The following is a 57413-nucleotide window of genomic DNA, read 5'->3' on the forward strand; positions in this document are numbered from 1 at the left end:
TCATCTATCATATGCAAAAGAGCGGCCAAGCCTCGCTCCTCAGCGCGCTCTTCGAGAGCGTCGAAAACCGGTATACGACTAATTTCCTTCAGGCTGTGAACGATGCTTGGCAAGACCAGATTGCTGAGCTCAACCACTGGAAGATCTCGGACTTCGCGCACCAGACCAGCTTCTACATGGACCAGGCCGCAGAATTCCGCCGCCGAGATCAGAAGGTGGTGGTGATTATCTCGGACGCCTTGCGCTATGAGATTGCAGAAGAAGCCCTGCGCGAAATCCGCAAACTGAACAGGTTCGACGCCGAGCTCGAACCGATGATTTCTGCTCTGCCCAGCTACACGCAGCTTGGCATGGCGGCGCTCTTACCAAACAAGGATCTAACGCTGGAAGCGGACGCAAGTGTGTCTTCTTTCGGCCTACCCACTCAGGGAACCGTCAATCGCGAAAAGGTTCTGGGAATGGGACGCTCGGGCGATCGAGCCAAAGCCATGAAAGCTGATGATTTTATGAGCTTGAAAGCGGATCAGGGCAAAGAGATCTTCCGCGATCATGACATTCTTTATCTTTATCACAACCGGGTCGACAACATTGGCGATAAGCTAGCCACTGAGGAGCACACGGCCGAAGCTGCCCAGGACGCCATCGAGGATCTGACCAAGCTTGTCCGCAAACTCACGACAGCCAACTTCTCGAACATCTTGGTGACGGCAGATCACGGCTTTATCTATCAACACCGCGCCTTGGATGAGACAGAATTTTCGATCGCGGTCCCAGCGGGCGCTGAAATTCTCGTCAAAAACCGCCGGTTCATTATCGGCCGCGATCTTGATGAGACTTCAGGTATGAAGAAGTTCTCTTCAGCCGACCTAGGACTGGCAGGGGACTTGGATGTGCTTTTGCCAAACTCCATCAATCGTATGCGCGTCAAAGGATCGGGCAGTCGGTTTGTGCATGGCGGAGCGACACTTCAGGAAATCGTCATTCCTGTGATCCGTGTCGGGAAGAAACGCGACGCAGATGTCGAGAAGGTTGAAGTTCAGATCATTGTTGCCGGAAAGAGTTTAATTTCGTCCGGACAAACTTCGGTCACTCTCTATCAGGCTCAGCCCGTCTCAGAAAAGCAGCAGCAACGGGACCTTCTTGCTGGCATTTACGCCTCGGACGGCACACTCATCTCTGATGAGCATGCTCTCACCTTCGACTACACTTCGCAAAATGCACGCGAACGCGAGCTGCCACTCAAGTTCCTTCTTTCCCGGGACGCGGACCGCTTCAACAATCAAGACGTTCTGCTCAAGCTTCGCGAGCGCGTCGGCAAGACAAGCCATTATGAAGATTACACAAGTCACCGCTTCCAATTGCGCCGTGGCATATCGACAGATTTCGACTTTTAGGGACACTCATGAGCGCACTTGACGATAAGATTAACGAGCATTTCGCAGGCTATGTGGTCCGCAAAGACCTCGTGAAAGCGGTCAAGGGCAACGCAATCGTCCCAACGTATGTCCTTGAGTATCTGCTCGGCCAATACTGTGCGACTGACGATGAAGCCTCGATCGATAGTGGGATCGATACGGTCAAAGATATACTCAAGAAGCACTACGTTCACAGAAGTGAAGCGGGCCTGATCCAGTCGACGATCAAGGAGAAAGGACGCTACAAGGTCATCGACCAGATAAGCGTCTCTTTGAACGAAAAGACAGACAGCTACGAAGCGACCTTCGACAACCTGGGCATCAAGAAGGTCGCTGTAGACAGCAATACAGTCAAAGCGCATCCTAAGCTTCTGGTGACCGGCGTATGGTGCATTGCTGATGTCCAATACGAGTTTTCAGAGGACTCGCGGATTTCGCCGTGGGTGATCGAGACCATCAAACCCATCCAGATCGCAAAGGTCGATTACGAGGGCTACAAGCAAGCACGAGCGCAATTTTCCAAAGACGAGTGGATCGACCTCCTTATGCAGTCGATAGGCTTCAATCCTGAAGCCTTCGGTCGTCGAAGCAAGCTCCTGCAACTCATGCGGCTGATCCCCTTTGTCGAGCGCAACTATAACATCATTGAACTCGGTCCAAAGGGAACAGGCAAGTCCCACATCTATTCAGAATTCTCTCCGCACGGGCAGCTGATATCCGGCGGGGAAGTTACCATCCCAAAATTGTTCGTGAATAACGCGAACGGACGGATCGGCTTGGTAGGCTACTGGGATGTCGTGGCCTTCGATGAATTCGCTGGGCGCGAAAAGACCGCGAACAAAGCCTTGGTCGACATCATGAAGAACTACATGGCGAACAAGACTTTCTCTCGCGGGATCAATCCCATGGGAGCCGAAGCAAGTTTCGCTTTCGTGGGGAACACAGACCACAATGTGCCATTCATGCTTAAGAACAGCGACCTGTTCGAAGCTCTTCCCCCTCAGTTCCATGACTCGGCCTTTATCGACCGCCTTCACGCCTATCTTCCCGGATGGGAGATCGACGTAATTCGCAGTGAAATGTTCACCGCTGGATACGGCTTCATCGTCGACTACCTCGCCGAGATTCTTCGCCATTTGCGCCAGGAAGACTTCTCCAACCGGCCTGACTTGCACTTCAAGATCAGTGAGAAGATCTCTACCCGTGACCGTGATGCCGTCTACAAAACCATGTCTGGCTTTTTGAAAGTCATTTTCCCTGCCGGAGGTGAAGCAGCCGAAGATGTTGAAGAACTGTTGCAGCTCGCGCTCGAGAGTCGAAAGCGCGTAAAAGACCAACTGTTCCGGATCGATGCAACCTATCCAGAGGTCGATTTCTCTTACACTGGCCCCGACGGTGAAACACGTCGTGTGCAGACCGTTGAAGAACAAGAGTTCTCACAATTCTACTATCTGAAACCGGCCTTGGATCCCAAGCAGCAGGATGAAGCCAGCGATGCTGTCGTAAATGATGGGGCCGATAGCCGATCTGAACCGGCCCAGACGCCAGTTCCCAAAGGGCCTGCGAAGCCGGTCGCCGAAGAAGGTCATCACGTGTTTGCCGAAAACCGGAAGGGGATGAGCTATAATAAGCTCTTCGGGCCCTATCTGGAGGGAGCGTCGCGGATCGTCGTGACGGACCCTTACATTCGCTATTTCTACCAGATCAAAAACATGATGGAATTTGTCGAGATGGTCATTCAGCGCAAAGCGCTCGAGGACCAAGTGGCCATCCATCTCGTCACAGGGCCTGACGATGGCAACGTGCAAAAGCAGCGGGAGCTGCTCGATAGCATTGCAGAAGCATGCATCGGAACGGGCGTTGACTTCACTTGGGCATTTGACAGTTCAGGGACTGGCCACTCGAGAGATATCGTCACGGACACTGGCTGGAAAATTGTTCTCGATCGAGGCCTCGATATCTTCCAGGCGCCGATGCGGCGGGACGGGTTTAGCCTTGGCGACCGTTTGCAAGAGCACCGCATGTTGAAGAACTTCTACGTGACCTATGTGCAGCAAGACTAGCTACAAAACTGCACTAGCACTTGGAGGGAAAAACCTTGTTCCGCGTTGATTTGAACCAAAACCGATTGTCTCGACTTTCGCAAAAGCGGTTTTCTGATCTCAACCTCCGCGAACGAGACCATTTGCAGGAGTGGCTGGCTAATCAACCAGATGCCCTCGGCGAGGAATTGCTGATAATTCAAAAAGAGTTCGATGGCTTCGACGAGACCCGCGAACGTTTAGATCTCTTGGCACTGGACAAGGACGGCAACCTCGTAGTCATTGAGAACAAACTCGATGACAGCGGACGAGACGTCACCTGGCAGGCGCTGAAGTACACAGCCTATGTCTCTGGCCTGACCAAGACGCAAATCGTCGATATCTACCAGCAATACCTCGACCGTTATGCAGGCGGGGGCAATGCTGCTGTGCGGATATGCGAATTCATGGAAGTTGAGGAGCTGGAGGAAACTGTCCTCAATCCAGGCAATGACCAGCGAATGATCTTTATCGCGGCCAATTTCCGGCGCGAGGTCACGGCTACTGTTCTATGGCTTCTCGGCCGTGGCATCCGGGCGCAATGCTTCAAGGTGACCCCATTTTCGTTTGACGACGAGCTCATGGTCGACATCCAGCAGATTATACCGACGCCCGAGGCCGCCGATTTCATGATCGGGATGTCGAGCAAAGAAAATGAAGAAAAGGCCATCCAGAACACACAGAAAAAGCGGCACAAGTTGCGCTTGGATTTCTGGGAAGCTGCGCTCGACCAATTGCGTGCCGACGGCGTTACTCTCTACCAGAACATCAGCCCGACCAAGGACCATTGGCTTAGTGCGGGATCCGGTACCCGTTCGTGTCCTTATCAGATGATCTTCTCGAGGGATGAAGCACGGGTCGAGATAAGCTTGCAGCGTTCTGAGGCCGCAGAGAACAAATGGCTGTTTGATCAGCTATATGGACAGAGAGAAGCGATCGAGGCTGCATTTGGAGCCCAACTCGATTGGCGGCGAATGGACGACAAGAAAGCCAGCCGCATCGTTTACGCTCATCCATTCGAGGGTTTCAACAAGGAAGCTTGGCCAGATATGATTGGCTGGCTTGCCGCTCATATCCAAAAACTGGAAGCGGCTTTCAGGGGACCGCTTTCCCGCCTAAACCCTCACGTCCGATCACAAGATGAGGTTGTGTAGGATCAAGCCTGGTGATGAATTAATCAATTAAGCGTCGGTCTCGGGGCGTGATCCACAGCCCAAATCAACTGAGGTTTGTTCAAGCCAATTATCGTCACAGATAGCTAGATGGATCTAAACCCGTTTAAAGCCTGGTCTGCCATCGATTGGGGGACGCCTGCTTCACGGGTCACTTCAGTCCATTCAGCAATGGCAGACTGGATATCCGAAATGATCGCTTTGGTTTCAGCGGCTTTGAGATCTGCAAACCGCCCAAACGCGATAAGGTCGTCCAACTCGAAATTGTCTGTCTTGCCTGACAGCGACATTTGGTGCTCGCTAGTCCACTCTCCGTTCGGATTGTAGGCATAAACAACATCGTAGGCAGGCGAGAGACTCCAGCGGCCAGTTCGGTCCATAAGGAAAGCGATGTTCTTGGTGTGATCGTCCTGGTTGCGGATGAAGATGTTGAAGAACGCTCGTCGAACCTGCTCCTTGATCGCTTCGCGTCCGAGACCGAGCATGCGGATGGTCTCGATCGCCTGCTCGTAGCTATAGGCCCGAGCAAGGTTGAAATCGAAATGCCGCATCGCACAGAGCGACTGCATGTGGAGCTTCTTGCCGTCAGGCGTGCGGTCGAAACGCTGGGTCATGAAATGTGCCCGCCCGCCTTCTTCGTGCAGACGAGAGCGAGCCATGTCGATGCCAGCTTCTCGGGCTAGCAGATAGCAGGCGTATTCAAGCCGTCCGAAGCCCATCGGGTCGGCGAGTTCCTTGTCGGCATTGCCCGACACTCCATCGAATTTGACCAGCCATTGCGTATAGCCGGGCCCCGCAGTAAGCTGCCCTGAGTGGAATTCTCCGGTCTCCTCATTCCAGGCGAGGACGGCCTTGGCCCGGGCGCCACCAGCAGAGGTGCCGACGCGCAAGATCTCTTGAAGTGCGCGATGATCATCTTCACCCTTAAGGACACCGGCCAGTTCTTCACGCGCAGCAATGACCCTGTTGGCGAGCTCGACAAGCGGCGCGATATAGACCGGCCGGCCCTGTTCACGGCGCTCACCGGTAGCAGGCTCGAATTCGAGCGCGCCCATGCCTCGGCGACCGGTATAGCAAAGGCGCTCGACCGGATCGAAGCTGTCGGCTGTGCGGCCCTGCTCGGCAAGCCAACGATTGATGAGGGCGTTGCCAAACTTGTCGGGTAGGCTGTCGGCCAGCATGCCCGGCAGCCCTTTGAAGGTCTCGTGATTCAGCGCGGGAAAATCGTAGACGCCGCTTCGTAAGGGCATTGTGAGCGGGGCGACTTCGATACCGCTGCGGCTGAATTCCGGAGTGTATTCGAAGACCCCGACATCGCGATCCTCATCCCACAGAACGGCGCCGATCTGACGACCCCAGAGATTTACGACTGCGCGGCTCATGGGGCTTCGTCATCCCAGCTCCATTCCTCGCCAGCCTCACCTTCAGAAGACTTGCGCACCCTTTGCCGCGCTTTGCCGGTGTCGGACCGGGGATCGAGCGGGCTCAGCTTGGCATCCGGCATGACATCCAGCAGGCGGTCTTCAATTTCGAGCGCACGCATTATCCTGGCGAGGCTATCGATGGTCCCGCCACTACCGGCTTCCAGTCGGGCGAGCGTTGAACGCGAGATACCTGCCATTTCCGCAAGCTCGGCCTGCTTGAGATTGCGTGATATGCGATATGCTTCGATCTGCTTCCCGAGGTCGGATAGCAGCACCGATAGAGGGCGCTGGTCTGATGGATCATAATGTGGCATTATCGAGACATTATCTCCGATATGGAGCTTTGTGTAGCGATTTTGCGTCTTTACATGAAGGCACTTAATGCGTCAATATCGAGACGTAAATTGGCTTATAACCGATAATGCATCAAATTTGCGACTTTATGTAGGCCGGAGTGATGGAAATGGATGACGAGAAGGAGCAAAACGACCAGACGGACTGGAAGGGTCTACGAGAGATCGACCGTGCCATCTCCGAAAATCGGCGTATGGAATACAGCTGGAAGAAGGCTCTAGCAGATCCTTGGGAACGACGCGGACTCTGGCTACTTGGGCTGGTCGTCGTCGCATTTGCGGCGTTCGTCATCCTGCAGGATTTCGTGCTGTAGCTATCTATTGCTCCATTCTTTGACGTCGTCTGCAGCTTCCTCACTCGCGCCCGTGGCACCTTCCGTCTGGCGATCAAGATAAGTTCGCACGGTTCCAATTCTGCCACGACCCTGTCGGCGCACTCGTTCGACCTCATCTGTGATGCCAGACCGATCAGGAGCGTCGGGCATTGAGGGACCACCCGAAGAGCTCACGGCGCCTCTTGCGCGTACCTGCCCAGCACTTCCGATTCCAGGGCGGCTGACCGGAGCGAAGTCCGGCAGCGAAAGGTCGGCTTCGATGTCGTCCTGAAGCCGATCAGCATAGCTCTCGACAAACCGTGATTGCAGCTGCTGACCCCGCGCGCTCATCTGGAACTCGATGTCATCGAAGCGCACCGGCCCGTAATAGTCGCGGTTGGCTTCCATCTCAGCCATGCCCCATTCGCGATAGGCCTGGCTCAGGTTCAGCGTGCCTGCGGCGCTGTTGGCCTCGTACCAGCTGGCCTGGTTCTCGAGGCGGCTGGCCATCTCTTCGGCCCGACGCGCCTCTCGCGTATAGCTCTCCGCTTCGGTCAGCGATCGGCTGAGACCCGACGAACTGGTCGATACTTGCGATACTGAGCTCGAGCTCGTCTCGCGCAAGAAACCTTCACGCGTGTTCGACCAGTTGCGACTGTCGGAAAGCTGCCGCAGCGTGCCCATGATCCTGACACGGTCTTCCGAGGCGATCCCGATATCGCTGTCGGTCCACGACTGATTTCGGCCACCGCGGACGCCCGCCTGCGCGTTTAGTACTCCGCCTTCGGCCTTTGCTCCGGCTCCTGCTTCGCCGTTAAGGAACCAAGAAATAGTAATGTCGTCGGAGGCGCGCCGGGACAGGCCGAACTGCTGCTGGAGCGTCCTTGAGGCATTGTCGACTTCGCTGAATGCCGTGCCGATGCTGTCGTTCGTGCCGACGCCGCTGACCGTGTCGGAGCTCTGACCCTGACTGTAGGCGTTGCGGATCTCGCTGAACCGGGTGAGTGCAGAGCTCGTCGATTGCTGGGCGAGGTTGGCATAGGTCTCGCTCTGCGTCCGGCTCTGGCTCGCCATCGTTCCGAGGCGGCCGGTGAAGTCCTGCCCCAGTGTCGGCGTGAACGGATAGCTTGAATTCGGGACAGCAGCGAACTCTCCATCGGGGAAGCTGGTGGTCTGCGTGCCGCTGTCGCGGAAACCACGCGTCTGCGTGGCGCCATAGGCGATGTTGGGTGCAAGATTGCCCTGCGCAAACTGGCGGGAAAACACCGTCGAATTGTCGATGTTCGAGTTGCCGAGCGAGACATTGCCGGTGCTCGCTTCGCGCGAGGCTTCCTCGGCCGCATTCTGGCTCGGGTTGAGATAGCTCGTTGCCTGGCCCGAGATCGCCAGCGCACCGCGCGCCACCCCGCCGGCAAGGAAGGGGATCGAGGCAACGAGATAGCCCGCCAAGATACCGATATCGCTGTTGACGTCGCTCATGCCGGCAAAGGTCGCCAAGCTGAGGCCTGTGCTGCCGCCAGCGGCGGCGACATCGCCCGCGCCCTTGAACATCAGGATCATGTGCAGGATGACGAAGAGCGGTCCCCACGCGGCAAGGTAGAAGAAGCCGGTGACGTAACCTCTCAATGCAATGGGTCCGGTCCGCGGCATCAGGAACAGCGGAAACAGGACAGGGAATAGCGCGTAGAACACCACAGTCAGCACGACATTGAGGATCGGGACCCATTTCATCGCGTTGTGCGCGATCGAGGAATAGGTCCGCTCGGTCTGAATATCGGCCCGGGTCTGCGCGAATACGTCGATACTGCCGGTGCCGCTCGCCCCTGCAAAGCCGTACATGGCCTGGTTCATGGCATTGATCGTCAGCACCTGGCGGAAGATGTCGCTCGCGCTGCGCGAGATGCCGGTGAGATACTGGTAAGCAATCGGGAGGTCGGCCATGAGCTTGGCCTTGGCGAGCGCTTCGGCTTGTCGCGGATAGAGCTGGCGCCCCGCCACAAGCGTCATCTCGTCGATTAGGCTCGCCCACTGCCCTGACAGCGCGGTGTAGGCTTCGCGGCAGGTGATGATTGAGGCCGTCACGCTGTCGTCGGCCTGCCGGGTCAGGAATTTCTGCGCGCGAGCCGCGCTGCCCGGCGCGATCGTCGCCCAGATATCGTCGCTCTCGGACAGCTCCTTCATCGAGTAGCGGCCGAGCAGCAGATCGTAGAACACGCAATGCCGGACATGCTCATCGAAGTTCGCAGCGAACTCCGGATCGGAAATGCGCAAGCTCCGCGTCGATTCGAGCAGCCGCGCGCCATAGATCATGCCGTTCTTCGAGTAGTTGAGGTCGTCCGGCAGGCCGAAGACGAGCTCGGCAGAGCGGGTCAGATAGTCCCCCGCCTGGCTGGTGAAGCTTGCCATCAGGGCGAGCCCGAGCGGGACATTGGCCACCGTTGCCGGTGCAAGGCTGGGATTGACCCGGTCGGTCACATGGACGTCCATGCGCGGCACCATCAGGCACATGTAAATGAGCGTCGCACCGAGGAACCAGTTGAGCCAGGCACGCCAGTCCTGGTTGAACGCGACCACTATGACCGCGAGCATCATGCCCATCACCAGCGCGACCTGAATGAGGCTCTTGTAGCCGCCCGCACCGGTCCAGGCGGCAACGGCGTTGAGGACATTGACGATGTACTCGCCGCCGCCGACCGTGAAAATCTCGACCATGCTGCCTGACCCTTATGGAACGATGGAGCGGGATTGCATCCCGCGCGACCAGTCGAGCGCGGCGGCCATCGACGGCGACATCGAGGCGGCGAGCATGTTCTCGATCATCGCGGTCTTCTCGATGATCTGCATGATCGTCGAGACCCGCGCTTGCCCGGTCGCTTGCCGCTGGGCGAGGCTCGATCGCACCTCGGCGACCTGCGCGCGCCAGATCGCGAGCTTCGCTTCATCGGCCGCAATGAAGCTCGCCATCGAGCGCCCGGCCTCTGCGGTGATGCGTTCGAGGATGGCATAGAGGAGATCGATGCTGGCGATCTCGGCCAGCGTGTCGCGGTCGTCGGTTGCCATCCCGCGACCATAGGCCGCCTGAACGGTAAGGATCTTGTAGAGCGGCACCGATGCCACCTGAAGCAGCTCCTTCTCCTCGTCGCCGATCGCGGTATCGCTGCGGATCGCCTCGACCATGCTGCCGATGAGCCGGGCAATGCGGGGCCGGATGGCCTTTGCGCTCGTGAGACTCATCTGCTGGAAAGTGGGGTTGAGGCACTGGTCCGGCTCGTCGCACTGGAACACCCGCACCGACTGGCCCTGCGTCCCGTCGAGCAGTGCGGTCACCAGCGTCGAGGAGGCGTCGCCGGCGAAAGGCACGAACTTGCCCGGCTCGTCGTCGCGGGGCGGCACGTAGATCACCGTGCCGATGAGCGTCATTGCATATTCGGCAAGATCGCGGTCGAATGTGCCACCGGGGTTGAAGAAGGCGCTCTGCTTAAGGACATGCCAGGTGTAATTGCGCGGCACACCGGGATTGACGTCGGCATAGTCGTCGCCGGCGCCCTCGTTGGTCGAGGCTCGCTGGCCCCTTGTGCCGCAACCATGCTTGGCCGCGGCATAGTCGGTGAAGATACCTTCGGAGTTGCCGATCGCTTCGCAGATCGCCTTGTCGGCGAGATCGCCCTTGGGCCAGACGCCGCCGACCAACCCCTGCGCCATCTCGCAGGAGTTGATCGAGAGATTGTTCATGAGCTGCGCCTTTTGGCTGAACTCCTGCATGATCTTCGAGCACTCGGGGCAGACGGTGTCGATCGCGAGGCTGAAGGCGAACCCCACCGCATTGTTCGCGACAGCCTTCAAGAGCGCGACCATCTCGCTCGCGTTGATGAAGGAGAAGGACCCGGCGAAGATATCGATACCGCCGCAACCAGCGCGGGCACGCGGCAGCTGGAGATTGGCGATGTTGGTCGTCTTCTGCGGGAAGCGCGTCCAGACATTGCCGAGACTGTAATAGCCCGCCGACTGTCCTTCAAACGCGCTCGGCCCGGTGACATTGGCCGCAGCGCCCATATCGTCCATGAAGCGGTCCATGCTGTCGCCGACGTTTGCGGCGACGGGGGACGCGACCATGCTGGCGGCAGCTATGGTGAGCGCCGCATTGCGGATGCTAGTAATCATGTCCGGCTTCCTTCGAGGTGAGGAGGTAGATGCGGTCCTGCAGCTCGTCGGCCGAGAGCACGCCGTATCCGATCGGGATCGGGCGCCTGGCCACGCTGTCCCACAACACAAGCGCCGGGGTGATGCCGGGCTCGAGCCCCATGCGCGGCCGCTGGCCGCTTTCGACCTTGTAGTCGGGGAAGTGCCGGGACGGTCCGCCATCGGTCGAGATTGCCCGGACCGTGATATGCCAGCGGTCCGCCACCGAGCGCACGATCGGGCTCATCACTTCGCACGCGCCGCAGGTCTGGGCGAAGAAGTAGAACAGTCCATAGCGCTCGGAGAGCCTGGCCATCACCGCATCGCGATCGGCAGCGCGCGCGTCCTGCCATTGCTTCTTGGCGAGCGCGCCGACCGGTCTCTCGAGTGTGTAGTCGAGCTCGGGATCCTGCCAGATCGCGCGCTGCCAGACATCGGAGAACAGCGATGCCCGGTCGAGCTGGGCACGTTGGAAGCGGATATAGGCGGTGACGTTTTCCGGTGTCGGATAGAGGATCGCGCGCGCCTTGAGTTCGCGCAGTTCTCCCGTGACCGCGTCCAGCTCCTGCGTGGCGGTTACCTGAGCCGGTGGCTGCGCCATCTGCGGCTCGTCTGCCGGTACCGGCTTTACGCAATAGAACCAGTAGCCGAGCCTGCGCTGCTCGCAGTAGAGGCTGTCTGCCGAGGCAGCTGGCTCTGCCTGGTGCGCTTCCTGGGCAACTGCCCGAACGGGAAGCAGTGCAGCGAGACACATGGCCAGTACTGGGAGGTCCAGCATCGGCAGTGATTGGCGGCGCGTCATTGGCCACTCCTTGCGTAATAGTCTTCGATTTTCTGCTGGATGAGAATGCTGGTCTCGAGCTCGTCGGGGAGCCGTGCAGCCTCGGTGAACTCGGCATAGACCTCGCTGAAATCCATCTGGCTGAGGTCGAGCCGGGCGAACTCGTCGAGAGTGAACCCCTCGCACTGTTCTTCCTTGGGCTTGTCCCAGGGCTTGGGCAGCTGGCGCCGCCCCTGTTCCTGCAGGATCCGCGAGAGCTTGCTCTCGAAGCAGCAGTAGACCTTCTTCTTGGTCAGGCAGACGCCGAGGAACTTGTCCGAGCAATAAGTCCCGACATAGGCGCACAGCCCTTGCGCATCGCGTTCGTGGAGCAGCACTTCTTCGCGGTTGCAGCCGAGCGCGACCAGCAGGCTGATGCCGGGGATGAGCGGGAAGCCCTTGCCCTTGCAGCAGTTGAGCACTCCGAAGACCTTGGAGGAGCAGGTGTTACGCGTGCCGCGGAACAGCGTCAGCGTCTCAGGATCGAACTGGCCGCGGGCCTCGTCCATCGCGTGGAGCGCGACCGCGGCGTCCTTGAACTCGTCGTTCGCGGTGCGCTCGATCGTTTCGCAGCTGCCATCGATGCAATAAACATCGCCGTCACAGACATACTGGGTGGAGCTGTCGGTACCGGGAAGCGGGCACTCGTAGATGCGCTCCCAGGTCTCGCAGGGGTCTTCGTCGGTAAGGCATTCCTCGCGGACAAAGCGGCAGGTGCCCTGGCTTTCGATGTCGGAGCAGTCGGTCGCCACTTCGCGGGCGATGCAGGTGTAATTGCGTTGCCATTCCCAGCAGGGGCGTGTGACAGCGACGCCATCGACCACGCGGGTCTGCGGATCGGCATCGGTGCAGACCTCGGCATCGAGCGTACAATCGCTATTGTCCGCAAGACCTGTGCATTGGCTTTCGTCCGGGGTCGTCGTGACGGCGGTCGCGGTGCTTATCCGGTAGGGCGTCTGACCTGCGACCTGTTCGTCGCAGGTCAGCTCGGTAAGCGGATCGCCCGGCTCGGTGCACCACTTGCGCCCGCCGGACCATCCCCACTGCAAGCAAGGACCGTCACGGTGTCCGGTCACCCGGCAAAGAGCGCCCGAAAACTCTTCGCAATCCGGCGCACCTGACAGGTTGAAGCTGCCCAATGGGCTGCAAAGGTAATGATACTGCGGTTGCTGGCTGACCCTTGCGACGAGTGGCACCGCGCACTGGCCAACCGACTGATCGATCCGTGTGCCCGTATTGCAGGTCGCGGTATAGGTGCCCGCCGACCCCGAACCGGGCGGCAGCGGGACGCACGATCCCTGGCTGCCCGAAATTGCCATGCCGCTGGTGTATTCGAGCGGCGTCTCGTTGATCGCGAGGCTGCGGGCAATCACGTCCTCGATCTCGTTCGGCTCGAACCTTGCGCGATTGGCCATGCTGTCGCGGATCGTCCGCATCGGCGTGCTGGTTGTGGCAGCGCTGCGGGCGCGGGCCTCGATCTGGTCGGGATCGCGCGCAAGATCCTGCAGGTCGCGCGTCGCCTGCGGATCGAAGTTGGGAACGCGCGCCGCGTCGGGATTGGTCGTTGCGGCATCGCGCGCCTCGCCCAGCAGCTCGGTGGCAAAGTCCTTGCCGTCGGCTCTTGCCGCATCGCGGGTCTGAGCGTGAATGGAAGCCGCGCTTGTGAGGGCGAGAAGTGCGGCAAGGAGATGGGCGAGGGTTCTGCCGGTCATGGCCGTTCCTTCCTGGTGAGCTGGCGCAGATGGAGGCGGGCAAGCTCGGCGCCCGGACCCCTGCCCGAGGCAAAGGTCTCGAGGACCTCGCCCACGCTGATGTTCCCGGCGATGCGGTCATGCGGCGGCACCTCGCTGGTGCAATCGAACCCGTCGCATGGGCTGAACTCGGTGCTCAGCATGACGAAGCTCGGCGCGGCCTCGATGTTGAAGGCGCGGAACAGCCGCGGATCGATGCCAAGCGAACCGGCTGCGTCGCGGCTGCTCCAGATGGCAGCCAGGCGCTTCTTGAACGCCTCGCTGTTTCCTTGCGGGAAGCCGCGCAGCACGGTGACGCCACCAGCCCTGGTCATGTCGTGGACCAGTGCCTTCAGCGCCTCGGGCGGCATCGACAGGCTGGCAAAGGCAATGAAGCGCGGGCCTCCCCCGAGCGATGCCCTCTCGGCCGCAACTTGTCCCGCGATCATCGCGTCGAAGTCGAGGACGGCGTCGGTCTCGACTGCCTTGATGCTGTCGGCATAGGCTGCGCGATTGGCCTGCGCCTGCGCCTGGATAGCCTGTGCGTCCTCGGTCAGCGCCTCGGCGCGTTGGCGGATATTGGTGCTGAGCGCCTGCGCGTCGTCGGCATGTTCGGCCGCGCGCTCGCGGATCGCTTCGAGATCGATGCCTTCGGGCGCGCTCTGTGCGAGAGCGAGGCCACCCAGAGTGACGGCAAAGCCGACGGGCAAAAGGAGGAGGTGCTTGTTCATAGCGCGCAGCAGTTCCGCTTGCGCCAGACGAGGTATCCCATGTCTTCGCCGATGGCGGGGATGACCTGTCCGGCTGATTGAAAGGTGGTGGAGGCTCCGATGGGCGGGCAGGCGTAACGGCCCGAGGTCGCCGGGTTGGGATTGGTGGCCTGAAAGCGGTATTGCTGCTTGCGCATCACCGGCATCAGGTATTTGCCGCACAGGCCCTTGGACCCCATCGTCCCCCACGAGACGAGTTCGCGGTGGAGCTTGTAGGCAAAGCGCGAGAGCACCAGCCGCGAGGCCTGGACGTGGCCAATGCTGGCCGAGACATTGCCGTTCATCGGGTACATCGATCCCTGGCAGCCCGCGCACCAGAACATCTCGTCGATCGGCAGCTTCGCGGTCGAGGCGACGCAGTCGGCCGCACAAGCGGCGAGCGCCAGCGGGTTGGCAAACAGCACGGCTTCAGGGTTGATGATCGCGGTGAGCTCGGAATCCTGCCACAGCGGATCGATCTCGGAGATGTAGAGAATGTCGATCGAGCCCGATTCCAGGCACAGGAAATCGGCGACGATCTCCATCCAGTAGATCAGCGGATAGGCATACCAGTGGACATGCCAACTCGAATAATACTGGCTCGCGCCGCCTACCGCCGATGGCCCCGAAATCGAGCGAAAGCCGATATCGAAACCCGGATCGAGTTTCATGCCGCCGAGGTTCACGAAGCACCACGGCTTCATGCTGACATCGGCAAGCCGCACCGGTTCCCAGAAGCCCATGGCGATCCCGGGCCTCAGACCGCACAGGCACACCGGCAGATCGGGGTTGTCGGGATCGGGCCGGCTCGAGGGCCAGATGTCCAGCCCGCCGATCGAGATCGGGAACAGGCAAGACCAGCAGATGTCAGTGATCGGGTTGACGAAGCTGCCGGTGCAGCGACCGGGACCGGCATCAGCCATGGCAGGTGTTGCGGTGGCGAAACCCAGAATGGCGGCCAGCACGAGCGCCAGCTTTCTTAAGTGTGTCATTGGGCTGTCCTCCTTTTCGGTGGCAGCGCGATTTCGCTGATTTCGAGCAGGCGGCCCTGCTGGCGCACGCGTGCGGGCACCGACCTGATCCCGAACCTTTCCGTGAGTTTGCCGCCCTGGTCGAAGTAGAAGCGGCGCTGGCGAGCCTTCATCAGCTCGAGCGGCGCGCCCTTCACCAGGATCAGCTTGGCATTGGCGTCCTGCTTGAGCGCCCAGGCGAGCTGGTCGGGATCGTCGCCGTCGAGGAACAGGAGATCTGCGCGCAAGCCGACGCTGTCGAGCGGATTGACCCTCGTGCCAGCGGCATGGATCAGCTCGCCTTTTGCGCCGCGGATATCGGCAGCGAGCGTGATCGTCGGATCGAAGTGCCAGCGCCGGGCTTCGCTGGCCCGGACGATCCCGGCGACGGGGTCGGGCCGATTGACCCGTCCGATTGTGCGGCGCTTCAGGTCTTCATTGAGCCGCGCGGTCTCGCCCGAACGTTCCATCTGCGTCAGGCGCGAATGGATCTGTTCGAGGAGGTCGCGCTCGATCACGGGAAAGACCGTGCCGCGCTGCCCATAGTCGCGCGCCAGCACCTGTGAGGGACAGAGCAGCACTGCAAGCAGGGCCGCAGGGAGGATGAGCTTGCTCACAGGATCGCCCTCCCGCTGCCGAGGATCTCGCCGCGGCAGACGAAGCCGATCTCGGCGTAGCGGCTGTCGAGGCCGCGGGGATGACTGGTCCCGGTGTAGAAGCAGCCGTCGGGGATCGGGCCTTCGGGGCCTTTGTGAAGCGCAATGCCGAGACGGGTCTCATCGAGCCGCGCGGCGATCTTGCGACCGTTGATGAAGACCTCGTGGCCACGGTGGCTCACGACATCGCCCGGCACGCCCAGCACCCGCTTGCCGAAGAGCTGCGCGCCTTTCCCGAAATGCACTTCGACGAGCCTGCTTGCCGGCGGCTCGAAGAAGATCAGGCTGCCGCGCTCGATCCGCGCATGCTTGTCGAGCCAGAAGGCCCAATTGGGCAGGCTCGGGCTGGCGTTGATGAGGAAGGCATGGTCTTTCGCGAAGGCATCGACCGCGCCCCATCCGAGCGGCAGCAGCACCAGGCCGGTCAGGACAAGCGGTCGTTTGATCGTGCGGCCAAGACGAGAGGCAAAGTGCGTCACTGAGCGCCTCCCTGCCCAAGCTGGCGGGCGATCCGTGCGCGCAGTTCATCGGTAGCATCGGGGGCATCGCCTGCGAGCACCGCTTCGCCGACCAGCACCACGCGGCCATCGGTGCCCATTTCCGCAACAGCGCGCTCGGACGCCTGGAGGAAGGCGAGCACGCGCGCCTGGCTGGCTTCGGGATCCTGCTGGCCGCGCGCTTCGGCATCGACAAAAGCCGCGATGGTCTCGGCAAGCCGGACGGTGACGATCTGCTGGCGCGGCTCGGACAGTTCGCGGCTGACCCAGGCCGCCCAGAGCAGTGCGACCACGAGCGCGAGCACGCCAAGAATTCTGAGCAACAGCGGGCGATTGAAGGATGGTAGTCTGCGCGTCTCAGTCACGGTTTGCCTCCCGGGGCGGATGGTTGTCGAGATCGGCCGCGAGCCGCTTGAGGAAGCGCGGCATGCGAAACAGCGTCACCGCGCCAGCGAGCACGAGGAAGCAGCCCTTGAGGTCCTGGCTGAACAGGCTGCGGCGCAACCCGTCGGCTTCGAGGTAGCGGTCCGACAGATTGGCGAGCTGGGTGAAGAGGCCGCCAAGGTCCCAGCCCGCAACGAACAGGAACAGCGCGAGCGGCAATCCCAGCACGATCAACAGCGAAGTCGCGGCAAAGCGCGCGGTCTCGATGAGGACGAAGCAGGTCCCTTGCAGGAACGGCAGCAGGCTGCGGAAGTTGGCCGGAGGGGTCCGGTCGGCGAGATGCGAGACCATCATTGTCCGCCTCCCGCTACGATGCGGATGGCATCGGCGAGGCTGTGCCCACGCCGCTCGCAGTCCTGGATCGCCGCATAGGTGTCGGGATCGGAGGAGTAGATCGTCGCCGAGAAGGGATCGAGCACGAGCCGACCGACCGCCTCGGTCTCGGGGCCCTTGATGAAGACCTCGCTGTACTCGGTGCCCGAACGCTTGAGGCTGCGGATCAGCGTCTCGGTGCGGTCGTCCATGTCGAGCCGCGCGTTCGCCCTGAAATCGGCGATCGTCTCGGCCTTCTGCTGGAGCACCAGCATCCAGTCGCTGTTCTCGAGCGCGGCGCGCGCGCCATCGGACTTGTAATAGTCATTGAGGGACTGGGTCGCGGTGGCGAGCGCGCCGCCATATTTGCGCGCAGTGCGGGCATAGGTCTCGACGAACTCACCCATCGACCCGCCCTTGAGCATGGCCCAGGCCTCGTCGATCAGCAGCAGCTTCTTGTTCGCTCGCGAAGAGCGCGTCATCGCCTGGCTGGTCATGAACATGATCGCCGAAAGGACGACGCTGCGCAGTTCCTCGCGGGACGCGAGATCGCTCATCTCGAAGACGGTAAAATCATCGTCGAGCGCGAAGCTCGCCTTGCCTGCAAAGAACCCGCCGTAGCTGCCGCCGCGGCAGAAGGGTGCGATCGCGGTGGCGAGATCGCGGCCCGCCTCGCTTTCCGAACCGTGAAGCGCATGCGCGACATCGTCGACCGAGGCGCCGCTTCCCAGGGCCTCCCAGGTTGCAGTCACGGCCCGGTCGATCAGTCCGCGCTCGGTATCGCTCGGCGCAGTGCCGGGACGCGCCATCTGGCCGACGATCGCCTTGATCATGGCAAAGCAGTCGAGGCGGTAGTCCTCGTCTTCGTGCGCGCGGGCATCGTCGATCAGCGAGAAGGGGTTCAGGGAAAAGCCCGAGGCGAGCGTGAACTCGACGAAGCGTCCGCCCTGCAGTTTGACCGAATGCTCGAAACTGCGCCCGTCGTCGATCACCACGACCTTGGCGCCGGCACCGCGCAAGGCGGCGCAGAGCTCCTGCAGCAGCACCGACTTGCCCGAGCCCGACTTGCCGCAAATCGCGATATTGTGATTGCCGGCAGTGTTTTCGAATGGCGACCACCAGAAGGGCTGACCGCGGCGGCCGACAAGCAGGAGGTGCGGGATCACGCCGCCGAGGTACTCGCCCTGCATCGGCGCGATATGCGCCGCCGTCGTCGAGAGCATGGTCTTGAGGCGCTTCAGCCGCGCCATGTCGTCGGCGAGGCCATCGGCAAGGCTCAGGGGAAAGGCAGCGACGAGGCCCTGCAGCTGGAGGAAGCGCTCGTCTGCCAAGTCCCAGCCCGCTGCCTTGTAGATCGCCTTGATGATGCGTTCGTGCGCGTCGCCCTGGCCGAGCGGCGAGACGCTGGTAAGCCCGTAGAAAAGCTTGACGAGCTTCTTGCCGGCCTGGAGTTCGGCCTGGACGTGGCGCCATTCGGCCGACTGTTCGGCGAGCTTGGGCAAGAAACGCGCGCTTTTGGTCTGGCTGAGGCTGGTCGTGCGCATGAACTTGAAGCCCGCGCGCGCTGATGCGGCTTCCTGGTCGGGGTAGACCAGGCACAGCATGGTCGCCGTTGGACAGGGGAAGCGCAGCTTGTCGGTGAACATGTCGCCGATGAGGCGCGCGCATTCCCACGGCGCCCAGCGTTCAGGGGTAGAACGCACGGCATAATGCCGCACGTCGAAATGGTCAGGATAGCATTCGCCGACTTCGGGATTGCCCTCCTCGTCGCGGCCCGTCTCGCGGAAGCGCTCGGTCCTGAGGATCAGGCGATCGTCGCCGACCTCGAGTTCGATGTCGCGGCGGATCGCCTGGACATCGAGCGTATCGTGCGGGTTCCACGCATGGATGTCGGTCTCGTGCGCGGTGGTCGGCGAGGTAAGCTCGTCGATCAGCGCCAGCAGCCCGCCCGGACGCAGATCTTGCGCATGTAGTCCGAGCGAATGGAGCATGCCCATCAGCCCTTCGCGGCATTCCGAGAGTTCGGCATCGGTCACGCTGCCGGGCACGGGCACGCCAAGCGAGACGATCAGCCGGACGTTGCGTGCATGGAAGGGCGCATGCGCCGAGCCCGAATTCCAGACGAGATCGTAAAGGCGCCATGTGCGCGCCCTGGCGATGGCCTCGTAGATGCCGCCCTGCTCATAGCGCGGAGCGAACCAGGGGCCGACCACACTACCGATCCGCGGAGATGCGAAGTTCAGGACCTGGAGGCAGGCGCCCTGCGGCAGGCCTTCGGAGAAGAACTGACCGAGGATCTCGCCGGTCCGTTCGTCGGCCCCGATCAGCGGGGTGACTTCGAGCACGAAGCCTTTGGAGCGGGCGTTGCGGTAGAGCTTAGCCCCCTCGTCATAAACCCGGTAGGGCAGCCAGTCCGAAAGCATGTCGAGCCCGAAATGCGCCTGCGGCTTCTCGGGGCGTGCCGTGTCGGCGAACAGGCCCCGCGAGAGTGCGTCGCGCGCGGCAGCAAGGGATAGCGTCACCGGCTCTCTCCTTCGGTCATGTCAGGGTGGGGGACCGGCTCGCGGGGAGGGGAAAACGAGCCAGGTCCCCCGGGTTCCGGCGCGTCAGCGCCGGGCATCGCCGGAACGGGCTGCGAGGGGATGAACAGCTGTTCCGGCAATGTGTCTGTGGGTTGGAAATCGGGTGCGGGGCTGCCCTCGCGCGTCGCGGCAATGGTCGATGCCAGCGAGCGCAGGACTTCGCGGCGGCCCTGCGGGGCGCGCCAGCCTGTCCCTGCCTGTTCGGGCAGCGTCAGGTGAACGACGCGCGCCTCATGGTCGCGGCCCGCCGCGTCGCGGTAGGGCGTCAACACGACCTGCAGGCGGCGAACCGCTTCGCCGGTCGGGGTCACCGTCCGATGCGCGTCAACCGTGTCGGCCTTTTCGATCCCGGTCGCCCCGGCATCGATCGCGGAGGTCGGCGCGCAGGTCCCTTCGGGAGCGCGGCAGGCAAAACTGCCTTTGACGTTGCCGCCAAGGCTGGCGCAGCCGCTGGCCAAAAGGAGCGGCGCAGCGAGTACCGCGGCTCGAAGGATCGGAAGCCGGCTCATTTCGCCTCTCCCTTGCTCTCGGCGACGAAGCGGCGGATCGCTGCGGCATCGCGGTAGCCATGAAGCACCGCCCCATCGCGGGCGCGCACGATGACCGGAGTTCCGGCAAACCCGTTGGCCCTCGCGAAAGCTTCGTTGGCATCGAGCGCCTTGGCGTCCTTGCAGGTCTTGCCGGTCGCCGGAGCCTGGCCGGCATAGGCCGCATGCAGCGCCTTTGCCGGATCCTTGGCGCACAGCACCGCTTCGGAAATCTTGCGGCTCGCCGCGCCAAAGATCGAGATCGGTCGCTCTTCGACGTGGACCTTGGCCTTGGCGAGCTGCGCGGTCAGGCGTTGGCAGTAGCCGCACTGGAAATCCGAGAATACGACCAGGCGTTCGCCCTTGGGGTTGCCCCAATGGATCGCGCCGGCAACCGGAAGCGACGAGAGGTCGACATGGCTGGCGGCCGCCTGCATAGGCGCTTCGTCGCGTCCCGTTGGCGCATCGCTCGCTACGCGTGCCGCACCGGCCGCAAGCAGGTCGGGATTGAGTTCGAGCAGGCGGGCGGCGGTCACGTCGCGCCGCTCTTCCATGTCGTAGAGACGGCCCACGAAAAGGTAGCGGGCGGTCTCGTCGATGTAGAACAGCGTGTCGCCCGAGACAACTTCGCACCAGGGGCCCAGCGTGTCGCAGCTGATCGCATCGATCGGGGTCTTGGGCAGCCGCAGTTTCAGTGCCTGCGCGACATCGCTGGCCATGCCGGCAGCGTTCGCAGGCATCGCGGTGACGGCAGAGACTCCGAGCGTCAGCACGGCGGCGGCGCTCGAAAGGGCAAGGGCAAGGTGGGCGGCGCGGGCCTTCAGGCCCGGCCGGTGGTCATTGTAGTTCATTTGGAAGGGCTCCTGACGTGGACGCCGTCGAGAAAGACGATCTCGACCTCGATGCCGGTCGGCATCTCGACGACGGGTTGGTATTGTTCGGCGCGTTCGATGAGGTATCGGCTGACGGTGTCGGCGGCTTCGCCGGCACCCTGGCCGAAGCCACCGGCGAGGATGTCGGTCGGCGACAGCGCCTCGCGCTGACCGTTGGCGCCGACCTGGCCGGTAAAGATGCCGTTGGCGTTGGCTGAGAATCCCCGGCCGAAGCCGCCCACAATCCCGGCGAGCAGCGCCTGGCTGACAAGGCTGCCTTCGCGGCTGACCACGCGGCCGCGCACGCCCGACTTTCCGGCAAAGGAGATAAACCCCTTGACCTCGCTCACCGCGAAGCGCCCACCGGGCTGCGCGCAGGTCATGCGCACCAGCTTGACGTAGACCTTCTCGGCCGAGAGATCGCCGCGCGCCGCGCCATTGACGAGACAGCCGGTAATGTCGGTGGTGAGGAGCTTGTTGCCGCGCATCACCGAGCGGGCCGGTCCGGTGATCCGGAGCATCACGGGAAGTGGATCGCTCTGGCTCGCAACGCCGGTCGAGGCATCGACACCCACGATGACCGTTGCCGGTGCGTAGCTGTTGGGCGGCAGGTAATCGCGGCTCGCTTCGAACAGCAAGGCCGGCGCAGTCTCTGCCGCGCGCGGCTTGCCGTCCTTGCCCGGCTCAGCGCTGAAACTCATCAGGCTGAGCTGTCCGCCCTGCGCTTCCGGCGCTCCTTGCGGTGGCTGGACAGCCCCGCTCGTTCCCACGCCGGGACCATAGGCCGGTGGTGGTGGCAGCGGCGGCGCGGTTGCAGGCGCCTTCGCGGCTTCGCTGAGCTTTGAACGCAGATTGGCATTCTCGGTCGAGATCGCGTCGATCGCCGCCTGGCCGTCGGAGCGCATCTGCGCGTTCTCGCTGCGCAGCGCTTCGAGCTCTTGCTCGATTTCGGGGCGCGGCAGCTGGGCTTGCTGCAGATCCTTGATCGCGCGGCCCTGTGCATCGAGCCGGTTGCCGTAGCTCGCGACGAACTCGCGCTGTGAGAGGTTGCGATTGACGAGGCCGCCGGTGTCGATCGTCGCCGCACCATTGGCATCACTGCCGCCCTCGTCGCCATCGCCGCCGAAGATAAACATCCCGCCGCCGATGAGCGCGATGGCCCCGATCCCGGCGAGCAGCATCTTCTGGCGCTGCGCGATTTGCGAATTGAGGTTGCGTCGACCGCTTTCACGTGCTTCCGGCGAGCCCGGCAGAGGCCTCTTTACGGCGCCCTTCTGTGTTGCCTCCGCCATCAGTCGAGCCCTCCCTTGGCAAAAACAAGGAAGGCACTGGTCGCTTCACCAGGAGCGAGTGCATCGCGGCCATAGGCAAAGGCGAGCGCGCCTGCGGGACCCTCCCGCTCGGAGCCAAGCGCAAGGCTCTCCTTGCCGAGATTGCGTACGAGAAAGCGCTGTCCGGTCAGTTCATCGCCCTGGTATTCGGCGACCAGCTGGACCTCGATGCCGCCGGTGCGGCGCGGAGCCGAAAGTTCGGCGCGGGCAGTGAAGCCGGGCAAGACGGCATCGCTCGCCATCGCCTCGATCAGGCGGATCGCAGCGTCCTCGGGTCCGGTCTCGGTCTCCCATTCGGTAGCCGCGGCTTTGGCGAGCGCGGGATTGGTGATGAAGAGCTGGGTCGCTTCCTCGCCGCCGAGACGGCAGGCGAACTTGTAGACGTAGCCCGCCTTGCTGGTTGCAAAGAAGCTGACCCGGGCAGCGGCAAATTGCGGGGGCACGGAGATATAGATGTCTCCGCGCACCGGCTCATGCGTCACCTGGAAGTCGTTGTAGGGAAAGCCGCTGGCGATCTTCGAGACATTGGCAAAGCCGTCATCGATGAGCGCGATCCGGGTGAGTTCGCCGCGGGCGAGCTCGCAGTCGATCGTCGCATTGTCGGCCGCTTCGACGAACTGGTCGGCATGCGCCGGGACCGGCGCTAGCGCGAAGGCAAGCACGGCCAGACCGGTCAGCTTGAGCCCGGGATCGGGGCGCCTTGTTGCGCCGATTGCGAAACAGGCAAGGCCGGTTCCGGCAAGCGCAGCAGCGAGGGGAGATGGGAGAAGGCTCATTGGCCGGGTTCCTCCTTGTCGGTGGGAAGTTGTTCGAAGCCGGCGAGCGCGAGGCTGAGACCACGCTTCGACCAGCGGAAACGGAAGGAGCGGCGCTGGCTCGCGATCACCTGCGCGCCGACAAAGGTCTTGAGCGTCCCGGTAACGGTCGAGGTCAGAGCCTTGGGATCGACATGGATTTCCGCGATCACGAAGGCCTGGCTGATGTCCGAGCCGCGCTGTTCCTCGACGATTCTGACGAGCTCGGCCTTGAGGCGGCCGTGCGCTGAGGGATCGGCGAGCTTCAGGATGTTCGCCATCCAGTAGTCGAGGCTTTCGGGTGCCCGGTTAAGGAGCATCAGCGCCGTGTCGCGGGTGACGAGCTCGAGATAGGGCGCATCGATCGCGCCGCTCGAGACGGTGATCCGCTCGGCGGTGATCGGGACCAGCACCACTTGCTCGTCGCGGGTGACCGCGGCGCCGAGGCTGACCAGCGTGGTCAGGCCAAGGACACCTGCCAGCACGGCAAAGCGGTTGCGTTGCCGGAGGTAGGTCTGTGCCTGTTCGTGCGCGAATTCTGCTCGCATGGGTCGCCTCCCTCAGCCCGCCAACAGGCGGCAGTGGGAGGGCGGCGTGGCTTTCAGCCCGAGAAAGCTCCCGGGCAGGTACCAGTACGCAGCATGCACCAGTGCCGAACCGGCGCCGCGTGCCTTTGCCTTCCGCAAGGCAAGCCAGGCCCCGGCGGCCAGGCCGATACCGATGAAGATATGCTGCGAGAGAATGCCCCAGGCGAAGGGAATGAGAATCCCTGCAAACTCGTCGATGGTCCAGAAGCCGATGAGCTCCGGGTCGTCGAGCCGCCGTGGAACGAGGTACCTGTCGGCCATGCCGCCCTCCTGTCGTGACCGGATCCGCTGATCAGATGACCGCGGTCACGACCGAGGTGACGATCGGCACGCCGGTGCCGACACCGATCCCGACGCCGACCGGCACCGCGACCTGGCCGAGCGAGAAGCGCCCGGAGGCGAGACCGATCAGACCGCCCGCAAGGCTGAGCACGGTGATGATCTTGCCGCCCGAGCCTTCGAGGAAGTCGGTGAACTTGGTCAGCGCGGGGTCGAAGGTGGTGTCGGCGCCGGCAAAGGCTGCACCGGCGCAGGCCAGCGCCACGCAGGCGGGAAGAATGTAGTCGCGGCCACGGGCACGGTTGAGCGTGCGCTGCTGGGCCGGAAGGGCAGTCTTGGTGGTCATGGATGGAACCTTTCGAGGAATTGAACATCAGCCAGCGATGCGTTCGCTGTATGTTCTTTCCTCTCTCCGGAGCCGGGCTGTAGGAAATCGGGAACTGGATTTTGGGGCTGACGACCAAGCAAAAAGCGACATTGGAAGGTGCGGTGGACGGGATTCGCGCAGGCTGATCGCGGATCAGCGCCGACTGTGCCGGATTCTGAGTAAAACGAGCCGCGCTATGCGCGAACGCGACCGGAATTCGCGCGAATCGTCGAAGGAAGGTGATCCGTTCCTTCCTCTAAGTTCTCTAATTGTTCTTTTCGTTTTCCTACAGGCTTCCTTCGCGGTTAGCCGGTGAGTCGACCACCTCTGGAGAAAAGGATTCGTCGATGCCCAACATGACGCTCTTTGCCGAACAACAGGTTCGCGCCGACCTCGCGCGGCTGCTTTTGGCCGCTGTCGAAGGCAGCGGTCGTGCACGCTGCGATATCGCGCGCGATGCGCAGATACATAAGGATGCCCTGCGCCGCGTCCTTGTCGGCGAACGCTCGGCCAGCCTCGGTGAAGCCTTGCGTATTCTCGCCGCGAGCGGTGTCGCGCCGCATGCGCACCTGCTTCTGTTTCTCGTCAGTAGCGGCGATCACGCGATCGCTTGGCTGCAATCGGACCTCGCGCAATTCTTCGAGGACTTTTCCGGCGAACTGCCCTCGGCGCTCGAGCGTGTCCTTGGCAACCAGGTTCATGACGTGAAGCCGCGCTGGGCAAAGGGCACGGCGCATCGCGTCGCCCGCCTGCTTTCCGATCACATCGATGAGCTCGAACGCAAGGACGCGCTGCTTGGCGATGTCTTCGCCGGTGCCGAAGGAGGCCATCGTGGGTGAAGAGATCGACAAAGGAGCGACCGAAACCCGCCGGGTTACACGGCTCATTCGCTTGCCCGAAGTACAGCATCGTGTCGGGCTCGGCCGTTCGACGATCTATCGCTGGATGGCCGAGGGCAAGTTTCCGAAGCCGGTGCAACTCGGTGGTTATGCGGTCGCATGGGCGGAAGACGAGGTACAGGCCTGGATAGCGACGCGGCTGAAATGAAGGCGAACAGTCCATTCATGGACGATCTGGATCTGAATCTCGGAATTGCAGAAGCGGACAGGGCTTGGGGTCCTGCGCAGGAATCTTCGCAGACGGATCGAGACCCGGATAATCCTTATCGAAGCCGACCCCATGTCTTCGCGTGGATTAGGGCAAGGGATCCTGTCCGGACCACCATGGTTGCAGGCAGTTATCGCAACAGGCGCCGTCACATCACAATCGTCTTAAGCTCGATGCTTGCTTGCTACTGGCTTGCGGGGAAGCTGGCCTGTCCGGAGCGCACGTTCAACTATGGATCGTAGCGAAGAAGTCGCAACGCATTGAACACGACGAGAAGCGTCGATCCTTCATGCATTACGACAGCGGGCCCGATCCCAAGGCCGAATATGGTCGCGGGAACCAGCAGAGCGACCACGCCGAGGCTGACATAGACGTTCTGGCGGATGATGCTGCGCGATTTGCGAGACAGGCCGACAGCAAAGGGCAGATGGCGCAGATCATCCGCCATCAAAGCGACGTCCGCCGTTTCAAGCGCGACGTCGGATCCGGCGGCGCCCATGGCGATGCCGACTGTGGCGCGCGCCATGGCGGGCGCATCATTCACTCCGTCGCCGACCATGGCGACCTTTGCTTCCCGGCTGAGCGCCTCGATAGTCGCGACCTTGTCTTCGGGCATGAGGTCGCCGCGCGCCTCGTCCAGCCCCACCTCGGCGGCGATAGCCTCGGCAACCTTGGCGTGATCGCCCGAGATCATGAGCATCCGTTCAATGCCAAGCTTGCGCAGTTCCTTCAGCGTCTCCTGCGCGCCGTCGCGCGGCGTATCCATCATCCCGATTACGCCGAGATCGCGTCCGCCGTAGCGCACGGCCATCGTCGTGCGCCCCTCATCGCGCAGCTTCTCGATGGCGTCGGCTGACGGTGTGCCGAGTGGTTCGAGCCCATCCGCGCCGAACATCTCCGCCTTTCCGATCCATGCCGTCTTACCTTCGAGCATGGCTTTCACGCCGCGTCCGGTCAGGCTTTCCAGGCCCTCGGCTTTCCGATCCGCTGGTACGTCCAGACGCGCCTTGCCATCCCTAACGACCGCTTGCGCCAGCGGATGGTCGCTCAGCGCCTCGACCGCCACGGCGACTTGCAGCAACTCACGTTCATCAATGCCCGGGGCCGGGATCACATCGATTATCCGCGGCTCACCTTCGGTGAGCGTGCCGGTCTTGTCGAAGGCGATGGCCTTCAGCGTGCCGAGATCTTCCAGCGCTGCACCGCCTTTCACCAGCACGCCGCCACGTGCCGCGCGGGCAACGCCGGACAGCACGGCACTGGGCGTGGCGATTGCCAGGGCACAGGGACTGGCCGCGACCAGCACGGCCATGGCACGATAGAAACTCTCGCTGAAAGGCTCGTCAATCACCAGCGGCGCACAGAGCAACAGCGCGGCCAGCAGTAGCACGAGAGGGACAAATATGCGTTCGAATTTGTCGGTCATCCGCTGGGTGGGCGAGCGTTCGGTTTCCGCTGCAGCCACCAGCGCGGCAACCTTGCTGAGCGTGCTTTCGTTCGATTTACGCGTTACCTCGATTTCCAGCGCGCCGCTGCCATTGATGGTCCCGGCAAAGGCGCGCGAGACGGCATCGACGGCGCCGGCAGCCGTGCGCGCTGCGGCACGATCCTCAACCGGACGTTTGTCGACCGGAATGCTCTCGCCGGTCACGGGTGCCTGATTGATGGCAGACTGACCCTTGATGATGAAACCATCGGCAGGCAGGCGCTCGTTGGGACGGACCAGCACGACGTCGCCGACGACAAGTTCCTCGACTGCGACATCGACCGGCGATCCGTCGCGCAGCACGGTCGCGCGTTCGGGTGCAAGTTCGGCCAGCGCGTCGATCGCGCGCTTCGCGCGGCCCATGGCGAAACTTTCCAGCGCATGACCCAGGCTGAACAGGAACAGCAGCAGTGCGCCTTCCGCGAACTCGCCCAGGATCGCCGCCCCCGCCGCCGCGACGAGCATGAGCGAATCAATCTTGAACTGGCGTGCCAGCGCATTCTCGACTGCTTCGCGAAGCGTGAATAGTCCGCCGAAAAAGTAGGCGGCGACATACCCTGCCAGAGGCACCCAGTGCGGCGCGGTGGGCACCAGCTTCTCTACCGCAAACCCCACCGCCAGCGTGATGCCGGAAAGGAGTGCGAAGGCCAGTTCTACGGGGAGGCCGAAAAGCTTGGCAACCCCATGCGCGTGATCGTGATTGTCAGCCATATATTCAGATCTCCCTAGAGGGATATTCGCGGCGTTCGGCGCGAGTCAGGTTGAGCCGGAGCATCGCTCGCCAATTCTCACGCCATCCGACATCTTGGCCGTTCGCGCGCAGCACCAGCCGGGCAATGGCAGGAAGGACGAAGAGTGTCAGCGCGGTTGCGGTGATCAATCCGCCGATCACGACAGTGGCGAGCGGACGCTGGACTTCCGCGCCCGTGCCGGTCGCAAGGGCCATCGGCACGAAGCCGAGCGAGGCCACCAAGGCTGTCATCAGCACCGGTCGCAACCTCGCCAATGCGCCATCGGTGATCGCCTCATCGAGAGGCAGTCCCTTGTCGAGCCGCTGGCGTATCGCGGTCATCATCACGAGCCCGTTCAATACCGCGACACCCGATAGGGCGATGAAACCCACGGCGGCGGACACCGAGAACGGCATCCCCCGTAAGGCAAGCGCGAAAACCCCGCCTGCCAGTGCCATCGGGATCGCGCTGAACACCGCCAGCGCTGGCACCCATCCGCCGAGCGCCATGAACAGGAGCAGCAACACCAGCGCGAAGCAGACCGGAACGACGAGGGCGAGCCTTGCCTGCGCGGCCTGGAGGTTCTGGTATTGCCCGCCCCATTCGATGTAGGAGGCAGCCGGCAGTTCGACGCTTTCGGAGACGCCTGCCCGGGCCTCCTCGACAAACGACCCGAGATCGCGTTCGCGCACGTTCGCCGACACGATCACCAATCGGCGACCCTGCTCCCGGCGAACCTCGGCGAGACCATCTACCACTTGGAAATCCGCCAGCGTGCGAAGCGGGACCGTGACCCCGCTTTCGAGGACTATGGGCAGAGCGCCGAGCTGATCGAAATCGTCCCGGGTCGCATCGGCAAGCCGCACGACGACATCGAACCGGCGGTCACCCTCGAACACCAGCCCGGCGGGGCGGCCGCCCAGCGCGATGGCCACGGACTGCGCGACCTCCTCCACGGTCAGACCATAGCGGGCAATCGTCGGTCGATCGAAGGCGATGTCGAGCGTGGGGAAGCCGGTGACCTGCTGGACCTTGACGTCGGCAGCACCCTCGACGCCGCGAAGCACCCCGGCCACTTCTCCGGCTGACCGGGTCAGCGCCGTGAGGTCGTCTCCGTAGAGCTTGACCGCTACGTCGCCGCGAACACCCGCGATCAGCTCGTTGAAGCGCAGTTCGATGGGTTGGCTGAACTCGTAGAGGTTGCCGACCAGACCGCTGAGCGATTCCTCCATCTCGGCGACGAGTTCGTCCTTCGACAGGTCGGGATCGGGCCACTCTTCGCGCGGCTTCAGGATGACGTAGGCATCGGACGCGTTCGGCGGCATCGGATCGCTCGCGACCTCGGCCGTGCCGGTGCGCGAGAAAACCAGTTCTACTTGTGGGAAGGTCTCGAGCCTGTCCTCCACCTGTCTCTGCATGGCGAGCGAGCGTTCGAGCGAGGTCGACGGTATCCGCAGCGACTGAACCGCGATGTCGCGTTCATCCAGCTGCGGTGTGAACTCGCTGCCGAGGAAGGTGAACACGAAAGCCGCTACGGCGAAGAGCCCGGCGCCCGCCCCGATCACCGGCCAGGGACGTGCGATGGCGCGGCGCACCGCCGGGCCATAGCGTTCCTTCGCCATCCGAACGGGCTTGACCTCCTTCTCGGTCAGCTTGCGATTGAGAAGCACCGCGATCATCGCCGGCACGAAGGTCAGGGACAGCACGAAGGCGGAGGCGAGTGCCAGCATGACCGTGATGGCCATGGGCGAGAACGTCTTGCCCTCGACCCCCGTGAAGGTGAGCAGCGGCGCATAGACCAAGAGGATGATCGCCTGGCCGTAGACGGTCGGCTTGATCATCTCCTGGGCAGCCAGCCGTGTCTCCGTCAGCCGTTCGCCGAGGCTGAGCAATCGACCTTCGCGGTGCTGCCTCGCAGCGAGCCGCGCGACGCTGTTCTCGACGATGATAACTGCGCCATCGACGATTAGGCCGAAGTCCAGTGCCCCGAGGCTCATCAGGTTGCCCGAGACACCAAGCCTGTTCATTCCCACCGCTGCCATCAGCATGGATATCGGAATGACCAATGCGGCGATGATCGCTGCCCGGATATTGCCGAGCATCAGGAACAGGACTGCGATCACCAGAAGCGCGCCCTCGACGAGGTTCTTCTCGACCGTGGCGATGGTCGCATCGACCAGCGACGAGCGGTTGTAGACGATCTCGGCGACCACTCCGGCAGGGAGCGAGGCGCGGACTTCTTCCAGTCGCTCGGCCGAGGCGGCAGCCACGGTGCGGCTGTTCTCGCCGCTGCGCATCAGGACCGTGCCAACGACCGCTTCCTCGCCGTTGAGCGAGGCAGCGCCGGTTCTGAGGTCGCCGCCGATGCGAACCGAGGCGACATCTCCGATCCGGATAGGAACGCCCTCGCGGGTCGCGACCACTGCCTGTTCGATGTCCTGTGTGCCCCCAAGCCGCGCATCGACGCGGACGAGCAGAGCCTCTCCTGCACGATCGACGAAGTTTGCGCCTTCGGCGAGGTTCGCCGCTTCCAGAGCATCGATCAGGGAGTCGAACGACAGACCGTAGCCGGTCAGACGAGCAGGATCGGGCTGGACCAGGAACTGCTTCTCGTAGCCACCGATCGAGTCCACGCCCGCCACCCCGTCGATGGAGCGCATGAGCGGAGCCACCACCCAGTCCTGCACCGTGCGAAGATAGGCTGCCTTGGCGACTTCGGTGTCGAGGCGCTCGCCGCGTTCGGTGATGAAGCTCCCGTCCGCCTGCCAGCCGGTTCGACCACCCTTGGGCGCATCGCGACCTCCCGGATACTCGTATTCGATCGTATACATGAGCACTTCGCCCAGGCCCGTCGAGATCGGCCCCATCGTAGGCTCGGCGCCTTCCGGCAGGGAGGCGCCGATCGGGGCGAGCCGTTCGTTCACCTGGCTGCGTGCGAAGTAGATATCGGTGCCTTCTTCGAAGATCGCCGTGACCTGGCTGAAGCCGTTGCGCGAGATCGAGCGGGTCATCTCGAGCCCCTCGATCCCGGCAAGCCCGGTCTCGATGGGAAATGTCACCTGCGCCTCCACCTGCGACGGGGAGAGCGCGGGCGCGCTGGTGTTGATCTGCACCTGCGTGTTGGTGATGTCCGGCACCGCATCGATCGGCAGGCGCAAAAGGTTCATGGCGCCGTAGATCGCGGCGAAGACGGTGAGGACGATGACCGCCCAGCGGAACCGCACGGCGATGTCGAGGATGGCCCCGATCAAACCGTGGCGATGGCTGGCCGAACCGGTGTGGTTTCCCACGTCGGGCGTGGGCCGTGTCTCAGTGACCATGTTCGGCGCCCTCCTTCCCGAGTTCGGCCTTGAGCAGGAAGGCGTTGGCGACAGCGATCCGCCATCCCTCCTGGAGACCGGAGAGAATTGTCACCATGCCCGCAGACCGAGTTCCGACTTGGACCTCGCGGGCCTGGAACCCGGTCTTCGTCCGGACAAAAACGACATCGCGCCCCCCCACCACCTGGATAGCGTCCTCCGGCACCGCGATGCGGTCGCGGTCGATCTCACCCGAAGGTCTGATCCGCGCCTGGAGAAACGCGCCCGGCTGAAGGCCAGGAATACCGCGCGACAACGACAGGACCGCAGTGGCACTGCGGCTTTCCGGATCGAGAGAAGGCGTGACCGAACGCACCCGGGCGCCAATTTCGCGGCCATCGCCGACGACCAGCACGGCCTCGTCACCAGGCTGGATGCGGGAGGCTTCAGCGGAAGGGAGCGCCACCTCGATCTGAAGCCCGTTCGGATCGACCACGCTGTAAAGCTCCTCGCCGGCGTTCACGAAGGCTCCGAGCACAATGGGTGCCGCGGTGATTCTGCCGGCCAGAGGAGAGGTGACTGCCAGCGATCGCCCATCACCGCTGACACCGGCTGCTGCTACTGCCGCCTGCGCCCGTTGCAATTCCGAACGCGCTACGCTGAGATTGGCCTGCGCGGCTTCCAGGTCCTGGCGGGCGGTGACGTTTGCTTCGAACAACCGCCGTTCGCGTTCGTAGGCGGCCGACAGCTCGCCCACCCGCGCACGCGCGGCACTGAGCTGCGAGGCGAGAGCCGCAGCGTCCGCGCTTTCGATGCGGGCGACGGTCTCGCCGCGTGCAACATAGTCGCCCAGCGTCTTTCCCACCGAGCGAACGACGCCAGAAGCACGGGCGTCGATCCGCGCGGAAGCGGTGGGGCTTGCAGCGACAGTCGCCGGGAAGACGAGCTCGACAGCGGCGCCAGACCGCACGGCGGTCAGCTGTATCCCGGCCTCGCTGATCTGCTCCTCGCTCAGCGTGACCACCCCCTCGGGTGTCTCAGCCTCCACTTCCTCCTGCGCATGGTCGTCGACTTTGGCGGTCGGCCAGAAGATCAGCGTCAGCGCGCCGATCGCGATTACGATACCGACGAGGATCGCCAGATTTCTGCGTGTCATGGATGTATCTTTCATTGTGCGGCCAGCCCGATCAGTTCGGCTGCGGCCAGCCCCCTCTGTTCGCGGGCTGCGATAAGCGCCTCGCGGATCGTGTCGCGCGCCTCGGCGGCAGCTAGAACTTCGATCAGGGGGAAACGTCCGTTGCGATATCCGATGCTCACGAGGCGTAGCGCCTCCTCCGCCTGCGGGAGCGATGTCCGCGACAGGGTCTCGACGCGCGCTTCGGCACCAAGATACCTCGCCCGGGCGGTGGCGACCGTCTGCTCGTAGTCCGCGAGGGCTACGGCTTCGCGAGCGTTCGCTGCCCGCAACCGAGCCTCGGCAGCCGCAACGTTACCCTGGTTGCGATCCCGAAAGGGAAGCGGGATCGAAACACCGACGAGGAAGGCGTTATCGCCGCTTTCCCCGAAGCGCCGCACGCCCGCGGAGACTGTCGGATCGGGAATACGCAGACTTCGCTGCCGCTCGATTTCCGCCGCAGCAGCCGTGCTCTCGGCACGCGCAACCCTGTAGGTCAGGCTATCGGCCGCCCCGGCCATGAGGGAAGCGGGCGGGAGGATATCCGGAAAATCCGCCGGAACGAAGGGCGCTTCACTGCCCGCCCATAGAGCGGCAAGCGCAATCCGGGCCGACAGGCTCTCCGCCTCGGCCTCGACGAGATGCGCGCGCGCTTCGGCGAGGGCTGCATCCGCTCTCAGCGCGCGCAGAGGCGGCTCGCGGCCGACCTCCACAAGGACACCGGCGATGCGCGCCAGTTCTTCATTGCGCGCGACCACATCCTGCGCAAGTTCGACCCGGGCAGCAGCGGCAGCAGCCCTGAGGTATCGTTCGCGCACTAATTGTCCGAGTTCCACCGTGGTCAGATCGGCCCTGAGGGCTGCGAGTTCCGCCTGGGCTTCAGCCGCACCGACACGGGCGGAACGTTTGCCGCCGAGTTCGAGACGCTGGCCTACAGAGAGGGTATACTCGGTCGCCTGAAGGCCGGAAAAAGCCCCGCTGCCAGCGAGGTTCTCGACCTCGAAGGACACTTCGGGATTAGGCCGGAGACGGGCCTGATCGACAAGCGCCGCTGCCGCCTCGGATTCCGCGCGGGGTCCCACGAGGCGAGGGTTGGTGGCGGGGGTATCGGTCTCAATGGCAACCCCGCTGAGCTCGAGGGCGTCGTCGAGCGTGACGACACGCTGGGCCTGCGCGCTGGCAGATCCCGTGGACAGGGCGAGTATCAGTCCCCAGACGGGGACTGCTCGCCACGATATGGCGGACATGAATGACTATTCCTCTGCTGACGTTCAGTTCGGCGTCGGATCACTGGTCCGACGCGCGGCGAACGTCAGGCTCGAGGAGGGGGTGTGGCCAGTTCTGCCAGGCCAGAAGCGGACCAGGGTTGGTCGGCCGCCCGGAGCACCGCTACAACCTTGCCGAGCACAGCAGGTTTTGACGATTGGCCCACGGCCTGCGACGCGTGATGGCAATGGCCATGCGCACAGGTACCGTGCTTCTCCGGACCCGTGTCGTCATTGCCCGGCTCGTCATGCTGCTCAAGCTGAGATGCGACCGGAGTCTCTCCCGCGCATTCGGCCGCTTCCGCCACCGGAGTCCACAGGACACCGAATGCGGTGCACAGCGTGATCAGCTGCAGCAAGAAGGAGCGGGCGAAGAGCCGGGTCATCGCGTGTCCGATACCAGCGCGAACTCCACTACGGAAGAACTATTTTGAACGAGGAAATGTGATGTCATCACAAAGCGATAGTCCTCTCTAGCGCGTTTCTTTTTCACCCATCATTTCGATTTGTTGGTAGACCTAGCACACGTCTGATCTCCGGCTCTATTTCCATCCGGGTGAAAGCACTGACATTGGAACGGCCGGTGTTTCCGACCGGCAGCTTTCCTGTAGCGTTACCCAGGGGAGCGAGCGCAAGCCTGAACATCTGACCGCAGACCTCCCGCCAGTCTCCTACTCTCCAGGCAAGCCGCAGCATGCGCAAATGCGCGACGCAGTGCGGTCCGAAACGGTCTTGAGCGACCACGTGGGCGCGCTCGAGATGGTGCCAGGCTTCCTCGAAATTCTGCTCCTTCGCGGCCTTCGCTGCGCGTCGGTATTCTTCTGCGAGGAATGCATTCCTGCTGCTGATAGTATTGCTATTCATGGGCCAGCTCCCGCCGCGCCTGCCCGAATACCTCGATGCTTCCCCAGAACGCCAGTCCGGCCATGATCGAGGCGACCAGCAGGTCGGGCCATGCCTGACCCGTTCCGAAAACGCCGAGAGCGGCCCCGAGAACCGCGATGTTCCCGATGGCGTCGTTGCGCGAGCAAATCCAGACCGACCGCATGTTCGCATCGCCCTCGCGGAAGCGGAAAAGCATAAGTGCGACGATTACGTTGGTCGCCAACGCCAGCGTGCCGACTATTCCCATCGTCGAAGGCTCCGGATCGGCACCTGCTATGAGGCCATAGATGGCGTAGCCGATCACCCAGATACCGAAGGCGAGCATGGTTGCTGCCTTTATCAGAGCAGCTTTCGCCCGCCATGCGAGCGCCATCCCGGCAACGCCCAGGCTGATCGCATAGTTCGCTGCATCGCCGAAGAAATCGAGCGCGTCGGCCTGAAGGGAGCGGGAATCGGCAGCGATACCCGTTACCATTTCGACTGTGAACATGGCTGCGTTCGCGATGAGCGCGATCCAAAGGGCGCGGCGCCAGCGCGGCTCATTGTGCGCAGCGGTATCGGGTTCCGGTGTCTGGCAGCAGGACTTGGCCATGCGGCTCTCCTTGCAACATTCGAGTCGCAAGCACATATGCACCTTGTAGCAACTACAAGGTCAAGCGATGCGTATCGGAGAACTCGCCAAAGCCACCGGCACCAAGGCGGAAACCATCCGCTATTATGAGCGTGAAGGTGTTCTGCCCGTCGCCGACAGGACTGATAGTAACTACCGTGATTATTCCGACAGCCATTTGGCTACCCTGACTTTCGTGCGTAGGGCTAGAGGCTTGGGATTCAACATGGTGCAAGTGAAAGAATTGCTCATGCTTTCCGATCACGACGACAAGCCCTGCGAAGATGTTGATCAAATCGTGCGGGATCATCTCGAGGATGTCGAACGCAAGATCTTAGATTTGCAGTCACTCCATGGCGAGCTTGGGCAGCTTCTTCATTCCTGCCGTTCGGACAGGGTAGGCGAGTGTCGCATTCTCGAAAGCCTCGCGCGCCCCATGCGTTGACAATGACTGGCGGAGGGTCGGCTTTGGACGTCATTGGATGCAGTCTCAGAAGACCGAAATGAGGTGCAAGGCGTACATTGATCCCGCCCTGACTTCAGTAGCCGCAGAACCAATGTTGAGTCCCAAAAAAGCTACGTGATCATCCAAATAGGATGTTCATTAGCTGTCCTAAATTGAACACATCAAAAATGAAGGCCCGCCATTCGCCCACACTAAGCGGCGGTGTTCAAAACCAGAATCGGACGCCCACAACGTAGTTGGTCACGCTCGGATCCTCGCCCGCAATGCGGGCATAGTCGGCGCTTTGGCCCACCTTCCATTCCTGTTCAACGCCGACATAGGGCGCGAATTCACGCGCGAATTCGTAGCGCAGCCGCAGTCCGAGTTCGACCGATTCGAGACCTGCTCCGACACCCAGTTCGGGAATGTCCTGCGCTGACAGGTTCACTTCGGCGCGCGGTTGCAGGATCAGGCGCTGGGTAATGCGCTGGTCTAGTTCGGCTTCCACACGTGCCGTCAGATCGCCTTTGGTGGACAGGAACGCGGCCGCGTCGATCTCGAACATATAAGGTGCAAGTCCCTGCACGCCGATGACGGCATGGGTGCGTTCGGGACCGGTCAGGTCCTGTCGAACACCAGCCTGCAGGTCCCACCAAGGACCGATCGCGTGGCTCCAAAGGCCTTGGATTTCGGCGGACTCGGGCTTCTCTCCGAAGGTACCTTCGCCCTCGCTCTTGAACCAGAATTTGTCGAGGTCGCCGCCGTAATAGCCTTGCACGTCCCACAAGTAACCATCGCCACCTTCCCGTGCGCGATACTCAGCCCGATCGCCCTGGAACCAGAACACGTTCATCCCGCCGTTCTCGGCGCGCAGAGCATCGCGCGAGGCGCGCATCGCTTCGGCGCCCCAGATCGCGTCGGCGGCGCGGGGCGGTCCCGATCCCGCCGCTGCCGGAGGCGGTCCTTGTGGGATGGGTGTCATGTCCATCGTGCCATGGTCCATGGCTCCGTGGTCCATGTCTCCATGGTCCATCGTCTGATGGTCCATCGGCGCTTGGCCGGACGATTGCATCCCTTCATGGCCCATCGCCGCGTGGTCCATGCTTTCCATATTGGAATGTTCCATCGCCGGCATCTCGCTATGATCCATCGCCGAATGGTCCATGGCGGAATGGTCCATTCCTTCCATTTGAGCGTGGTCCATCTGCGAATGATCCATGCCAGAATGGCCCTCGTGCCGATCGGCGGAGACTGGTTCCCCCGGTGGCGTGGCAGGCTCACAAGCCCCCTCGGGCACCGGATGGCCCATGGCGCGATGGCGTGCGGCTTCCTGTTCGCATTCGGTCTGGGCTGGCGATTGCGCGCTAGGCAGCGCGTGACCTGAATGGTCCTGTGCGATAGCGGGAGTTGCGGCGCTCGCGAGGAGCATGGCGACGACCAGGCGCATCAGTCTTCTCCCACCCGCTTCACATCGGGTGCCGAAGGCGGCTTGGCGACGGTCACGATCTGAAACATGCCCGAATGCATGTGGTAGAGCAGATGGCAGTGGAAGGCCCAGTCGCCCTGTTCGTCGGCGGTGAGGTCGAAGGTCGCGCTGCCGCCGGGCTGGACGATCACCGTGTGCTTCTGCGGCTGGCGATCGGCAGGCGCGCCGTTGACCAGTTCGAAGAAATGGCCGTGCAGGTGGATCGGGTGCGCCATCATCGTGTCGTTGACGAGTTTGACCCGCACGCGTTCGTTATAGGCGAAGCGGATCGGATCGTCGCTCACGGCGGTGAACTTCTTGCCGTCGAACGACCACATGTAGCGCTCCATATTGCCGGTCAGATGAATCTCCATTTGTCGTGACGGGCGGCGCAGATCGTCGTTCGGTTCGAGCGCGACAAGATCTTTGTAGTTCAGGACTTTGTGCGGCACGTCGTCCAGCCCAAGGCCAGGATCGCCCATGCGATCGACCGGATTCATCGACACCATGTCGATACCGGGGCCGACCTTCACACTGGGCGGCAGCAGGGACGTGTCGCGCATGTTCATGCCGCTCATATCCATTCCGGACATCGGATCGGGGGTCGCACCCTGCGATGACATGTCATGGCCCATGGCCGTATGATCCATGCCGGCCATGTCGCCGCTGCCATGGTCCATTCCACCCGACCCGTGGCTCATACCCATGTCCGCCATCGTCAGAAGCGGCGGATCGCGCAAGGGCGGGATAGGAGCCCGCGCGCCGGGACGCGAGGCGAGGGTCGCCACCGCCATGCCCGACCGGTCCATGCTCTCGGCCACGATTGTCCGCGCCTCACCGGTCGGCTCGACAACGATGTCGTAGGTCTCCGCCGTGCCGATCTGGAACTCCTCGACCTCGACCGGGCGCACGTTTTGCCCATCGGCGCCAACCACCCAGAACTTCACCCCGGGAATGCGGACGTTGAAGAAGGTCATCGCGCTGCCGTTGATGACGCGCAGCCGCACCCGCTCGCCGGGATTAAATAGGAACTCGAGACCCTCTTCCGGGCCGCGTCCGTTGGCGAGATAGGTGTAAGTCGAGCCCGTCACGTCCAGGATGTCGGTCGCCATCATGCGCATGCGCGCCCACATCCGCCGGTCTTCGCCAGAGAGCGGATAGTCGTCGGTCCAAGTGTTCTGCTGGTAATTGAAGTAGCCTTCGCCCTTCTTCAGCTTGTCCATGATGGTGTGCGGGTGGAGCGGGGTGAAATCGCTCAGCAGCAGCACGTAATCGCGGTCTGCCTGCACCGCGTCCGGGCCGGAGGGTTCGACCACGATCGGCCCGTAATGCCCCGCCTGTTCCTGCAGTCCCGAATGGCTGTGCCACCAGTAGGTGCCGTGCTGGCGAAGCGCAGGGATGTCGTAGACGAAGGTCTCACCCGGCTTAATTCCGGGGAAGCTGACGCCAGGGACGCCATCGAACTGGAACGGCAGCAGCAGGCCATGCCAATGGATCGAGCTGTCCTCATCAAGAGTGTTCGTAACCGCGAGGCGAACCGGCTGACCTTCGCGCAGGCGCACCAGCGGACCGGGCACGCTACCGTTCACGGCGACTGCGTGTCCGCGGCGGCCCTGCACGACGCGCGGGCCTTCGCCGATGGTCAGCGCGATGTCCCGACCCGAGACTTCATCGAAGCCAGCGCGGATGGGGCCGCCGCCGTGAAGGTCGGCGCCGCGGGCCCAGGCCGGCAGGGCCAAGGCGCCTGCACCGACCGCTCCCGCTCCCAAAAGTCGTCGACGCGAAACCAGCAATTCACTCATGGGTCTTGCAACTCCTTCGGCCGCTGACATATATACCCCCCAGGAGTATTGCAAGATACCCGGGAGGGTATCGTCGCCGATGGAGTGCTAAACGTGGCAGCAACCGATGGTTCCCGCATCGTAAATCGTCTTCGCAGGATCGAGGGACAGGTGCGCGGCGTGGCGCAGATGATCGAGGATGATCGTTACTGCATCGACGTCCTGAACCAGGTCCAGGCGATCAAAGCTGCTCTCGGCCGTGCCGAGAGCGAAATCTTGAAGCGCCATGCGGCTTGCTGCGTGGCTGAAGCGATCGCCAGCGGTGACGCCGACGAACAGAAGCAGAAATTCGGCGAACTGGTCGACCTTTTCGAGAAGGCCAAGCGGTGAACTCCGTTCTACGCCTTTTGGCCAGCCTGGCTCTTCTTCTCTCGGCAACGGTTGCGTTCGCGCACGGCGACGAGAAGCATGGGGAGGAGGGCACGCGTCCTGCTGTAACCGCTGAGGTCCGTGCTCAGCCCGGTCACGAAATGGAAACGATGGGCAGCGCCGCAGTTCCCAACGAAACCACGCAAGGCCATGATGCCGAGCAGGTTGAGAGTGAAGGCATAACCGGAGCTCTCAAGAGCCTGCATCCGGCAACCGTCCACTTCCCGATAGCGCTCTTGCTGATGGCTGCGCTAATCGAGATGTTCGTAATGTCCCGCCGTACTTCAGAACGCGAAGCGGCCATGAAGATCATGATCTACGGCGGCGCTGCGGGATCTGTCGTGGCAGCGCTGTTCGGGTGGATACATACCGGACTGTGGTTCGGCGGCGATACCGTCATGCAGCTTCACCGCTGGAACGGGATGCTGATCGCCGCCCTTGGCCTGGTGGCAGCCTGGATCGCTTACCGAAATCCGCAATCGCGCCTTGCTCTTCGCCTGACGCTTTTTCCGCTTGCGGTCCTACTGATCGCTCAGGGCTACATGGGCGGCGAACTCGCTCATGGTCTCAATCACCTCAAACTCTGAAGGAGCCTGCCATGCGTTTCAATTCTTTCGCCTGCGCCGGAAAGTCGTTGCTTGCGCCAGCGCTCCTGCTCCCGCTGTATGCATGCAGTGATGCCGCCGCTCCGGTGGAGGAGGAAACTCCGGCAGCCGAGGCGGCTGTCGCTACCCCCGCTCCGGTTGCTTCCGAGGCGGTCACCGAGCCGGTCTCCGAGCCGCGATCTGATGCGCCAGTCGCCGCGTCGAGTCCGCAGCCTGCAACCACCAGTGCGCCCGTGCCTTCCGCTCGCAAGGTCGCGCCGGCACCCGTCGCAACCCCCACGCCGACGGCAGCCGCAACGCCCGCCGCTGATCCGCATGCGGGCCACGACATGACCACCATGTCCGACGAAGACATGAAAGCAATGGGACACAACTGATGAGCCAACGCAGAAATCCGACCCGTCGCCCGCTTCTCCCCATACTTGGCACGATGTTGCTCGCAGCCTGTACGGGCGCGGCGCAGGCAGCCAGCTTCACCATGTATCGCGATCCCAGCTGCGGATGCTGCGAAGCCTGGGCCGCGCACATGCGGCAGGGCGACCGGCACGAAGTCGCCACGGTCGATCACCCCGACATGGCGTCGGTAAAGACGCAGAACGGCGTCCCTGATGACCTTCGTTCGTGTCACACCCTGATCGCGGATCGCTACGTCATCGAGGGCCACGTACCCGCCGCCGAAGTCGAACGCCTGCTCGCGGAAAGGCCCGACTGGGTCGAAGGGCTCGCGGTCGCCGGTATGCCGCTCGGATCGCCCGGCATGGAAGCGGGGGGCAAAGTCCAACCGTACCAGGTAATAGCGTTCGGCAACGGCCGCCGCGAGGTTTTCGCATCCTATCCCTGATTTCAGTCATACGCACCTGCGAAGCAGAGGAGGCAATCCATGAGCTGTTGCGACACCCACCACGCAAATCACGCGGAAGGTGAAGCTACCGCCGTCGACCCCGTCTGCAGCATGAGCGTGACGATCGAAAGCGCGGCTCATGTCGCCGAGCACGATGGCGCGACCCATTACTTCTGTTCGGCACGATGCAAGGACAAGTTCGTCAGCGATCCGGAGCACTATCTGTCGGGCGCGCATCCCATGCAGGTCGAAGACGTTCCCGAAGGGACGATCTACACCTGTCCCATGCATCCCGAGATCCGGCAGGTAGGACCGGGAAGCTGCCCCATCTGCGGAATGGCTCTGGAGCCCGAGACGGTCAGCCTCGAGGATGGCCCCGATCCCGAACTCGTCGACATGACCCGCCGCTTCTGGGTCAGCGCGCTCTTCACCCTGCCGTTGTTCGCCTACGCGATGAGCGACATGGTGCCCGGGATCAGCTTCGACCGGCTGATCGAACCGGCACGTGCGCAATGGGCGCAGCTGGCCCTCGCTACACCGGTCGTACTTTGGGGCGGCTGGCCTTTCTTCGAGCGCGCATGGCAGTCGCTCAGGACCCGCAACCTCAACATGTTTACGCTGATCGGCTTCGGCGTTGCGATCGCATTCCTGTTTAGCCTCGTCGCGACTCTCCTTCCCGATATATTCCCGCCCGCCTTCCGCGATCATTCGGGTCGGGTTGGGGTATATTACGAAGCAGCGGCGGTCATCACCACGCTCGTCCTACTTGGCCAGGTGCTCGAACTCAGGGCGCGGGGCTCGACCTCGAGCGCGCTGCGTGCACTGCTCGAACTTGCGCCGCCGACCGCGCTCAAGATCTTCGGCAGCGGCGACGAGCGCGAAGTGTCGCTCGACCAATTGGCAAGCGGTGACCTGCTCCGCGTCCGCCCGGGTGACAAGGTGCCGGTCGATGGCGAAGTGACCGAGGGCGCGAGCGCCATTGACGAGTCCATGATCAGCGGCGAGCCGCTGCCTGTTTCCAAAAAGGCCGGCGACCAGGTGATCGGCGGAACGGTCAACCAGACCGGCGGCTTCGTTATGCGGGCGGGCGCGGTCGGCAAGGACACGATGCTGTCCAAGATCGTCCAAATGGTCGCCGAAGCTCAGCGCAGCCGCGCACCGATCCAGCGTCTGGCCGATCAGGTCGCGGCCTGGTTCGTGCCTTCCGTGGTCGTGATCGCGGTCGTTACCTTTATCGTCTGGGCCATCTGGGGGCCATTCCCCGCGCTTGCCTATGCGCTGGTCAACGCAATCGCCGTTCTCATCATTGCCTGCCCATGCGCGCTCGGCCTCGCAACGCCGATGTCGATCATGACCGGGACCGGCAAGGGCGCCCAGCACGGCATCCTCATCCGCAACGCCGAGGCGCTCGAGACGCTCGAAAAGATCGACACGCTGGTGGTCGACAAGACGGGCACTCTCACCATGGGCAAGCCTGATCTCGTCGCCGTCACTCCCCGAGTGGGCCTGGACGAGGCCGAGTTCCTTTCCGCCGTCGCCGCGGTCGAATCGGGGAGCGAGCATCCGCTTGCCCATGCAATAGTTGAAGGCGCCAAGGCGCGAGGCGTGGCGTTCGAGGCAGCGTCTGATTTGTCGTCGACTACCGGCGAGGGTGTCGAGGCGCGCGTGGGACCGCGGAAGGTCGCCATTGGTAACGAGAAACTGATGCGGCGGCTCGGTATCGATGATGCGGAATGGCTCGCGTCCGCAGAAGCCGGACGCTCCCAGGGCCAGACCGTGATGTTCGTGGCCATCGATGGCGCACCGGCAGGGCTGATCGCGGTCGCCGATCCGATCAAGCCGACCAGCGCTGCGGCCATTCGGGCGCTGCACGAGCGCGGGATCGAAGTGGTCATGCTGACCGGCGATAGCCGGGCCACCGCCGAAGCCGTGGCCCGCCAGCTCGGTATCGACGAGGTCGAGGCCAATGTGTCGCCCGAGGACAAGCATCGCAAGATCGAGGCTCTCAAGGCCGCCGGCAAGCGCGTTGCGATGGCAGGGGACGGCATCAACGATGCGCCGGCGCTGGCGGCGGCGGATGTCGGCATTGCGATGGGAACCGGCACCGACGTGGCAATCGAAAGCGCTGGCGTCACGCTGGTTCGCGGCGACCTGACCGGTGTTCTCCAGGCGATCGTCCTGTCGCGCGCCACCATGCGCAATATTCGCCAAAACCTCGTATTCGCGTTCGGATACAATGCGCTCGGCATCCCGGTGGCAGCGGGCGTGCTGTTTCCCGCCTTTGGCCTTCTTCTCAATCCAATGATCGCCGCCGCGGCCATGAGCCTCTCGTCGGTGTCGGTCATCGCCAATGCCCTGCGTCTTCGCGGGCTCAGCCTTCCAACCTTGAGCGAAGGTCGGGCATGATCGCGGCAACGGCTATCGGAATAGCGCTCTTCCTTGCTTCGCTGACATTGCATCTCGCCATGCTGCGCCTGGCGAAGAAGCTTGCACCGCCGGGGCTTGCGCCGACCGGTCTGAGACTAACGGGCGGCTCATTGCTCGTTCTCATCAGCCACATGATGGTAGCCGTTGTCTTCGCGGCCGGTTTCGCATGGGCAGCCTCGCTCGGTCTTGGCGGGTTCGCCAAGGAACCGGCCATGTTGCCCATGGATTATTATTACTTCGCCCTGATCACCGTGACGACAGTGGGCCTGGGCGACATCTATCCAACCGATCATCTCAGGGTGATTGCGGGCATCGCGTCGCTGACGGGTTTCATCCTGATCAGCTGCACAGCCCAGTACGTATACAAGACGATGAGCCAACAGGAGGATTGAATGGCTGACAACCACAGCGCGGACCACCAGCAGAACGGTGGTGGAAGCCACTACTGGCGCTTCATGGCGATGGTGGCGACGTCGACCGCGATCATGTTCGGCCTGATGTATCTAAACACATACGAGCTTAATCACGTGTTCTGGAGCGAGACGCGCTTTTGGATGACGTTCGTTATGGGCGGCATGATGATGATCGTCATGCTCCTCTTCATGTGGGGCATGTACAAGGACAAGACCAAGAACTTCATCATCCTGGGCGTAGGCGCGCTGGTCTTTGCGGTGGCGCTGTGGCTGGTCCGCAGCCAGGCGACCGTCAACGACGAAGAGTACATGTCCGCTATGATCCCTCACCATTCGATCGCAATCATGACGAGCGCGCGGGCCGAGATCACCGATCCGCGTGTTCGCAAGCTGGCGGACTCGATCATCGAGGCTCAGGTCAAAGAAATTGCAGAGATGAAGTTGCTGATCGAAGATATCGAAAGGAACGGTGAGATGGGCGACGGCACGCCACTCCCCGCGCGGACGACCGATCTCACACCAGAGCTATTGCAGGAAGCCAAACAGGCGGTTGAGCGTCCTATCAGCCCGGAGGTGCGCGACGAGGTTACGGTGGACGAATAGAAGCTTCGAGATGATTTATCCCGCAATTTGCGAAAACGTGAATTTGCGGGATAACCACGTGATCGGATGGCTGTGCGAAGGTGGTTTGCTGACCGTTCTTGCTGACTTGCAATGACGATATCAAAGCGGGATTAGCGCTAATGCTGAGTCCTGAAAAAGGCATCGAACCAATGCATTAGACGGGTTTTGAGGGCCTTTTGAGGGCTTTTTGGAGATAGCCGAATTTCTAACCATCTGATAAGACTTAAAAAACTAGCTCGAATGTGATGCCTCTTCTGGCACCATTTCAAAAGTTTTCTCCAAAAATTCGACTCACCGCGCGAGCGCGATCAGGCGCTTTGCAGTATGGGGTCAGCAAGGCCGATGTCTTCGGCGCGGGCGAAGTTGCCGTGGAGGCCGAAGCGCAGCCGGATGGGCACGTTGATCGTTGCCAGCGGGCCTTTCTCAATATCCAGGGCATCGAAAATCAGCAGGTCGCTGCGGTGATCTTCTAGCCTGTTGCAAACCAGTACGATCCAGCCGTCACCCTCCGGCGCATCCTTGGTGCGCGGTATGAAGCATGGTTCCTGCAAGGAGGAGACGGGGCCGCACCACCAGTGCTTTTCCGCTCCTGTTTCCAGATCTTTCAGGAACAGGCAATTCATCATGAAGCCGGTGGCGCTGCCGCCTTTCAGTTCGACCGGGCGATCCATGTCGACTTCAAGGCCCCAGGTGTAGCGGTTCTTTTGTCCGGTGAAGCGGTCATCGATGCGGGGGAATTCGCTGGCGGTATCGGTCAGCCGTTTGATCTCGGCAAATTCATCCGTGTTGCTGGCAAGGTCCACGGTCCAGCGGGTAAGGCGCGGCATGGCTGCGATCGGATCGAAGGGCGCGCCATGCACATCGGGGAAGAAGGGGAAGGCGTTGTTCTCTCCTTCGGGCGCGATGAAATGGATCTTCGTGCCATCCTGCCATGCATTCACGGTGTGGCTGGCAAAGCAATTGTCGCGCTTGAACCAGCGGATATCTGAATCGCGCAGATCATCCCGGCGCGGAATGATGCCCAGGTACACGGGCATCGTTGTGTCAAAGCCGAAATGCGGCTTACCATGCTCCAGCCTTTCCCAGCTGCCCACGGACGGCACGATGTGCAGCACCAGATAATCTGGTGTGATCGCGAAATCGTGCATCATGCAGTAGTATGGCACCTTGAACCATTCCTCGCGCACAAGCTTTCCGGCGCTGTCTATCTCCATGTAGGAAACGTCATCGGTGCAAAGGCCGCTGGCGGCATAGCCGAGGGCCACCATGTTGCCGGTGGCGGGGTCGATTTTCGGATGGGCAGTGAAAGTCTGGCTTTTCATCGCGCCGTCGAATGTTTCGAAGCTTTCGCTCTCCATCGTCACCGGGTCCATGATCAATGCCGGAGAATCCTCCTTCATCGCCCACAGCTTTCCGGCGAAGAGCCAGGCATTGGTGTTTGCGGTGGAGCGCAGCCTGCCCGTCACGCTTTCATCATCGGTGAGGGGGTTGCGATAGGCGCCGAACAGGGCCTCGCCAGCGTCACGCTCCAGCTTCCATTTGTCTGTCTGGGCCCAGCGTTGCCTGAAATCGCACTGGCCATCGTGGAAATGGAAACGGCTGATCATGCCATCCCCGTTGAACGGAATGTCATCGCCCAAGCGCGGCGGGAATTGCGGATCGGGCTGAACGCGGAAGAAGGCACCGTTCAGCCCTTCGGGGATCGTCCCTTCGTGCTGCAGGTCCATGATGTCAGCCTCTATCCGGCTGGGCGTGTTGAAGCCTGTGAAGCTGGGCGTATCGGGAAAGGTGCTCATCACTGCATGACCTTGGCTGAAACTGGATCGTGTCAACAATACAGGGAGGTTTGCATCTTTGCAATTATCGGTCATTGTCAACACAATGACCGGAATGATGCATCAATCCTCCTCCACCGCAGCCTCCAGCGCGGCGCGAACCTTTTCGATCAGGGCATCGAACTGGGCAATTTCATCTGCTGAAAGATCGCTGGTGAGATTGCGATGGAACTCTGCCCGCGTGGCCAGCACCTTGCGATACAGGGCCTTGCCCTTGGCCGTGAGTTTCAGCACCTGCATCCGGCGATCCGAGGCATCTTCCTTGCGCGCCAGCAAGCCTTGGGTTTCAAGCGCGGATACCGCGCGGCTTACCTCGGCCCGGTCGGCGCGCGCCTGCTCTGCGATCAGGCCCACCGTTGCGCCATCCGCGGTGCTGCCCAGCCGTGCGATAACGCGCCAGTGGGCATATGAAATGCCGAATTTCTCTGACAATTGCCGGATCGTCAGCCGGTCCATCACCTTTGCCAGCAGGGCCATTCTGAAGGTGGGGAAGTCCAGGTCTTCCAGGTGCCAGCCGGATAATTCCACGGCCGATATCTGCGGAGTTTTATCGTCAGCCAAATCCAGATCCCTGCGTGCGTTTGCGGTTTCGAACATGCGGCAGATTGCGGCGACAAGTCTATGCCGCTACACGCCGCTTTGTGCGATTCATTGATTAGTCATGCAATGTAGCCCCGGCAATGCGCGCAACGGATTTTTCGCGAATGCCATATCGGGAATAGTAAGGTCAGACCATGGACGGCGATTTGCAAGCCTTTGATTACATTGTGGTTGGCGCAGGCTCTGCCGGATGCACGCTGGCGGCGCGATTGTCCGAAGATGCGGATAACACGGTGCTGCTGGTGGAAGCCGGCAAGCGGGAAAACGATCCGCTGCTGTCCATGCCCATCGCCTTTCCCATCGTGATGGGCGTGAAGCGGTACAACTGGAATTATGCGGGCGAGGAAGAACCCTTCGCCGATAATCGCTGCATCCGCCAGCCGCGGGGGAAGGGGCTTGGCGGCTCCTCCCTCATCAACGGCATGCTTTATGCGCGGGGCAACGCGCGCGATTACGATGAATGGCGCCAGCTAGGGCTGGAGGGGTGGAGCTATGACGATGTCCTGCCCTACTTCAAGAAATCGGAGAACCACTGGGGCGATGCGGACGAATACCACGGCAAGGGCGGGCCGCTTTCCATCACCAAGCATATTCCCGATGATGAACTGTTCCCCCGCTTCATCAAATCGGCCGAGAAGCTGGGCTACAAGACGCAAGAGGATCACCACGGGCCGGATCAGGAAGGTTGGGGGTCGCCGGATATCTCCATCCACAAGGGGCGGCGCGGATCGACGTCCTCCCGCTTCCTGTTCCCGGCGATGGACCGCCCGAACCTGGCGGTGATCTCCGAAGCGCATGCCACCCGGATCGAGATCGAGGATGGCCGCGCCGTTGCCCTGCATTACCGGCAGGGCGGCCCGAACGGCAACGATCACCGCGTGGCGGCGAACCGCGAAATCGTGCTGAGTGGCGGCACCTATAATTCGCCGCAATTGCTGATGCTTTCCGGCATCGGTCCGGCGGATCACCTGCGCGAACATGGCATTGATGTGGTGCATGATCTGCCCGGCGTGGGTCGCAATCTGCAGGATCACCCATCCGTGGCGATGATCTGGAAAGCGGATCGCAAGGTCACGCTGAACCCTGAACTGCGGTATGACAGGATTGCGCTTTCCGGCCTGCAATGGCTGCTGACGGGCAAGGGGCGGCTGGCCAATATGCCGGTGACGGCCAATGGCTTCATCAAGACGCGCCCTGATCTGGAACGGCCCGATGCGCAATGCCTGCTCCAGCCCACCACCATTTTCGCGCGGCCATGGTTTCCGGGGATTCGCAAATCCGCGGATGACGTGATCTCGATGGCCTGCGTGCTGCTGCGCGCGGAAAGCCGGGGCTGGGTAAAGCTGCGCTCTGCCGATCCGTTCGATGCCCCGCGCATCCTCAACAATGTTTTGAAGGAGGAGGCGGACAAGGCCTTCTTCCGCCGCCTGATCCCGCAAATCCGGCAGATCATGGCAACCTCTCCCGTGGCAGATGTGATCAAGGGTGAAGTCGCCCCCGGCCCCGAAGTGCAGAGCGATGACGAAATCGATGCTTGGCTGCGCCAGGCCACCAACACCGCGCTGCATCCCACCAGCACTTGTGCGATGGGTACCGGCCCCGATGCCGTGTGCGATGATCAGTTGCGCGTGCGCGGGATCGCCGGGCTGCGCGTGGCCGATGCCTCCGTCATGCCGCGCATCGTGGGCGGCAACACCAATGCCGCCGCCATCATGATTGGCGAAAAGGCGGCTGACCTGATCAGGCATGGTGGCCATGCAGCCCGTCAGCAGGCGGCGGCATGACATACGATTACATCATCGTGGGCGCAGGCTCTGCCGGGTGCGTGCTGGCCAATAGGCTCAGCGCCGATCCGGGCAATTCGGTGCTGCTGCTGGAAGCGGGCGGAGAGCATCGGCATTTCCTGCTGGACATGCCACTGGGCATGATGCGGGCGATGTTCAAATCGCAGTTCGTGTGGCGATACAAATCGCAGCCCGAACCGCATCTGGGCAGGCGCGAGATCATGCTGCCGCGTGGGCGCGTGCTGGGGGGATCATCCTCCATCAACGGCATGTTCTACATGCGCGGCCATTCCAGCGATTTTGACGAGTGGCGCCAGCAGGGCTGCACCGGCTGGAGCTATTCCGAGGTGCTGCCCTACTTCAAGCGCATGGAAAACCACTGGAGCGACGACACCCGCTGGCACGGCCATGATGGCCCGCTGGAAGTGGTGCCGGTGCAGACGGAAGGCCGCCTGCACGAACCGCTGATGGAAACTGCCGAGGCCGCAGGGTTCAGCACCAGCGACAATCTGAACGGCGAGGTGGAGGAAGGCTTTGCCCGCGGCGAGCTGACCGTGGACAGCAAGGGCCGCCGCGCCAGCACGGCGCGCGCCTATCTCGATCCGGTGCGCGATCGCGGCAACCTCACCGTGATGACCGGCGCGCTCACCCGAAGGGTGCTGCTGGATGGCAAGCGCGCAACCGGCATCGAGTTTGACCATGAGGGCGAGCGCAGGACGGCCAATGCGCGAACCGAGGTGATCCTGTGCGGCGGCAGCTACAATTCGCCGCAACTCCTGATGCTGTCGGGCATCGGCCCCGCCGCGCATCTGCAGGACAAGGGTATCGCCGTGCAGCACGATCTACCGGGCGTGGGCCGCAACCTGTCCGAACACCCGCGCGTGCCGGTGCATTTCGGCCTGCAGAAGCCCGTCAGCTTCCTCAACGAACTGCGCGCGGACAAGGTGGCGCTGTCGGTGCTGAAATGGCGACTGCTGGGCACGGGCAGCTTCGCCAGCCAGTTGAACAGCTGCAACATCGTGATCCGCACCCGGCCAGAACTGGAGCGGCCCGATATCCAATTGTGGAGCAACCCCATCCGCATGGATGCGCAGGTGTGGTTCCCCTTCTTTCGCAAGCGGCAGGACGATCGCATCACCGCCGACGTGATCCTGCTGCATCAGCAGAGCCGCGGCTGGCTGGAACTTGCATCCGCCGATCCGCAGGATTTTCCCGCCATCACGCTTAACATCTTCTCTGACGCTGCAGACCTGCGCACCGCGCGTGACGGCATTCGCCTGGCGCGCGAAATCTATCGCACAGAGCCGCAGGCCAGCCTGACAGGTGAGGAAATCCTGCCCGGCGAGGATTTGCAGAGCGATGAAGAACTGGACGAATACATCCGCGCCCGCGCCGAGGTGACGCAGCATCCCGTCGGCACCTGTTCGATGGGCACAGGCTCGATGAGCGTTGTCGATCCGCAGCTGCGGGTTCACGGCATCGCTGGCCTTCGCGTTGTCGATGCCTCCATCATGCCGACCGTTCCCGGCGGCAACACCAATGCGCCCACCATCATGGTGGCCGAAAAGGCCGCGGACATGATCCTCGGCAAAGATCCGCTTCCCGCGCAAGATGTGCGCCAAACCAGCCAATCCCTGTCAGGAGCCTGACCCATGAATATGCCCGTCGACATTTCCATCCTCGATGATCTTCGCAAAGACTTGTCCGCCAGATCGAGAGAGCTTTTCATCGGCGGCAAGTTCCAGCCAGCCGCATCGGGCGAAACCTTCGCCGTGATCGATCCCGCCACGGGGGAGGAGTTTGCCTCTGTCGCATCGGGCGATGCGCAAGACATCGATCTGGCGGTGAAATCCGCGCGGAAATGCTTCGATAGCGGCGCATGGTCCGGCCAGACCCCGGCGCAGCGCGCCCGTGCGCTCACCCGCCTTGCCGATCTGGTGGAAGCCAACGGCAGCCGCATCGCGCTGACCGAAACGCTGGACAATGGCATGCCGATGATGATGGCATTCTTCGGCGGCGTGTCCGCCGCATCGGAGCAGCTGCGATACAATGCCGGCTGGGCGACGAAGCTGAACGGGGAAACCTTCACCCCCTCCAACCCCGGCGAATGGCATGCCTTCACCACCCGCGAACCCGTGGGCGTGGTGGGCGCGATCGTGCCGTGGAACTTCCCCTTCGTGATGGCCGTCGCCAAGATTGCCCCGGCGTTGGCCGCGGGCTGCACCGTGGTGCTGAAACCTGCCGAGCAGACACCGCTATCGGCGGTGATCCTGGCAGAGCTGATTGCCGAGGCAGGCTTCCCCGAAGGCGCCGTCAACATCGTTACCGGCTATGGCAAAACGGCGGGCGCGGCACTGGTGGAACACCCGCTGGTGGACAAGATCTCCTTCACCGGCTCCACCGCCACGGGCAAGGGCATCGTCCACGCCTGCACGGATAACCTCAAGCGAGTGACGCTGGAACTTGGTGGCAAGAGCCCGGTGGTGATCTTCGGCGATGCCGATCTGTCGAAAGCCATTCCCGGCACCGCGATGGGCATTTTCGGCAATGCGGGCCAGGTATGCGCCGCCGGATCGCGCCTGTTCGTGCACGAAAGCGTGCGGGACGAGGTGATGGAAGGCCTTGCCGGTTTCGCCAAATCGCTGAAGCTGGGATCGGGCCTGTCGCCTGAAACGCAGATGGGGCCGCTGGTCAGCCAGGTGCAGTTCGACAGGGTCAGCAGCTATATCGACAGCGCCACCAGCGAAGGCGCCACCACGGTTACCGGCGGCGGGGCAGCATCGGTGGATGGGAGCGAGGGCGGCTACTTCATGCAGCCGACAGTGCTTGCCGATACGGCACCCGGCATGAAGGCGGTGGAAGAGGAAATCTTCGGCCCCGTGCTGTGTACGCAGACCTTTGGTGATGACGATCTCGAGCAGGTGGCAGCTGCCGCCAATAATACCAGTTTCGGCTTGTCCTCCGCCATTTGGACGCGGGACATGTCCAGCGGACTGAAACTGGCGAAGCGCATTCGTGCAGGCATGGTGCGTATCAACGGCGGGGCTGGCGGCCCCGATCCGGCGATGCCGCTGGGCGGGTTCAAGCAATCGGGCTGGGGCCGCGAGAATGGCCGCAACGGGATCGAGGCTTATACAGAGATCAAGTCCGTCACGATCAACCTGTAAGCTTGCGCGGCCTCAAACGCATTCCACCCCGGCGGTGAGGCCGGGGTGGAATTTGTCGTTCGGCATCGATGCGAAGTCGCGGCGCCTGGCCGCGTCTTCAATCAGACGGCTGAGCGTGAAGCGTCGTCGATGATGAAGCGCCATCCGCCGTCGGCCTGCTTCTGAATAACCTCGATGCCGCCACCCGTCATTTCCTGCAGTACGCCATCCGGATTTTGGAAATTCAGGCGCCAGTGATTGGTCGTCAGCGCAATATCCTTGTAAACCAGGTGCTTGCGATTGCCCAAAACGATGGTCGGCTTGATCGCCAGCAACCCTTCGAAATCGCTGCGAACATCGCTGCGACCGGCCAGCATCTTTTCGTCCGGGTTCAGATAGGTGACGTCTTCGACATACAGGTCCGTCAGGCCATCCAGATCGCCCGCGTTGAAGCGTTCCTGCCAGGCATCGTAAAAAGCATCGATGTCGGTCACCGGAGCCGCTGCGCTAGCCGTTGTCGCATGCGCCACTGCGGAGCCTGCGCCGATTTTCACGGCCAGTGCGCCGGCTGTTGCCACGCGCAGGAATTCACCGCGCGAAAGGCTGGGCCAGCTCACGTCAGAGGCCAAAGTCTCACGCGATCCGCCGTCTTTCAGGCTTTCCCATGCTTTGTTGATTGATCCGATCACGATATCTTCTCCTAAAATCGCTTGCGCGGGGCCGTTAGGGGCCAGGCACCCACGTGCTTTACCGAGGCCACAGTTTCGGCGCGGCAATGCAGCGGGGCAATCGCATTTCAGGCCAGTAATCGGTGTCTTGCGGCCTTTGGACCGGGCGGGGCGCGGGCAATGCCTCGCTCCAGATGCCTAGATGGCGGAGGCCAGGCCCAGCACGCCGCCCTGATCCGCACCACCTTCAACCTGCATCTCGTCTCGGACGAAATCAACGAAGGCCCGCACTTTCGACAGGGCGAAATTTCCGCGTGGAAAAATGATGTGCAGGGGCAGACTTCTGGTAACGATATCGGTCAACAGCGGCTCCAGCCGGTTGGCGGCGATATCGTCCTGCACCAGGAAACGCGGCAGATAGCTGATGCCGAGCCCTTCCAGCGTGGCCTCTCTTGCCATGCGAACCGAATTGCTCGTCAAAGGCCCGCGATTGACGGCGACGGACACATCTTCGGACAACCGCCATTCGCCCACCTTGGAAAGGTGCGTTTCAACGATGCAGGTGTGATCCTTCAGATCGTTGGGAGCGGTGGGCCGATCGGTCTTGTCGAGATAGCCGGGCGCCGCCACCAGAACCATTGAATAATCGCGCAACCGCACGGATTCCAGGCTGGCATCGAAGGTGTCGCCGATCCAGAAGGCCACGTCGAACCGGCCTTTCAGCATATCCACCTTGCTGTCCGACAGGTTGAGGAACAACCTCATGTCGGGATAGGTCTTCAGGAAGCGCGGGACGATGGAAGTGAGATCGAACAGCGATGCGACAACCGGCGCATTGACCTTCAGTTCTCCACGCGGCTTTGACAGCATGCCGGTGATGATCTGGTTGGCCTCGTTCACCTCGTCCACGATCCTGGCGCAGCGCGCATACATCTCGCGCCCGGCAGGGGTGAGGGAAACGGACCGCGTCGTGCGATCCAGCAGGCGAACGCCAGCGCTCTGTTCCAGCTTGGCGATCTGCCGACTGACGGCAGCCTTTGAGTATCCTAGAAGCTTGGCAGCGTTCGAAAAGCCACCTGTGCTTACGACTGCGGCGAACGAAATCATCGCCATTACATTGCCCAGGTCAGGTCTGTCTTCCATGCATTCTTCCCTCCTTGAACAGTTGGCCAGAGTCAATCAGCATGAGCCCGACTACCAACATCCATTGTTGCGTCTGTGCAAAAATATGTTCAATATAAGATCAACTGTTGCATGCGCGGTAACTCTGCGCGAGTATGCAATCACGAGAAAATTAACAGTTCGCGATTCGGTTCGCGATGGATGACGGAGAATTATTTATGGCAGCCCAACGGTCCGAAGCAGCCCTGCGCGACGAGCGAAGCCAGTTTCACCCTTTCACCTCGATCAATGACATGAAGGCCGATGGTCCGATGATGATTGAATCGGGCTCCGGTGTTCGCATTCGCGACATTCATGGCAAGGAATATCTGGACGGCATGGCCGGGCTGTGGTGCTGTAACCTGGGTTATGGTCGCAAGGAAATCACCGATGCGATCACGCAGCAGAGCGAGAAGCTGTCGTTCTTCCACACGTTCAACAACATGGGTATCGACGTAGTCGGCGAATGTGCGGAGGAGCTGCTGAAGCGCGCACCGGTGCCGATGTCGAAGATTTTCTTCGGCACTTCCGGCAGCGATGCCAACGAAACCCAGCTTAAGATCATCTGGGTTTACAACAACCTGCGTGGCAAGCCGGAAAAGAAGAAGATCATCTCCCGCTGGAACGCCTATCACGGTTCCAGCGTGGCGACGGCCAGCCTGACCGGCCTGCCGGGCATGCACAAGCTGTTCGACCTGCCCAAAGGCCCAATTCTGCATGTCAGCGCGCCGTATTATTATCGCAACGCGCCCGAAGGCATGTCGGAGCGTGATTTCTCCCGTCATCTGGCGAAGGAACTGGAAGATACGATCGAGCGTGAAGGCGCCGATACGATTGCAGCCTTCTTTGCCGAGGCGGTGATGGGTGCAGGCGGCCTCATTCCCCCGCCCGAAGGTTACTTCGACGAGATCGTGCCGATCCTGAAGAAAAACGACATTCTGCTGGTCGCCGATGAAGTGGTTTCGGGTTATGGACGCCTCGGCACGTACTGGGGCGCGCAGTCCTACGGGTTCGAGCCTGATCTGATCACCTCTGCAAAGGGTGTGACCTCGGGCTATTTCCCGATGTCGGCAGTGTTCGTATCGCCAAAGGTGTGGGACGTGCTGGATGCCGGCGCCGGTGAAATCGGTGTGTTTGGCCATGGCTACACATATTCGGGCCACCCGGTGGGCGCGGCCGCCGCGCTGGCAGCGCTCAAGCTGATCGATGATCTTGAAGTCGTTAAGAACGTGGCCGACGTTGGTCCTTACATGAAGCAAGCTCTGCATGACCGGCTGGGTCAGCATGCCCATGTCGGCGATATTCGCGGCAAGGGCCTGATGCTTGGCATCGAACTGGTGAAGGATCGCGGAACGAAGGAAGCCTTCCCGATGCAGGACCGCACCGGTCGCAAGGTTTTCAAGGCTGCGGCAGAACGTGGCCTGATCACCCGTATGCTGGGCGATACCCTGGTATTTGCTCCGCCGCTGGTGATGACCCGCGCAGATGCGGACGAGCTTGTCGACAAGTTCGCCCTGGCAGTGGAAGACGTGGTCGGCAACTGATCGCCAACCTTCCCAATTGTCGGCGCGTCGGGCGCAGGAGAAAGACGTTATGAACCATAGCGAAGCTAACGCCGTGCCCTGCGCCGATGCGCAGCCGCCCAGAATTACGCAGACAGGACTGTTCAGCGCAATTCTGGTCGGCCTTGTGGGCGCGATGGTGATTTTCATCACGCCCGGCTTCCTGGCCGTGATCGCGCAGATGACCGGCTTTGACGACGATCAGCTAGGCTATCTGGTGGCCTGGGACATCAATGCCATGGCGGTGGCCATCGGGCTCAGCACCTTTGCGCTGGCCCGCGTTTCCTGGCGAAAGGCGGTGGCGCTGGGCCTGGCGCTGATTATCCTCGGCAACGTCCTCACCGTGCTGCTGAACGGGTTTGAGGCGATTGTGGCCGCGCGTGTCGTGGCCGGATCGGGTGCGGGCATCGCCATCGGCTTTTCCTTTGCTGCGCTGGGCCGGGCGAAAAACCCGGATCGCGCGTTTTCCGTCTATCTGGTGGTGGGCTACTTGCTGGCCTCCGCCTATCTCTACGCGATGCCCTCGATCATGGGGGCCATCACACCGCAAACGCAGCTGCTGATCTTTGCCGGTATCAATGCCTTGGTACTGCTGTCGCTGGGTGCGCTGCCGGATGGCAGCAAGGATGAGGTCGATATCTTTGCCGAAGGCGGCAAAATCGATCTGCCCTATTCCGCAGGCGCGCTGATCAGCGTGTTCCTGCTGTTCTTCGCCGTGGTGGGCGTGTGGTCCTATTCAGAGCGGATCGGCGCGGCCAGCAATCTGTCACCCGAAGTCATCGCCACGGGCCTTTCGGTCGGAACGATGGCCGGCGTTCTGGGTGCGGGCCTTGCCGGCGTTCTTCCCCGTGTATGGGGTCGGGCAATTCCGATCACTTTGAGCGGCATCGCCTGCCTGATCGGCTTCCTGCTGTATCGCGGCGACGTTTCGCCCACGGCGTTCACAATTGCCACCGTGCTGACGATGCTGAGCTGGAACTTCAGCCAGCCGCTGCTGTCAGGTCTGTGTTCGGAGGCTTGCAGCCGTGGCCGCGTGGTGTGCGCCATGGGTTCAATCCAGACCTTCGGTTCCGGCCTTGGCCCGGCAGTGGCGGCGGCCACCCTCGTCAGCGGATCGTTCGATCTGATGATCTACGGTGCCTGTGCAACGCTCATCCTGAGTGTGGTGATCGCGGTTGCGACGACGACGAGAGCGCGCAAGATCAGCTAGCTGTCGATCGGCTGGCGAATGCAGCGTCGGTGTCTGCGTGCGCCAGGCTGCATTGTGTTCAGGCCAAGTGCCTCGAACCGCTCCATCAAATCCAATCATAAAAAAGAGGCCGGAGGTTCGGGTCCTGACCCAAAGCCTCCGGCCTCTTTTTCTCGTCTGCAAAGCGCTTGGGCAAAGTTGCCCCTGGCCGTGATTTAAAGGAACACGGCCCGCGACAGTCCGCCATCAACGGCAATGGACTCGCCGGTAATCCCGCTGCCCAGCTTGGAGCACAGGAAGACGATGGGATCGGCCACTTCTTCCACTTCCAGCATCCGCTTCAGCGCAGCCGGATCGCCGGCTTCGCGTGCCGTGATGGCTTCCACGGTGGTGCCTTCTTCCTCGGCCATCTCGGCAAACCATTCCTCGATATGCTCTGTACGGGTCACGCCGGGGTGGATGATGTTCACGGTGATGCCATCCTTGCCGACTTCATCGGAAAGCGTCTTGGTGAAGTGGACCAGCGCCGTATTGCGCATGCCCGACAGTGCCTCGGTGCAGCGCGCCGTCAGGCCGCCGACATTCACGATGCGGCCCCAGCCAGCCTTGCGCATATAGGGAACGCAGGCTTTCGCGGTGCGGAAGTAGCCGAACAGCTTGGTGTTGAGGTCAAGCATCAGCATGTCCTCGTCCGCTTCCTCGATCGCGTTGCGCACCAAGCCGCCGGGGGCAGCCGCGCAATTCACCAGGATGTGAACGCCGCCGAATGTCTCGGCCGTTTTAGCCACCAGTGCTTCCACCGATTCCTTCGATGTGGTGTCGGTCGGCACCACGATGATCTCGCCGCCGGTTTCCTTGCGCAGTTCCTCTGCCGCTGTCTCCAGCTTGCTTTGCGTGCGCGCGGCGATTGCCACCTTGGCGCCTGCCAGCAGCAGCTTGCGTGCCGTTTCCTTGCCGATGCCAACACCGCCGCCGGTGATGACGGCCACCTTATCCTTTAGTCCAAGCTCCAGGCTCATTTCACTTCTCCTGCTATTGATCATTGCAGACAGAGACGCGCGCCATCGTGGCACCGCCAAAGTCTATGTGGATTACATCGTCGTTATAAATCTGCGTGGCGCCAGTGCAGGTGCCAGAAGCAATCAGCTGGCCCTTGCGCAGGGTTTCCCCCTCCTTATCGCGCAGCCAGTTCGCCAGCCAGACCACGGCATCAAGCGGATTGCCCATCACCAGGGATGTAGCCCCCTCGGCAACTTCATCGCCATTGCGCGTGAGCGATACGGGCATGTCGGCAAAGGTATCGTCCCAACCATCGGTCAGCTTTTGCCCCAGCACCAGGGCATGGCCCATCACATTGTCCGCAATCAGCAGGGGGAGGGGCAGGTC

Annotated in this window: 54 protein-coding genes (2 of these 54 cut by a window edge); 19 read left to right on the plus strand and 35 right to left on the minus strand. The window is 62.2% G+C overall.

Annotated elements, in window-relative coordinates; all coding sequences use genetic code 11:
- The 3 genes in view from pglZ to GRF63_RS02650 are tightly spaced (at most 35 nt apart) and all read left to right on the plus strand, a layout consistent with a single transcriptional unit that may run on beyond the window.
- Positions 1-1394: the 3' portion of a BREX-1 system phosphatase PglZ type A gene (gene pglZ, locus GRF63_RS02640; protein WP_160484446.1), read on the plus strand. Its footprint begins 1102 nt before the window's first position; 1394 of the gene's 2496 nt are visible here — the last part of the coding sequence; its start codon lies off the left edge, out of view; the stop codon is at positions 1392-1394.
- An 8-nt stretch (positions 1395-1402) separates the two neighbouring features.
- Complete coding sequence (gene brxL, locus GRF63_RS02645; RefSeq protein ID WP_160484447.1) at positions 1403-3478, plus strand: BREX system Lon protease-like protein BrxL; 2076 nt, start codon at positions 1403-1405, stop codon at positions 3476-3478.
- A 35-nt stretch (positions 3479-3513) separates the two neighbouring features.
- Positions 3514-4650 (plus strand): DUF4268 domain-containing protein, encoded by a 1137-nt coding sequence (locus GRF63_RS02650; RefSeq protein ID WP_160484448.1) that lies wholly within the window; start codon positions 3514-3516, stop codon positions 4648-4650.
- Between the two features lie 104 nt (positions 4651-4754).
- Here the strand turns inward: GRF63_RS02650 and GRF63_RS02655 are convergent, their stop codons facing one another.
- On the minus strand, positions 4755-6050 hold the full coding sequence (locus tag GRF63_RS02655) for a type II toxin-antitoxin system HipA family toxin (RefSeq protein ID WP_160484449.1): 1296 nt from the start codon (positions 6048-6050) through the stop codon (positions 4755-4757).
- Positions 6047-6406, minus strand: a complete 360-nt coding sequence (locus GRF63_RS02660) for a helix-turn-helix domain-containing protein (protein WP_160484450.1) — start codon at positions 6404-6406, stop codon at positions 6047-6049. The genes GRF63_RS02655 and GRF63_RS02660 overlap by 4 nt, the downstream gene beginning before the upstream one ends.
- 149 nt (positions 6407-6555) lie before the next feature.
- On the opposite strand from GRF63_RS02660, the gene GRF63_RS02665 reads away from it, so the two are divergent.
- The gene (locus GRF63_RS02665) at positions 6556-6759 is read left to right on the plus strand and encodes a hypothetical protein (protein ID WP_337189597.1); all 204 of its coding nucleotides are present in this window, start codon (positions 6556-6558) and stop codon (positions 6757-6759) included.
- Here the strand turns inward: GRF63_RS02665 and GRF63_RS02670 are convergent, their stop codons facing one another.
- The 18 genes from GRF63_RS02670 to GRF63_RS02755 are packed head-to-tail and all read right to left on the minus strand — an operon-like array spanning position 6760 to position 24474.
- Complete coding sequence (locus tag GRF63_RS02670) at positions 6760-9471, minus strand: conjugal transfer protein TraG N-terminal domain-containing protein (protein WP_160484451.1); 2712 nt, start codon at positions 9469-9471, stop codon at positions 6760-6762.
- A gap of 12 nt (positions 9472-9483) precedes the next feature.
- Positions 9484-10920 (minus strand): conjugal transfer protein TraH, encoded by a 1437-nt coding sequence (locus GRF63_RS02675; protein ID WP_160484452.1) that lies wholly within the window; start codon positions 10918-10920, stop codon positions 9484-9486.
- Positions 10910-11740: a conjugal transfer protein TraF gene (locus GRF63_RS02680; RefSeq protein ID WP_237392259.1), complete on the minus strand. Its 831-nt coding sequence runs from the start codon at positions 11738-11740 to the stop codon at positions 10910-10912. Before GRF63_RS02680 ends, GRF63_RS02675 begins: the two co-directional genes overlap by 11 nt.
- Complete coding sequence (locus GRF63_RS02685) at positions 11737-13470, minus strand: conjugal transfer protein TraN (protein ID WP_160484453.1); 1734 nt, start codon at positions 13468-13470, stop codon at positions 11737-11739. The genes GRF63_RS02680 and GRF63_RS02685 overlap by 4 nt, the downstream gene beginning before the upstream one ends.
- Positions 13467-14219 (minus strand): type-F conjugative transfer system pilin assembly protein TrbC, encoded by a 753-nt coding sequence (trbC, locus tag GRF63_RS02690; protein ID WP_160484454.1) that lies wholly within the window; start codon positions 14217-14219, stop codon positions 13467-13469. Before trbC ends, GRF63_RS02685 begins: the two co-directional genes overlap by 4 nt.
- Positions 14216-15229, minus strand: a complete 1014-nt coding sequence (gene traU / locus GRF63_RS02695; RefSeq protein WP_160484455.1) for a conjugal transfer pilus assembly protein TraU — start codon at positions 15227-15229, stop codon at positions 14216-14218. Before traU ends, trbC begins: the two co-directional genes overlap by 4 nt.
- A complete protein-coding gene (gene traW, locus GRF63_RS02700; RefSeq protein ID WP_337189598.1) occupies positions 15226-15864 on the minus strand; it encodes a type-F conjugative transfer system protein TraW in 639 nt (212 codons plus the stop codon). Before traW ends, traU begins: the two co-directional genes overlap by 4 nt.
- Positions 15861-16382, minus strand: a complete 522-nt coding sequence (locus GRF63_RS02705) for a S26 family signal peptidase (protein ID WP_160484456.1) — start codon at positions 16380-16382, stop codon at positions 15861-15863. The genes traW and GRF63_RS02705 overlap by 4 nt, the downstream gene beginning before the upstream one ends.
- Complete coding sequence (locus GRF63_RS02710; protein ID WP_337189599.1) at positions 16379-16765, minus strand: type-F conjugative transfer system protein TrbI; 387 nt, start codon at positions 16763-16765, stop codon at positions 16379-16381. The genes GRF63_RS02705 and GRF63_RS02710 overlap by 4 nt, the downstream gene beginning before the upstream one ends.
- Positions 16758-17138, minus strand: a complete 381-nt coding sequence (locus GRF63_RS02715) for a hypothetical protein (RefSeq protein ID WP_160484457.1) — start codon at positions 17136-17138, stop codon at positions 16758-16760. Before GRF63_RS02715 ends, GRF63_RS02710 begins: the two co-directional genes overlap by 8 nt.
- Positions 17135-19678, minus strand: a complete 2544-nt coding sequence (gene traC, locus GRF63_RS02720) for a type IV secretion system protein TraC (protein ID WP_160484458.1) — start codon at positions 19676-19678, stop codon at positions 17135-17137. The genes GRF63_RS02715 and traC overlap by 4 nt, the downstream gene beginning before the upstream one ends.
- On the minus strand, positions 19675-20247 hold the full coding sequence (locus GRF63_RS02725; protein ID WP_160484459.1) for a hypothetical protein: 573 nt from the start codon (positions 20245-20247) through the stop codon (positions 19675-19677). Before GRF63_RS02725 ends, traC begins: the two co-directional genes overlap by 4 nt.
- A complete protein-coding gene (locus tag GRF63_RS02730) occupies positions 20244-21116 on the minus strand; it encodes a DsbC family protein (protein WP_160484460.1) in 873 nt (290 codons plus the stop codon). The genes GRF63_RS02725 and GRF63_RS02730 overlap by 4 nt, the downstream gene beginning before the upstream one ends.
- Positions 21113-22429 (minus strand): TraB/VirB10 family protein, encoded by a 1317-nt coding sequence (locus tag GRF63_RS02735; RefSeq protein ID WP_160484461.1) that lies wholly within the window; start codon positions 22427-22429, stop codon positions 21113-21115. The genes GRF63_RS02730 and GRF63_RS02735 overlap by 4 nt, the downstream gene beginning before the upstream one ends.
- Positions 22429-23244 (minus strand): type-F conjugative transfer system secretin TraK, encoded by an 816-nt coding sequence (locus GRF63_RS02740; RefSeq protein ID WP_160484462.1) that lies wholly within the window; start codon positions 23242-23244, stop codon positions 22429-22431. Before GRF63_RS02740 ends, GRF63_RS02735 begins: the two co-directional genes overlap by 1 nt.
- Complete coding sequence (locus tag GRF63_RS02745) at positions 23241-23810, minus strand: type IV conjugative transfer system protein TraE (protein WP_160484463.1); 570 nt, start codon at positions 23808-23810, stop codon at positions 23241-23243. Before GRF63_RS02745 ends, GRF63_RS02740 begins: the two co-directional genes overlap by 4 nt.
- 12 nt (positions 23811-23822) lie before the next feature.
- Entirely contained in the window at positions 23823-24110 is a 288-nt protein-coding gene (traL, locus tag GRF63_RS02750; RefSeq protein ID WP_006834208.1) for a type IV conjugative transfer system protein TraL, read from the minus strand.
- A gap of 31 nt (positions 24111-24141) precedes the next feature.
- Positions 24142-24474 carry a hypothetical protein gene (locus GRF63_RS02755; RefSeq protein ID WP_160484464.1) on the minus strand — a complete coding sequence of 111 codons (333 nt, stop codon included), beginning with the start codon at positions 24472-24474 and terminating at the stop codon, positions 24142-24144.
- 368 nt (positions 24475-24842) lie between these two features.
- Between GRF63_RS02755 and GRF63_RS02760 the strand changes: the two genes are divergently transcribed.
- Both GRF63_RS02760 and GRF63_RS02765 read left to right on the plus strand, forming a co-directional pair.
- Positions 24843-25334: a hypothetical protein gene (locus GRF63_RS02760; protein WP_160484465.1), complete on the plus strand. Its 492-nt coding sequence runs from the start codon at positions 24843-24845 to the stop codon at positions 25332-25334.
- Entirely contained in the window at positions 25327-25542 is a 216-nt protein-coding gene (locus tag GRF63_RS02765) for a helix-turn-helix transcriptional regulator (protein ID WP_061927473.1), read from the plus strand. Before GRF63_RS02760 ends, GRF63_RS02765 begins: the two co-directional genes overlap by 8 nt.
- Positions 25543-25831: 289 nt before the next feature.
- On the opposite strand, the gene GRF63_RS02770 is transcribed toward GRF63_RS02765, so the two are convergent.
- The 7 genes from GRF63_RS02770 to GRF63_RS02800 form a co-directional block, all read right to left on the minus strand.
- Positions 25832-27799, minus strand: coding sequence for a heavy metal translocating P-type ATPase (locus tag GRF63_RS02770; RefSeq protein ID WP_160484466.1), 1968 nt, complete (start codon positions 27797-27799; stop codon positions 25832-25834).
- A gap of 4 nt (positions 27800-27803) precedes the next feature.
- Positions 27804-31070: an efflux RND transporter permease subunit gene (locus tag GRF63_RS02775; RefSeq protein ID WP_160485350.1), complete on the minus strand. Its 3267-nt coding sequence runs from the start codon at positions 31068-31070 to the stop codon at positions 27804-27806.
- 58 nt (positions 31071-31128) lie between these two features.
- Positions 31129-32274, minus strand: a complete 1146-nt coding sequence (locus GRF63_RS02780) for an efflux RND transporter periplasmic adaptor subunit (protein WP_160484467.1) — start codon at positions 32272-32274, stop codon at positions 31129-31131.
- An 11-nt stretch (positions 32275-32285) separates the two neighbouring features.
- Positions 32286-33539 (minus strand): TolC family protein, encoded by a 1254-nt coding sequence (locus GRF63_RS02785; RefSeq protein ID WP_160484468.1) that lies wholly within the window; start codon positions 33537-33539, stop codon positions 32286-32288.
- Between the two features lie 65 nt (positions 33540-33604).
- Complete coding sequence (locus GRF63_RS02790) at positions 33605-33943, minus strand: hypothetical protein (protein ID WP_061921343.1); 339 nt, start codon at positions 33941-33943, stop codon at positions 33605-33607.
- A 103-nt stretch (positions 33944-34046) separates the two neighbouring features.
- A complete protein-coding gene (locus GRF63_RS02795) occupies positions 34047-34421 on the minus strand; it encodes a DUF3703 domain-containing protein (RefSeq protein WP_109808967.1) in 375 nt (124 codons plus the stop codon).
- Positions 34414-35034, minus strand: a complete 621-nt coding sequence (locus tag GRF63_RS02800; protein WP_160484469.1) for a cation efflux transmembrane domain-containing protein — start codon at positions 35032-35034, stop codon at positions 34414-34416. The genes GRF63_RS02795 and GRF63_RS02800 overlap by 8 nt, the downstream gene beginning before the upstream one ends.
- Positions 35035-35101: 67 nt before the next feature.
- Between GRF63_RS02800 and GRF63_RS02805 the strand changes: the two genes are divergently transcribed.
- A complete protein-coding gene (locus GRF63_RS02805; protein WP_109808969.1) occupies positions 35102-35497 on the plus strand; it encodes a MerR family transcriptional regulator in 396 nt (131 codons plus the stop codon).
- Between the two features lie 226 nt (positions 35498-35723).
- Here the strand turns inward: GRF63_RS02805 and GRF63_RS02810 are convergent, their stop codons facing one another.
- Together GRF63_RS02810 and GRF63_RS02815 are read right to left on the minus strand one after the other, a co-directional pair.
- The gene (locus GRF63_RS02810; RefSeq protein ID WP_109808970.1) at positions 35724-36944 is read right to left on the minus strand and encodes a copper resistance protein B; all 1221 of its coding nucleotides are present in this window, start codon (positions 36942-36944) and stop codon (positions 35724-35726) included.
- Complete coding sequence (locus tag GRF63_RS02815) at positions 36944-38764, minus strand: copper resistance system multicopper oxidase (RefSeq protein ID WP_109808971.1); 1821 nt, start codon at positions 38762-38764, stop codon at positions 36944-36946. The genes GRF63_RS02810 and GRF63_RS02815 overlap by 1 nt, the downstream gene beginning before the upstream one ends.
- Positions 38765-38857: 93 nt before the next feature.
- On the opposite strand from GRF63_RS02815, the gene GRF63_RS02820 reads away from it, so the two are divergent.
- Genes GRF63_RS02820 through GRF63_RS02850 form a run of 7 tightly spaced genes read left to right on the plus strand, consistent with a single transcriptional unit; the run spans position 38858 to position 44061 of the window.
- Positions 38858-39133 (plus strand): metal-sensitive transcriptional regulator, encoded by a 276-nt coding sequence (locus GRF63_RS02820; protein WP_109808972.1) that lies wholly within the window; start codon positions 38858-38860, stop codon positions 39131-39133.
- Positions 39130-39759, plus strand: a complete 630-nt coding sequence (locus GRF63_RS02825) for a DUF2231 domain-containing protein (RefSeq protein ID WP_239987542.1) — start codon at positions 39130-39132, stop codon at positions 39757-39759. The genes GRF63_RS02820 and GRF63_RS02825 overlap by 4 nt, the downstream gene beginning before the upstream one ends.
- Positions 39760-39770: 11 nt before the next feature.
- The gene (locus GRF63_RS02830) at positions 39771-40154 is read left to right on the plus strand and encodes a hypothetical protein (protein WP_109808973.1); all 384 of its coding nucleotides are present in this window, start codon (positions 39771-39773) and stop codon (positions 40152-40154) included.
- Complete coding sequence (locus GRF63_RS02835) at positions 40154-40618, plus strand: DUF411 domain-containing protein (protein WP_144097308.1); 465 nt, start codon at positions 40154-40156, stop codon at positions 40616-40618. The genes GRF63_RS02830 and GRF63_RS02835 overlap by 1 nt, the downstream gene beginning before the upstream one ends.
- 39 nt (positions 40619-40657) lie before the next feature.
- Complete coding sequence (locus GRF63_RS02840; RefSeq protein WP_160484470.1) at positions 40658-43024, plus strand: heavy metal translocating P-type ATPase; 2367 nt, start codon at positions 40658-40660, stop codon at positions 43022-43024.
- Complete coding sequence (locus tag GRF63_RS02845; RefSeq protein WP_109808976.1) at positions 43021-43437, plus strand: ion channel; 417 nt, start codon at positions 43021-43023, stop codon at positions 43435-43437. The genes GRF63_RS02840 and GRF63_RS02845 overlap by 4 nt, the downstream gene beginning before the upstream one ends.
- Positions 43438-44061, plus strand: coding sequence for a DUF305 domain-containing protein (locus GRF63_RS02850; protein ID WP_193504476.1), 624 nt, complete (start codon positions 43438-43440; stop codon positions 44059-44061).
- Positions 44062-44390: 329 nt separating this feature from the next.
- On the opposite strand, the gene GRF63_RS02855 is transcribed toward GRF63_RS02850, so the two are convergent.
- Together GRF63_RS02855 and GRF63_RS02860 are read right to left on the minus strand one after the other, a co-directional pair.
- Positions 44391-45878: a lignostilbene-alpha,beta-dioxygenase gene (locus tag GRF63_RS02855; RefSeq protein WP_160484471.1), complete on the minus strand. Its 1488-nt coding sequence runs from the start codon at positions 45876-45878 to the stop codon at positions 44391-44393.
- Between the two features lie 102 nt (positions 45879-45980).
- Positions 45981-46478, minus strand: a complete 498-nt coding sequence (locus tag GRF63_RS02860) for a MarR family winged helix-turn-helix transcriptional regulator (RefSeq protein WP_160484472.1) — start codon at positions 46476-46478, stop codon at positions 45981-45983.
- A gap of 173 nt (positions 46479-46651) precedes the next feature.
- On the opposite strand from GRF63_RS02860, the gene GRF63_RS02865 reads away from it, so the two are divergent.
- The 3 genes from GRF63_RS02865 to GRF63_RS02875 are packed head-to-tail and all read left to right on the plus strand — an operon-like array spanning position 46652 to position 51468.
- Complete coding sequence (locus GRF63_RS02865) at positions 46652-48301, plus strand: GMC family oxidoreductase (RefSeq protein ID WP_160484473.1); 1650 nt, start codon at positions 46652-46654, stop codon at positions 48299-48301.
- Positions 48298-49950: a GMC family oxidoreductase gene (locus GRF63_RS02870; protein WP_160484474.1), complete on the plus strand. Its 1653-nt coding sequence runs from the start codon at positions 48298-48300 to the stop codon at positions 49948-49950. Before GRF63_RS02865 ends, GRF63_RS02870 begins: the two co-directional genes overlap by 4 nt.
- A gap of 3 nt (positions 49951-49953) precedes the next feature.
- The gene (locus tag GRF63_RS02875) at positions 49954-51468 is read left to right on the plus strand and encodes an aldehyde dehydrogenase family protein (protein WP_160484475.1); all 1515 of its coding nucleotides are present in this window, start codon (positions 49954-49956) and stop codon (positions 51466-51468) included.
- Positions 51469-51569: 101 nt separating this feature from the next.
- Here the strand turns inward: GRF63_RS02875 and GRF63_RS02880 are convergent, their stop codons facing one another.
- Complete coding sequence (locus tag GRF63_RS02880; protein ID WP_160484476.1) at positions 51570-52136, minus strand: DUF4440 domain-containing protein; 567 nt, start codon at positions 52134-52136, stop codon at positions 51570-51572.
- 177 nt (positions 52137-52313) lie between these two features.
- Positions 52314-53258 carry a LysR family transcriptional regulator gene (locus GRF63_RS02885; RefSeq protein WP_237392261.1) on the minus strand — a complete coding sequence of 315 codons (945 nt, stop codon included), beginning with the start codon at positions 53256-53258 and terminating at the stop codon, positions 52314-52316.
- A 197-nt stretch (positions 53259-53455) separates the two neighbouring features.
- On the opposite strand from GRF63_RS02885, the gene GRF63_RS02890 reads away from it, so the two are divergent.
- Both GRF63_RS02890 and GRF63_RS02895 read left to right on the plus strand, forming a co-directional pair.
- Complete coding sequence (locus GRF63_RS02890; RefSeq protein WP_160484477.1) at positions 53456-54820, plus strand: aminotransferase; 1365 nt, start codon at positions 53456-53458, stop codon at positions 54818-54820.
- Positions 54821-54869: 49 nt separating this feature from the next.
- The gene (locus tag GRF63_RS02895) at positions 54870-56048 is read left to right on the plus strand and encodes an MFS transporter (RefSeq protein WP_160484478.1); all 1179 of its coding nucleotides are present in this window, start codon (positions 54870-54872) and stop codon (positions 56046-56048) included.
- Positions 56049-56242: 194 nt separating this feature from the next.
- Here GRF63_RS02895 and GRF63_RS02900 read toward each other — a convergent pair whose 3' ends face one another.
- Together GRF63_RS02900 and GRF63_RS02905 are read right to left on the minus strand one after the other, a co-directional pair.
- On the minus strand, positions 56243-57046 hold the full coding sequence (locus GRF63_RS02900) for an SDR family NAD(P)-dependent oxidoreductase (protein ID WP_160484479.1): 804 nt from the start codon (positions 57044-57046) through the stop codon (positions 56243-56245).
- 13 nt (positions 57047-57059) lie between these two features.
- Positions 57060-57413, minus strand: the 3' end of a protein-coding gene (locus tag GRF63_RS02905; protein WP_202131549.1) for a 2-keto-4-pentenoate hydratase. 420 nt of this gene lie beyond the right edge of the window; the window shows 354 of its 774 coding nt (coding positions 421-774); its start codon lies off the right edge, out of view — the gene reads right to left on this strand; the stop codon is at positions 57060-57062.

Origin of the sequence: Aurantiacibacter rhizosphaerae, assembly GCF_009807005.1 — a bacterium.
GTDB classification, from domain to species: domain Bacteria; phylum Pseudomonadota; class Alphaproteobacteria; order Sphingomonadales; family Sphingomonadaceae; genus Alteraurantiacibacter; species Alteraurantiacibacter rhizosphaerae.

Excerpts from the sequence above, each read along its gene's own strand:
- GRF63_RS02685 (WP_160484453.1), bottom strand. The coding sequence starts at position 13,470 with ATGACCGGCAGAACCCTCGCCCATCTCCTTGCCGCACTTCTCGCCCTC.
- GRF63_RS02855 (WP_160484471.1), bottom strand. The coding sequence starts at position 45,878 with ATGAGCACCTTTCCCGATACGCCCAGCTTCACAGGCTTCAACACGCCC.
- GRF63_RS02790 (WP_061921343.1), bottom strand. The coding sequence starts at position 33,943 with ATGACCCGGCTCTTCGCCCGCTCCTTCTTGCTGCAGCTGATCACGCTG.
- GRF63_RS02805 (WP_109808969.1), top strand. The coding sequence starts at position 35,102 with ATGCGTATCGGAGAACTCGCCAAAGCCACCGGCACCAAGGCGGAAACC.
- GRF63_RS02870 (WP_160484474.1), top strand. The coding sequence starts at position 48,298 with ATGACATACGATTACATCATCGTGGGCGCAGGCTCTGCCGGGTGCGTG.
- GRF63_RS02850 (WP_193504476.1), top strand. The coding sequence starts at position 43,438 with ATGGCTGACAACCACAGCGCGGACCACCAGCAGAACGGTGGTGGAAGC.
- GRF63_RS02680 (WP_237392259.1), bottom strand. The coding sequence starts at position 11,740 with ATGACGCGCCGCCAATCACTGCCGATGCTGGACCTCCCAGTACTGGCC.
- GRF63_RS02890 (WP_160484477.1), top strand. The coding sequence starts at position 53,456 with ATGGCAGCCCAACGGTCCGAAGCAGCCCTGCGCGACGAGCGAAGCCAG.
- GRF63_RS02835 (WP_144097308.1), top strand. The coding sequence starts at position 40,154 with ATGAGCCAACGCAGAAATCCGACCCGTCGCCCGCTTCTCCCCATACTT.
- GRF63_RS02660 (WP_160484450.1), bottom strand. The coding sequence starts at position 6,406 with ATGCCACATTATGATCCATCAGACCAGCGCCCTCTATCGGTGCTGCTA.
- GRF63_RS02810 (WP_109808970.1), bottom strand. The coding sequence starts at position 36,944 with ATGCGCCTGGTCGTCGCCATGCTCCTCGCGAGCGCCGCAACTCCCGCT.
- GRF63_RS02895 (WP_160484478.1), top strand. The coding sequence starts at position 54,870 with ATGAACCATAGCGAAGCTAACGCCGTGCCCTGCGCCGATGCGCAGCCG.
- GRF63_RS02780 (WP_160484467.1), bottom strand. The coding sequence starts at position 32,274 with ATGACACGCAGAAATCTGGCGATCCTCGTCGGTATCGTAATCGCGATC.
- traL (WP_006834208.1), bottom strand. The coding sequence starts at position 24,110 with ATGGCCGACAGGTACCTCGTTCCACGGCGGCTCGACGACCCGGAGCTC.
- GRF63_RS02740 (WP_160484462.1), bottom strand. The coding sequence starts at position 23,244 with ATGAGCCTTCTCCCATCTCCCCTCGCTGCTGCGCTTGCCGGAACCGGC.
- GRF63_RS02675 (WP_160484452.1), bottom strand. The coding sequence starts at position 10,920 with ATGATTACTAGCATCCGCAATGCGGCGCTCACCATAGCTGCCGCCAGC.
- GRF63_RS02770 (WP_160484466.1), bottom strand. The coding sequence starts at position 27,799 with ATGGCTGACAATCACGATCACGCGCATGGGGTTGCCAAGCTTTTCGGC.
- GRF63_RS02875 (WP_160484475.1), top strand. The coding sequence starts at position 49,954 with ATGAATATGCCCGTCGACATTTCCATCCTCGATGATCTTCGCAAAGAC.
- GRF63_RS02725 (WP_160484459.1), bottom strand. The coding sequence starts at position 20,247 with ATGAGCCGGCTTCCGATCCTTCGAGCCGCGGTACTCGCTGCGCCGCTC.
- GRF63_RS02730 (WP_160484460.1), bottom strand. The coding sequence starts at position 21,116 with ATGAACTACAATGACCACCGGCCGGGCCTGAAGGCCCGCGCCGCCCAC.
- GRF63_RS02900 (WP_160484479.1), bottom strand. The coding sequence starts at position 57,046 with ATGAGCCTGGAGCTTGGACTAAAGGATAAGGTGGCCGTCATCACCGGC.
- GRF63_RS02840 (WP_160484470.1), top strand. The coding sequence starts at position 40,658 with ATGAGCTGTTGCGACACCCACCACGCAAATCACGCGGAAGGTGAAGCT.
- GRF63_RS02795 (WP_109808967.1), bottom strand. The coding sequence starts at position 34,421 with ATGAATAGCAATACTATCAGCAGCAGGAATGCATTCCTCGCAGAAGAA.
- GRF63_RS02760 (WP_160484465.1), top strand. The coding sequence starts at position 24,843 with ATGCCCAACATGACGCTCTTTGCCGAACAACAGGTTCGCGCCGACCTC.
- GRF63_RS02800 (WP_160484469.1), bottom strand. The coding sequence starts at position 35,034 with ATGGCCAAGTCCTGCTGCCAGACACCGGAACCCGATACCGCTGCGCAC.
- GRF63_RS02670 (WP_160484451.1), bottom strand. The coding sequence starts at position 9,471 with ATGGTCGAGATTTTCACGGTCGGCGGCGGCGAGTACATCGTCAATGTC.
- GRF63_RS02830 (WP_109808973.1), top strand. The coding sequence starts at position 39,771 with ATGCGTTTCAATTCTTTCGCCTGCGCCGGAAAGTCGTTGCTTGCGCCA.
- GRF63_RS02665 (WP_337189597.1), top strand. The coding sequence starts at position 6,556 with ATGGATGACGAGAAGGAGCAAAACGACCAGACGGACTGGAAGGGTCTA.
- brxL (WP_160484447.1), top strand. The coding sequence starts at position 1,403 with ATGAGCGCACTTGACGATAAGATTAACGAGCATTTCGCAGGCTATGTG.
- GRF63_RS02755 (WP_160484464.1), bottom strand. The coding sequence starts at position 24,474 with ATGACCACCAAGACTGCCCTTCCGGCCCAGCAGCGCACGCTCAACCGT.
- GRF63_RS02655 (WP_160484449.1), bottom strand. The coding sequence starts at position 6,050 with ATGAGCCGCGCAGTCGTAAATCTCTGGGGTCGTCAGATCGGCGCCGTT.
- GRF63_RS02715 (WP_160484457.1), bottom strand. The coding sequence starts at position 17,138 with ATGATGGTCTCGCATCTCGCCGACCGGACCCCTCCGGCCAACTTCCGC.
- trbC (WP_160484454.1), bottom strand. The coding sequence starts at position 14,219 with ATGAACAAGCACCTCCTCCTTTTGCCCGTCGGCTTTGCCGTCACTCTG.
- GRF63_RS02845 (WP_109808976.1), top strand. The coding sequence starts at position 43,021 with ATGATCGCGGCAACGGCTATCGGAATAGCGCTCTTCCTTGCTTCGCTG.
- GRF63_RS02885 (WP_237392261.1), bottom strand. The coding sequence starts at position 53,258 with ATGGAAGACAGACCTGACCTGGGCAATGTAATGGCGATGATTTCGTTC.
- GRF63_RS02865 (WP_160484473.1), top strand. The coding sequence starts at position 46,652 with ATGGACGGCGATTTGCAAGCCTTTGATTACATTGTGGTTGGCGCAGGC.
- GRF63_RS02815 (WP_109808971.1), bottom strand. The coding sequence starts at position 38,764 with ATGAGTGAATTGCTGGTTTCGCGTCGACGACTTTTGGGAGCGGGAGCG.
- GRF63_RS02785 (WP_160484468.1), bottom strand. The coding sequence starts at position 33,539 with ATGTCCGCCATATCGTGGCGAGCAGTCCCCGTCTGGGGACTGATACTC.
- GRF63_RS02735 (WP_160484461.1), bottom strand. The coding sequence starts at position 22,429 with ATGGCGGAGGCAACACAGAAGGGCGCCGTAAAGAGGCCTCTGCCGGGC.
- traU (WP_160484455.1), bottom strand. The coding sequence starts at position 15,229 with ATGACACACTTAAGAAAGCTGGCGCTCGTGCTGGCCGCCATTCTGGGT.
- GRF63_RS02745 (WP_160484463.1), bottom strand. The coding sequence starts at position 23,810 with ATGCGAGCAGAATTCGCGCACGAACAGGCACAGACCTACCTCCGGCAA.